49 protein-coding genes and 1 pseudogene (1 of these 50 cut by a window edge) are annotated in these 48,945 nt (G+C 30.8%); 17 read left to right on the top strand and 33 right to left on the bottom strand.

Annotation, left to right across the window (positions count from 1 at the left end; translation table 11 throughout):
* Position 1: 1 nt before the first annotated feature.
* On the bottom strand, positions 2 to 1,999 hold the full coding sequence (locus AJN56_RS03560) for a methyl-accepting chemotaxis protein (RefSeq protein ID WP_009881974.1): 1,998 nt from the start codon (positions 1,997 to 1,999) through the stop codon (positions 2 to 4).
* A 192-nt stretch (positions 2,000 to 2,191) separates the two neighbouring features.
* Here AJN56_RS03560 and zupT point away from each other — a divergent pair, with 192 nt between their 5' ends.
* Entirely contained in the window at positions 2,192 to 3,067 is an 876-nt protein-coding gene (zupT, locus tag AJN56_RS03555; protein WP_002851840.1) for a zinc transporter ZupT, read from the top strand.
* A gap of 23 nt (positions 3,068 to 3,090) precedes the next feature.
* Here zupT and AJN56_RS03550 read toward each other — a convergent pair whose 3' ends face one another.
* From AJN56_RS03550 to ilvE, 6 genes are all read right to left on the bottom strand, one after another.
* Positions 3,091 to 5,607 carry a molybdopterin guanine dinucleotide-containing S/N-oxide reductase gene (locus tag AJN56_RS03550; RefSeq protein ID WP_002871921.1) on the bottom strand — a complete coding sequence of 839 codons (2,517 nt, stop codon included), beginning with the start codon at positions 5,605 to 5,607 and terminating at the stop codon, positions 3,091 to 3,093.
* Between the two features lie 10 nt (positions 5,608 to 5,617).
* A complete protein-coding gene (locus tag AJN56_RS03545; protein WP_009881977.1) occupies positions 5,618 to 6,193 on the bottom strand; it encodes a cytochrome c3 family protein in 576 nt (191 codons plus the stop codon).
* A 480-nt stretch (positions 6,194 to 6,673) separates the two neighbouring features.
* Complete coding sequence (locus AJN56_RS03540) at positions 6,674 to 7,183, bottom strand: DUF2393 family protein (protein ID WP_002854624.1); 510 nt, start codon at positions 7,181 to 7,183, stop codon at positions 6,674 to 6,676.
* Positions 7,183 to 7,713: a DUF2393 domain-containing protein gene (locus AJN56_RS03535; RefSeq protein WP_002851753.1), complete on the bottom strand. Its 531-nt coding sequence runs from the start codon at positions 7,711 to 7,713 to the stop codon at positions 7,183 to 7,185. Before AJN56_RS03535 ends, AJN56_RS03540 begins: the two co-directional genes overlap by 1 nt.
* A gap of 12 nt (positions 7,714 to 7,725) precedes the next feature.
* Positions 7,726 to 8,814, bottom strand: a complete 1,089-nt coding sequence (locus AJN56_RS03530; RefSeq protein WP_002854522.1) for a prohibitin family protein — start codon at positions 8,812 to 8,814, stop codon at positions 7,726 to 7,728.
* A gap of 12 nt (positions 8,815 to 8,826) precedes the next feature.
* Complete coding sequence (gene ilvE, locus AJN56_RS03525) at positions 8,827 to 9,741, bottom strand: branched-chain-amino-acid transaminase (RefSeq protein ID WP_002857493.1); 915 nt, start codon at positions 9,739 to 9,741, stop codon at positions 8,827 to 8,829.
* A gap of 175 nt (positions 9,742 to 9,916) precedes the next feature.
* Here ilvE and AJN56_RS03520 point away from each other — a divergent pair, with 175 nt between their 5' ends.
* The 10 genes from AJN56_RS03520 (at position 9,917) to AJN56_RS03475 (ending at position 19,947) form a co-directional block, all read left to right on the top strand.
* Positions 9,917 to 10,123, top strand: coding sequence for a 4-oxalocrotonate tautomerase family protein (locus AJN56_RS03520; protein ID WP_002857551.1), 207 nt, complete (start codon positions 9,917 to 9,919; stop codon positions 10,121 to 10,123).
* Positions 10,120 to 10,575: a thioredoxin-dependent thiol peroxidase gene (gene bcp / locus AJN56_RS03515; protein ID WP_002857542.1), complete on the top strand. Its 456-nt coding sequence runs from the start codon at positions 10,120 to 10,122 to the stop codon at positions 10,573 to 10,575. Before AJN56_RS03520 ends, bcp begins: the two co-directional genes overlap by 4 nt.
* Positions 10,575 to 11,666: an epoxyqueuosine reductase QueH gene (locus AJN56_RS03510; protein WP_002868731.1), complete on the top strand. Its 1,092-nt coding sequence runs from the start codon at positions 10,575 to 10,577 to the stop codon at positions 11,664 to 11,666. The genes bcp and AJN56_RS03510 overlap by 1 nt, the downstream gene beginning before the upstream one ends.
* Before the next feature lie 94 nt (positions 11,667 to 11,760).
* Positions 11,761 to 12,201 (top strand): 3-hydroxyacyl-ACP dehydratase FabZ, encoded by a 441-nt coding sequence (fabZ, locus tag AJN56_RS03505; RefSeq protein ID WP_002857452.1) that lies wholly within the window; start codon positions 11,761 to 11,763, stop codon positions 12,199 to 12,201.
* The gene (gene lpxA / locus AJN56_RS03500; RefSeq protein ID WP_002857291.1) at positions 12,201 to 12,992 is read left to right on the top strand and encodes an acyl-ACP--UDP-N-acetylglucosamine O-acyltransferase; all 792 of its coding nucleotides are present in this window, start codon (positions 12,201 to 12,203) and stop codon (positions 12,990 to 12,992) included. The genes fabZ and lpxA overlap by 1 nt, the downstream gene beginning before the upstream one ends.
* Positions 12,985 to 14,208, top strand: a complete 1,224-nt coding sequence (clpX, locus tag AJN56_RS03495) for an ATP-dependent Clp protease ATP-binding subunit ClpX (RefSeq protein WP_002860329.1) — start codon at positions 12,985 to 12,987, stop codon at positions 14,206 to 14,208. Before lpxA ends, clpX begins: the two co-directional genes overlap by 8 nt.
* A gap of 10 nt (positions 14,209 to 14,218) precedes the next feature.
* Complete coding sequence (locus AJN56_RS03490) at positions 14,219 to 15,259, top strand: rod shape-determining protein (protein WP_002857495.1); 1,041 nt, start codon at positions 14,219 to 14,221, stop codon at positions 15,257 to 15,259.
* A complete protein-coding gene (mreC, locus tag AJN56_RS03485; RefSeq protein ID WP_002868732.1) occupies positions 15,249 to 15,998 on the top strand; it encodes a rod shape-determining protein MreC in 750 nt (249 codons plus the stop codon). Before AJN56_RS03490 ends, mreC begins: the two co-directional genes overlap by 11 nt.
* Positions 15,999 to 16,258: 260 nt before the next feature.
* Positions 16,259 to 19,528 (top strand): carbamoyl-phosphate synthase large subunit, encoded by a 3,270-nt coding sequence (gene carB, locus AJN56_RS03480; RefSeq protein ID WP_002857581.1) that lies wholly within the window; start codon positions 16,259 to 16,261, stop codon positions 19,526 to 19,528.
* Positions 19,525 to 19,947, top strand: coding sequence for a hypothetical protein (locus AJN56_RS03475; RefSeq protein ID WP_002851686.1), 423 nt, complete (start codon positions 19,525 to 19,527; stop codon positions 19,945 to 19,947). Before carB ends, AJN56_RS03475 begins: the two co-directional genes overlap by 4 nt.
* Here the strand turns inward: AJN56_RS03475 and AJN56_RS03470 are convergent, their stop codons facing one another.
* The 13 genes from AJN56_RS03470 to AJN56_RS03410 form a co-directional block, all read right to left on the bottom strand.
* The gene (locus AJN56_RS03470) at positions 19,948 to 20,925 is read right to left on the bottom strand and encodes a transaldolase (RefSeq protein ID WP_002857444.1); all 978 of its coding nucleotides are present in this window, start codon (positions 20,923 to 20,925) and stop codon (positions 19,948 to 19,950) included.
* A complete protein-coding gene (serB, locus tag AJN56_RS03465) occupies positions 20,925 to 21,548 on the bottom strand; it encodes a phosphoserine phosphatase SerB (protein WP_009881982.1) in 624 nt (207 codons plus the stop codon). The genes AJN56_RS03470 and serB overlap by 1 nt, the downstream gene beginning before the upstream one ends.
* A complete protein-coding gene (locus AJN56_RS03460; RefSeq protein ID WP_002826355.1) occupies positions 21,548 to 22,069 on the bottom strand; it encodes a chemotaxis protein CheW in 522 nt (173 codons plus the stop codon). Before AJN56_RS03460 ends, serB begins: the two co-directional genes overlap by 1 nt.
* A gap of 4 nt (positions 22,070 to 22,073) precedes the next feature.
* Positions 22,074 to 24,383: a chemotaxis protein CheW gene (locus AJN56_RS03455; RefSeq protein ID WP_009881984.1), complete on the bottom strand. Its 2,310-nt coding sequence runs from the start codon at positions 24,381 to 24,383 to the stop codon at positions 22,074 to 22,076.
* Between the two features lie 3 nt (positions 24,384 to 24,386).
* Positions 24,387 to 25,343 carry a chemotaxis protein gene (locus AJN56_RS03450; RefSeq protein ID WP_002857365.1) on the bottom strand — a complete coding sequence of 319 codons (957 nt, stop codon included), beginning with the start codon at positions 25,341 to 25,343 and terminating at the stop codon, positions 24,387 to 24,389.
* Positions 25,336 to 26,094, bottom strand: a complete 759-nt coding sequence (locus AJN56_RS03445) for a UDP-2,3-diacylglucosamine diphosphatase (protein WP_323469217.1) — start codon at positions 26,092 to 26,094, stop codon at positions 25,336 to 25,338. The genes AJN56_RS03450 and AJN56_RS03445 overlap by 8 nt, the downstream gene beginning before the upstream one ends.
* Positions 26,095 to 26,103: 9 nt before the next feature.
* The gene (gene greA / locus AJN56_RS03440) at positions 26,104 to 26,589 is read right to left on the bottom strand and encodes a transcription elongation factor GreA (protein ID WP_070246206.1); all 486 of its coding nucleotides are present in this window, start codon (positions 26,587 to 26,589) and stop codon (positions 26,104 to 26,106) included.
* An 11-nt stretch (positions 26,590 to 26,600) separates the two neighbouring features.
* Entirely contained in the window at positions 26,601 to 27,695 is a 1,095-nt protein-coding gene (lpxB, locus tag AJN56_RS03435; RefSeq protein ID WP_070246208.1) for a lipid-A-disaccharide synthase, read from the bottom strand.
* Positions 27,696 to 27,817: 122 nt separating this feature from the next.
* Complete coding sequence (locus tag AJN56_RS03430) at positions 27,818 to 28,972, bottom strand: serine/threonine-protein kinase (protein WP_002859843.1); 1,155 nt, start codon at positions 28,970 to 28,972, stop codon at positions 27,818 to 27,820.
* Position 28,973: 1 nt separating this feature from the next.
* Positions 28,974 to 30,815 (bottom strand): site-specific DNA-methyltransferase, encoded by a 1,842-nt coding sequence (locus tag AJN56_RS03425; protein WP_070246210.1) that lies wholly within the window; start codon positions 30,813 to 30,815, stop codon positions 28,974 to 28,976.
* On the bottom strand, positions 30,808 to 33,672 hold the full coding sequence (locus AJN56_RS03420) for a DEAD/DEAH box helicase family protein (RefSeq protein WP_002879714.1): 2,865 nt from the start codon (positions 33,670 to 33,672) through the stop codon (positions 30,808 to 30,810). The genes AJN56_RS03425 and AJN56_RS03420 overlap by 8 nt, the downstream gene beginning before the upstream one ends.
* A gap of 98 nt (positions 33,673 to 33,770) precedes the next feature.
* Complete coding sequence (gene peb3, locus AJN56_RS03415; RefSeq protein ID WP_002859846.1) at positions 33,771 to 34,523, bottom strand: AcfC family glycoprotein adhesin PEB3; 753 nt, start codon at positions 34,521 to 34,523, stop codon at positions 33,771 to 33,773.
* A 263-nt stretch (positions 34,524 to 34,786) separates the two neighbouring features.
* Positions 34,787 to 35,683, bottom strand: coding sequence for an MFS transporter (locus AJN56_RS03410; protein WP_250539082.1), 897 nt, complete (start codon positions 35,681 to 35,683; stop codon positions 34,787 to 34,789).
* A 254-nt stretch (positions 35,684 to 35,937) separates the two neighbouring features.
* On the opposite strand from AJN56_RS03410, the gene surE reads away from it, so the two are divergent.
* The 3 genes and pseudogenes from surE (at position 35,938) to AJN56_RS03395 (ending at position 37,806) form a co-directional block, all read left to right on the top strand.
* Positions 35,938 to 36,714 carry a 5'/3'-nucleotidase SurE gene (gene surE / locus AJN56_RS03405; protein ID WP_002884598.1) on the top strand — a complete coding sequence of 259 codons (777 nt, stop codon included), beginning with the start codon at positions 35,938 to 35,940 and terminating at the stop codon, positions 36,712 to 36,714.
* Positions 36,704 to 37,363, top strand: a complete 660-nt coding sequence (locus tag AJN56_RS03400; RefSeq protein WP_002860322.1) for a tRNA cyclic N6-threonylcarbamoyladenosine(37) synthase TcdA — start codon at positions 36,704 to 36,706, stop codon at positions 37,361 to 37,363. Before surE ends, AJN56_RS03400 begins: the two co-directional genes overlap by 11 nt.
* Positions 37,347 to 37,806 (top strand): annotated as a pseudogene (locus AJN56_RS03395) (GNAT family N-acetyltransferase). Before AJN56_RS03400 ends, AJN56_RS03395 begins: the two are co-directional and overlap by 17 nt.
* Before the next feature lie 109 nt (positions 37,807 to 37,915).
* Here AJN56_RS03395 and panD read toward each other — a convergent pair.
* The 10 genes from panD to AJN56_RS03345 all read right to left on the bottom strand — a co-directional run bounded on the left by panD (position 37,916) and on the right by AJN56_RS03345 (position 45,328).
* On the bottom strand, positions 37,916 to 38,296 hold the full coding sequence (gene panD, locus AJN56_RS03390) for an aspartate 1-decarboxylase (protein WP_070246212.1): 381 nt from the start codon (positions 38,294 to 38,296) through the stop codon (positions 37,916 to 37,918).
* Entirely contained in the window at positions 38,293 to 39,141 is an 849-nt protein-coding gene (gene panC, locus AJN56_RS03385; protein ID WP_009882000.1) for a pantoate--beta-alanine ligase, read from the bottom strand. The genes panD and panC overlap by 4 nt, the downstream gene beginning before the upstream one ends.
* A gap of 10 nt (positions 39,142 to 39,151) precedes the next feature.
* Positions 39,152 to 39,976, bottom strand: coding sequence for a 3-methyl-2-oxobutanoate hydroxymethyltransferase (panB, locus tag AJN56_RS03380; RefSeq protein ID WP_009882002.1), 825 nt, complete (start codon positions 39,974 to 39,976; stop codon positions 39,152 to 39,154).
* Between the two features lie 156 nt (positions 39,977 to 40,132).
* Entirely contained in the window at positions 40,133 to 41,023 is an 891-nt protein-coding gene (locus AJN56_RS03375) for a sulfate/molybdate ABC transporter ATP-binding protein (RefSeq protein ID WP_070246214.1), read from the bottom strand.
* 9 nt (positions 41,024 to 41,032) lie between these two features.
* Positions 41,033 to 41,701 carry a molybdate ABC transporter permease subunit gene (gene modB, locus AJN56_RS03370; protein WP_002854336.1) on the bottom strand — a complete coding sequence of 223 codons (669 nt, stop codon included), beginning with the start codon at positions 41,699 to 41,701 and terminating at the stop codon, positions 41,033 to 41,035.
* Positions 41,694 to 42,095 carry a molybdopterin-binding protein gene (locus tag AJN56_RS03365; protein ID WP_002787993.1) on the bottom strand — a complete coding sequence of 134 codons (402 nt, stop codon included), beginning with the start codon at positions 42,093 to 42,095 and terminating at the stop codon, positions 41,694 to 41,696. The genes modB and AJN56_RS03365 overlap by 8 nt, the downstream gene beginning before the upstream one ends.
* Positions 42,092 to 42,841 (bottom strand): molybdate ABC transporter substrate-binding protein, encoded by a 750-nt coding sequence (gene modA / locus AJN56_RS03360; protein WP_002854529.1) that lies wholly within the window; start codon positions 42,839 to 42,841, stop codon positions 42,092 to 42,094. The genes AJN56_RS03365 and modA overlap by 4 nt, the downstream gene beginning before the upstream one ends.
* Positions 42,842 to 42,894: 53 nt before the next feature.
* On the bottom strand, positions 42,895 to 43,581 hold the full coding sequence (bioC, locus tag AJN56_RS03355) for a malonyl-ACP O-methyltransferase BioC (protein ID WP_002854349.1): 687 nt from the start codon (positions 43,579 to 43,581) through the stop codon (positions 42,895 to 42,897).
* Positions 43,578 to 44,189, bottom strand: a complete 612-nt coding sequence (locus tag AJN56_RS03350) for a pimeloyl-ACP methyl esterase BioG family protein (protein WP_002854367.1) — start codon at positions 44,187 to 44,189, stop codon at positions 43,578 to 43,580. The genes bioC and AJN56_RS03350 overlap by 4 nt, the downstream gene beginning before the upstream one ends.
* On the bottom strand, positions 44,186 to 45,328 hold the full coding sequence (locus AJN56_RS03345) for an aminotransferase class I/II-fold pyridoxal phosphate-dependent enzyme (protein WP_002859850.1): 1,143 nt from the start codon (positions 45,326 to 45,328) through the stop codon (positions 44,186 to 44,188). Before AJN56_RS03345 ends, AJN56_RS03350 begins: the two co-directional genes overlap by 4 nt.
* 66 nt (positions 45,329 to 45,394) lie before the next feature.
* Here AJN56_RS03345 and AJN56_RS03340 point away from each other — a divergent pair, with 66 nt between their 5' ends.
* On the top strand, positions 45,395 to 46,678 hold the full coding sequence (locus AJN56_RS03340; RefSeq protein WP_002859851.1) for an adenosylmethionine--8-amino-7-oxononanoate transaminase: 1,284 nt from the start codon (positions 45,395 to 45,397) through the stop codon (positions 46,676 to 46,678).
* On the opposite strand, the gene AJN56_RS03335 is transcribed toward AJN56_RS03340, so the two are convergent.
* Genes AJN56_RS03335 through AJN56_RS03325 form a run of 3 tightly spaced genes read right to left on the bottom strand, consistent with a single transcriptional unit; the run spans position 46,665 to position 47,936 of the window.
* Positions 46,665 to 47,270 (bottom strand): dethiobiotin synthase, encoded by a 606-nt coding sequence (locus AJN56_RS03335; protein ID WP_002816248.1) that lies wholly within the window; start codon positions 47,268 to 47,270, stop codon positions 46,665 to 46,667. The genes AJN56_RS03340 and AJN56_RS03335 overlap by 14 nt on opposite strands.
* A 9-nt stretch (positions 47,271 to 47,279) precedes the next feature.
* Positions 47,280 to 47,594 (bottom strand): DMT family transporter, encoded by a 315-nt coding sequence (locus AJN56_RS03330; RefSeq protein WP_002859852.1) that lies wholly within the window; start codon positions 47,592 to 47,594, stop codon positions 47,280 to 47,282.
* Positions 47,595 to 47,597: 3 nt separating this feature from the next.
* The gene (locus tag AJN56_RS03325) at positions 47,598 to 47,936 is read right to left on the bottom strand and encodes a DMT family transporter (RefSeq protein ID WP_002783219.1); all 339 of its coding nucleotides are present in this window, start codon (positions 47,934 to 47,936) and stop codon (positions 47,598 to 47,600) included.
* Positions 47,937 to 48,069: 133 nt separating this feature from the next.
* On the opposite strand from AJN56_RS03325, the gene AJN56_RS03320 reads away from it, so the two are divergent.
* Together AJN56_RS03320 and pth are read left to right on the top strand one after the other, a co-directional pair.
* Positions 48,070 to 48,606, top strand: a complete 537-nt coding sequence (locus AJN56_RS03320) for a 50S ribosomal protein L25/general stress protein Ctc (protein WP_002859854.1) — start codon at positions 48,070 to 48,072, stop codon at positions 48,604 to 48,606.
* Positions 48,603 to 48,945, top strand: partial view of an aminoacyl-tRNA hydrolase gene (gene pth, locus AJN56_RS03315; RefSeq protein WP_002857525.1) — the 5' portion only. 203 nt of this gene lie beyond the right edge of the window; 343 of the gene's 546 nt are visible here — the first part of the coding sequence; it begins with the start codon at positions 48,603 to 48,605; its stop codon lies beyond the right edge, outside the window. The genes AJN56_RS03320 and pth overlap by 4 nt, the downstream gene beginning before the upstream one ends.

Below are 48,945 nucleotides of genomic sequence, written 5' to 3'. Positions count from 1 at the left end.
ATTAAAACCTTTTCTTCTTAACATCTTCTAAGATATTATTAGCTATATCACTTACTGTACTAGAAATAATAGCTGATTCATTAGCAATTTCAACATTATCTTTAGTAGTTTGATCAATTTGAGCTACGCTATCATTGATTTGAGTGATACCTGCAGTTTGTTCTTTAATACTTTCTGCCATATCATTGATAGATTGAACAAGTAAATTAGTATTAGCTTCAATTTCTGATAAAGACTTTTGAGTTCTTTCAGCTAACTTTCTAACTTCATCAGCTACCACTGCAAAGCCTCTACCATGTTCTCCAGCACGAGCTGCTTCAATAGCTGCATTTAAAGCTAAAAGATTGATTTGATCTGCAATATCACCTATAATACCTGTAACATTTTTAATCTCTTCAGATTGAGTGATAACATCACTAGTTTTAACTGAAACATTTTGCATAGAAGAAGTGATCTCTTCTAAAGCTGCTGCAGTTTCTTCTAAAGATTGAGCTTGAGAATTTGAAGAAGTGGTTAAGCTTTGAACAGCAGTTTGTAATTTTCCACTTTCATTAGCTAAAGCATTAGCAAAGTCTGAACTTTGTTTTAGCATTTTAACTATTTCATCACCTAAAGCATTAGTAGTTAATTCTACACTACCGCTAGCATTTTCTAATTTATTTCTAAAGTCTAAGCTTTTGTATTCTTCAAAAATTTTATGAATAGCATTCATATCAGAACCTACTCTAGCTTGTAAAACATCAAGAAGTTTATTTAGAACATTTTTAAGTTCAATCAGTTGTGGGTTTCTTGGATTAGCAGTAATTCTTGCTGTTAAATTACCACCTTCTACAACTGATACGGTTTGAACTGATTCTTTAACGGCTTGATTGTCTTGTTCTAAGCCTCTTTTAGTAGCAAGAATGTTTTCATTGATAGCATTTGAGATTTGTCCAAATTCATCATTGCTTTTTACTTCTATAGTGGAAACATTTTTTGTTTTATAGTTGATAAAATCAAAGAATGAAGTTAAACCTGTTTGGATAGCTGCAAGTGGGGAGAGACTTCTGCTGATTAAAAATCTAATCAAGATTAAAGCTATGATTATAGCTATAATACCAACTATAACTTGTTTCATTAAAATAGAATTAACAGCTTCGGTATAAACTTTGTTTTCTGTTATTGTACAAATTCTAAATAAAGGATTAAAAGCAGAATTACACATAATCGCATAATCTACGCCTTGGTGATCTTTAGCGGTAAATAAAGTATCTTGGTTTCTTGGATCAATAAGAGCAGGATTTGCTTTGATTGCATTGGCGATATTGATACTTAATTCTGTTTTTGTTAGTATTTTAGCAACTTCATCATTAAAAAGTATTGTTCCTTCTGAATCAAGTACTTCAGTAAAGGTATTGTCTGATTTTCCTACAGTTAAAACATTGGTTGAAAAATTTGCTAGATCATAATCTCCACCTACAACACCTCTAAAATTTCCATTTCTATCATAAAATGGAGCAGCGTAAGTTAAACCAACCTCTCCGCTAGCGGCGGATTTATAAGGTTCTGTTACTATAAGCTTTTTTGCTTCTTTGGCAGCTTTATACCAAGGACGATTTTTAGTATCATAACCTTTTGATAGATCTAAAATTTGATCATCAGATTGATAATTTTTTCCTGTATTATCAAATCCTACATAAACTAGATCGTAGTCATTAACTTTTTTAATTACTTTGATAAGATTGATTAGCTCTTCATCGCTCATATCAGGACGATTTGTTAGCTCATTGGCTAGTATTTGAATACCATTTCTTTTTGACATAGCATAGCTTTTAAAGAAAGCATCCACATCTTGCATAGTTTTTAACTGAGTGTCTTTTAGCAATTCATATGTATTGTTTCTCGAATCAAAGTAACTAATAGCACTTGTGATTGCTAAAATTAATACAACTAAAATTCCAACCCATAGCGTAAGCTTAGCTGAAATTCCAACGGATTTGCCTGAATTTATTGATTGCATTATAACTCCTATATTTATATTGAAAATGAAATAAAAATATTATTCTAGCAAAAAATAAGAGAAAAAGTGTATAAAAAATGAACTTTTTTACATAAAAAATCAAAAATTTTTAATTATTTTGTATATTTTTATCAAGTATTAACTTTTTATAAATATAAAGAGTTTTAAAATATTATTTATTTAAGAATATTAATGCAATTTACATTTGAACAAATTTTTATCGCAATGCTATTGACTCTTTTTGCAGGTTTTTCTACGGCTATAGGTTCTATAATAGCCTTTTTTTCCAGAAAAGATGATTTAAGAGTGCTTTCTTTGGGGCTTGGTTTTTCAGCTGGAGTAATGATATACATTTCTTTCATGGAAATTTTACCTACTGCACTTAAAGATTTTAAAAATCACTATGATTCGCATTGGGCTGAGCTTTTGGGATTAGCTTGTTTTTTTGGTGGAATTTTAATATCTTTATTGATTGATAAATTAATCCCCGAAGATGTCAATCCTCACGAGCCTAAAGAGGATTTAAGCGAGTTAAAAATTTGTCCCTTGCCCCAAAAAGGACAAAATCCTCCGAAATTTCATCCTGGAGAAAAGTTGCATCAGATCAATACTAAAGCTTTAAAACGTACAGGGATTTTTACAGCTTTGGCTATTGCTATACATAATTTCCCAGAAGGTTTTGCTACTTTTATTTCAAGTCTTGATAATCTTACTTTAGGAATTGCTATAGCTATAGCTGTGGCTATACACAATATCCCAGAAGGTTTGGCTGTGAGTTTGCCGATTTATCATGCTACAGGAGATAAGAAAAAAGCTTTTATTTATTCAGCTCTTTCGGGTTTTGCAGAGCCTTTGGGTGCTTTTGTTGGAGCTTTGATTTTATTGCCTTTTATAGGCGATCTTACTTTAGCTATAAGTTTTGCTGTGATTGCAGGAATTATGGTTTTTATATCTCTTGATGAGCTTTTACCCGCTGCAAAAACTTATGATAAGGCTCATGATAGTTTATATGGACTTATCGCAGGAATGGCAATAATGGCTTTAAGTTTAAATTTGCTTGGACAATAGAAAGCCTTGCGGCTTTCTTAAATTTAGTTCGCACCTTTTGGGGCGCTAAAGGCAGTAAGTTTTGGTAATTCACCTTTAAATTTTTCTATGTTTACGAGCCCTGTGTGAGAGATATTGCCATTGGCAAGTTTTGAAGTTGGTATATCCATGGTTAAAACATTTGCATTTCCACATTTGCAAAGTCCGTTTTCATTAGGATCGTACCAAGCACCTTCGCAAAGTCTTACAACCCCTTGCATGATTTCATCACTTACAACTGCCCCTGCTAAAACTTCACCGCGTTTATTAAACACACGCACTACATCGCCATTTTTTATACCAAGTTTTTTTGCATCTTTGGAATTGATTAAAATTGGCTCTCTATCTTTTATTGCATAAGTATCTCTTAAGCTTGTGTGGCAAAGTTGAGAGTGCAAGCGATCTCTTGGGTGATTTGTAAGTAAGTGGAAAGGTGCTTCTTTGCTTGCATTTCCAAGCCATTCAATAGGCTCAAACCAAGTAGGGTGGGCTTTGCAATCATCATAATTATAATTTTTAATCGTTTCTGAGTAAATTTCAATGAGTCCTGAATCTGTACCCAGGGCATTTAAGATAGGATCTTCTATAAATTCTGAAAAACGAGTCCATTCTAAACTTTCAGCTGTTGGTTCAAAAGTGATTGGTTCATTTTTAGCCCAAAATTCTTCAAAACTTGGCATAGGAGTAGCAAAAGCTTCACCAAAACTTTGAGTTTGTTTTAGGGCGCTGTTGTAGTATTCTTTGATGAAATCTTTAGCTTTTTTGCCATTTTCTGTGTAGGCATTAAAGACATCTTTTCCATAAATTTTGCAAATATCAGAGAAAATTACATAATCATCTTTGCTCTCACCCACAGGCTCAACGGCTTGTTTCATAGGAGCTATATGCATATTTGAATAATCTCCTGTCATGGTAATATCATCTCTTTCGTAAGATGAAGTTACAGGCATGATAATATCTGCCATTTTAGCTGTTGGAGTCCAGTAAATTTCATTTACCACAACGGTGCGTGGTTTTCTCCATGCTTTTACATTAGTGTTGGTATCTTGATGATGCACTAAAGGATTTCCACCTACCCAGTAGATAAAATCAATATCAGGATAAGTGATTTTAGCACCATTATGATCTATGGTTTTTCCAGGATGAAGTAAAGCATCAGCGATTCTTGCTACAGGGAAAGAATAACTCGCTGCATTTTGAAGCCATTCTGCACCTTCGCTTGAAGCTTCTGCTTTGCTTAAGCCTTTAAATTTACCATTTTTCCAAATTCCTAAGCTACCTGCTGTCATACCACCGATCACTCCGCCTTTGCAAGTTGGAACACCGCCATTGCTATAATGGTAGCTTAGTCCAAAACCACCTCCTTTTGTGCCGATTTGTCCTAACATCGCACAAAGAGTAACTAGCATCCAGTGAGGCTGTTCTCCATGATGTGCTCTTTGCATACCCCAACCACTCATAATCATAGTAGGATTATCATAAAAAGTTTCAGCTAAATTTTTGATAGTTTTTTCATCGATACCACAAATTTTACTTGCCCATTTGGTATCTTTTTTAACTCCATCTTCTTTGCCTTCTAAATAGTCTTTAAATTTATCAAAGCCAGTGGTGTAAGTGTCTAAAAACTCGTAATTGACTTTTTTCTTAGCGATTAAATGGCTTGCCATACCCATCATTAAAGCCACATCGGTATTTGGGCGTGGAGCTATCCATTTGGCATTTAAAAATTTCGCTGTAGTGGTTTTTACAGGATCTATACAAATCACTTTGATTTTACTGTTTTTAAGTTTTTCAAAATACGCCAACCCTCTTTGTTCGTTTGAAGTCCAAGCTATGCGTAAAGTAGAAAGCGGATCAGCACCCCAAATCACAACATATTTAGAATCGCTTAAGATATTTTCCCATGAGGTTTGTTGCTCATAAACTTCAATCGATCCTACAACATAAGGCATAATCACTTGAGAAGCTCCTGTAGAATAGTCCCCTGTAGCTCCTACAAATCCACCTGTTACATTTAAAAATCTATGAAGCAAGATGCGTGAGTTTTGCATATTTCCACTTGATTTCCAGCCATAACTTCCACCAAAAATTGCACTTGCACCTTTGCTATCTCTTGTTTTTTTAAGTTCTTTGGCGATAAGTTTGATCGCTTCATCATAACTTACGCGAACAAACTCATCTTTACCACGAAGTTCAGGTTTAGGATTGTCAGGATTTTCAAGGTAGGATTTACGCACATAAGGGTATTTCACACGAGATTTATAAACCATATCAGCAGTGTAGTGCTGTAAAGGATTATCCATTTTTGTAACTTTTTCCCAAGGTTCGCTTTTTACTATTTTGCCATCTTTTATAGTGAGTTTTAAAATCCCCCAGTGTGCTGCGGTGATCACTTCTCCATTTTTTACAAGTCCGAGGCTAACTTTTGAAGCTTCTACGGTTTTTCCTGCACTTAAGCTTGGAATGAGAGGTAAAGCACTTAAGCTTGCTCCAATTTTTAAAAATTTTCTTCTATCTAGCATGCTTTTCTCCTTATTTTGTTTTAAAATCTTTTGCGTTTTTTTGTAAGTATTCTATAACTAGCCATCTGTCTTTTTTATCAATACCTGTTCTATCAGCCATAGAACGGAAAATTGCAGGCCAAGCGTTAGCTGTAAATTCTTTTTCTTTGTGGATAGCGTGGCAAATTCCGCAGTTATTTACAAAAAGCTCTTTGGCACGATTTAGCATTTCTTTATTGTCTTTAGCAAATTCTTTTTTATCTGCCCAAATTTCAAGGCTTACTTTATCCCATTTTCCATCTTTTCCAGCTACTCTTTGAGAGAAATTTAATTTTGTGTTTTTGGAAAAAGCTGCAACAATAATTCTTTGAGAGTCATTGAAATAAATCACAGAAAGTGCTTTAGGATTTACATAACCATCGATTTTTAGTAAAACCTTATTGTTCTCAGACTTTAAGACTTCAAAAGGATTTGTAGGTAAAAGTCTTCCTATAACTTTAGTATCATCTTTGTTAAGATAAAGCGATACAACTTCATCAGTATAGGCAATATTTTTTGCCCATAAACATGTCGCTAGGACAACAAAAGAAATGAAAATCTTTTTCATTACTATTCCTTAATATAAATTTGATGTAAATGTATTTTAATACTATGCAATTTAATTATTACTTAATTGTATAATTTTTACTAAGATTACTTATTTTTAGTGCTTTAATATTATTCTTTATTGATATAATAAATTTGAGTTAATTATATTTTACTTATTGTTTTTTAGAAAAGATAAAACTTCAATTATAAAAAAAAGTTTGTTTTGAGCTCAGATTAATACTTCTGAGCCCATTTCGATCTCGTTGAGTTTTAAGGTATAAGCTTTTTATAGCTTTATTTTCCCTCCCATTTTTAACTCTCATTTAGCAAAGTGCTTTTAGATTTAAAGGTTGATTGACTCCTTATCTTGCATATTAATAAATATTATATTAATAAAACTTAAATTATTATTAATATTTATATAATTTATAGCGGAATTATTGTTTTGTTGTGTGAATAATTAATGTATTTTAGAATTTTTACTAGTTGATTTCTTGAATCAAATACATTTTAAGGTGTGATAAAATTCAGGATTATTAAAACTTGGAGGAAAAGGAACACTGGCTCTAAATTCTTTATAGGTATTACCTGGGAGTGTGTCTATGATTTCTATAGTATAAGAAACACTTGTATTTTGCATTTTAGCGTTACGGACATTTTTATCATTGAAAATTTCTCCTCCTACTTGTTTTTGGTTTAATATACTAAGCATTAAATAACATTTTCTGATTTCAAATTTAGTAAGATTTTGAACTTTTCCACTTACTATAACGCTTTCATGTCTTAGATCTCTTGTGTAGGTTAGTTTGCTAAGATCGGCTTGAGTGGTGAATTGATTGATTGTCAGAAAAATAGAATATATCAAAAGTGCGGTAAAAATAGTAGCTATGGTATAAGAAATCAAAGCCATTTCTTTCTGTTTGACTTTTAGAAAGATTAAAATACAAATCAAGGCAAAGCAAATAAGTAAAATGATAAAAGCTATAATATGAAAAATCGTAAAATGCATTAAAAACACTCCGAAACTAAGCGTATGGTATAGTTATTTTCATAGTTAAAATTTTCAAAAGCAATTCTTTGAACTTGGGTTGCGTTTTTCTTTAGATCTTTAATTTCTCTACTTTTTTGTCTAAAAGGGATAAATTTCTTTTTATATTCTTCTATGATATTATCATTAGGTATTTTATCTGCAAAAATTTTAGCTGTAATTTTACATTCTTTAAAATTATTTTTTGAATTATTTGTAATGTTAAAATCAACAATTAAATCATTTGAGCTTTGTATCATTTTTTGATCTGTAATAGCGGTTTTTCGAGTTCTTACTTCATTGTCTATTAGTTTATACCCATAGATATAAACTAAAAAACAAATAATAATGTCAAATGCGATAATAAAAAGTGCCGCTATAGGCCTATGGCGTAAAAATACACAAAGAAGTAAAACACAAGTGAAGAGAAAAAAAACTAATAAAATCAGCATATAATCTACTAAATATAAATGAGTAGTGTAAAAAAGCACGATTTCTCTTAGTTTCTCCACTTGCGTATCCTTTTAGTTCATGTTGGCAGCACTTTGCTTTTTAGCATCTTTGGTATCAACCCAAATGTTTGGCACTGCTCCACCTGGAGTTAAGAAAATTTTAGCATCTTGATTAACTTTTAAGGCTTCATTAAATTCTTTTTGAGTTTCAATTTGTTTTAAATTTAGCAAAGGGGTGTTTAGGCTGTTTGCGATTTCTTTGTTAGAATAAGCTTGTGCATCTGCTTCTATTTTAACAGCCATAGCTTTACCTTTGGCGCTGATTATGGTTGCATTTGCTTCCCCTTCAGCTAAAGCAGCTTTTTTTAAGGCTTCTTGATTAGCTCTTTCTACTTCATATTTAGTTCTTTCAGCCTCTTGTTTTGCAATTTGTACGCGTTCGATTTGTTCTTTTACTTTTGAAGGTAAAATAATTTCTCTAAGTTGTACAGCGCGAAGTTCTACAGGTTCGTTTGGTTGGGCTTCTATGGTTTTTCTTATACCTTCTTCTATTTGAGCGGCTATTGTGTTACGATTAGTAGGAAGTTCTTCGGCTGTATATTTTCCTACAACACTTCGCACTACATCACGAACAACTGGATCGATAATTTTATTTTCCCAATTTAAGCTCCAAGTAGCTATGGTTTGAGGAACTTGCAAAGGATTTAAACGGTATTGCACTGTAACATCAATAGATACAGGCAATCCACGAGAATCAAGTACAGAAATACTATTTTTATTAATAACACCTGAACCTGAAGATAAATTTTCATTACTTCCCTCTATAGAAGCATAGTTGATTTGTCTTACTCTAGTATCGATTATGGTTATTTTTTGTACAAAAGGTAAGAAAAAGTGAAGTCCTGGTTCTAATGGATTTGGGTCATATTTACCTGTTGTTGATTTAATCCCCATTTCCCCAGAATTTATCACCATAAAAGGTTTTGCAACGATTAAAAATAAGATAATAATAATCACCCCATAAACAAATGGAGAGAATTTCCCAAAACCTTTAAAATTAAATTCTGGTGCTTTGAAATTGAAATTTTGACGGTTGTTGTTTCCGTTATTGTTAGAATTTCCATTTTTTTTATTGAAATAATCATTCAAATCAGCTGGCATTTATTTCCTTTTTTAAATATAAGTTAGCATAGATGCGTATTTTTCATTGCGTCCATAAACTACATCAAAATAAGCATCTTGAAGTTTTTTAGTTACAGATCCTCTTAAACCATTTCCTATTATTCTTGCATCGATATTGTTAATAGGTGTGATTTCAGCGGCTGTTCCGGTAAAAAATGCTTCATCAGCAGTATAAACTTCATCTCTTGAAATTCTTTGGCGAAGCACGGTGATACCAAGATCATGAGCGATTTTAAGCACTGTATCTTGAGTAATGCTTTTTAAAGAAAAATCATTTGGAGGTGTGATTAAAACCCCATCTTTTACAATAAAGAAACATTCTCCTGTTCCTTCTGCGATAAAACCTTCTTCATCAAGCATTAAAGCTTCTTCATATCCTGCTTCAATAGCTTCAAATTTTGCAATTTGAGAGTTAAGATAATTTGCACTTGCTTTAGCTTTTCCCATGCATGATTTAACACTATTTCTTGCAAAAGACGAAATTTTTACTTTTATGCCTTTTTCTAAACCTTCTTCTCCAAGGTAAGCACCCCATTCCCAAGCTGCAATTCCAACTCTTACAGGAGCTTTTATATGATAAAGTCCCATAACTCCATCGCCTAAGAAAATCAGAGGGCGGATATAGACATTGCTTTGAAAATTGTTTGCTTTTAAGAGTTCAATTTGTGCATTTTCAAGATCTTTTTGAGAAAAAGGACAATTTAAAAGAGTAATTTTTGCAGACTCTAAAAGTCTTTTGGTGTGATCTTCAAGTCTGAAAATTGCTAAGCCTTTATCTGTTTTATAGGCTCTAGTTCCTTCAAAAACAGCATTGCCATAATGCAAAGAATGGGTTAAAAAGTGCAAAGTTGCATCTTTAAAATCAACTAATTTTCCATCCATCCAAATTTTATCTGCTGAGATCATTTTTTTACCTTTTATAGTTGTTTATTTCTTAAAAAATATTATTTTAAGAATAAATCGGGATTTTATCAAAAATATACTAACAATAAGCTTTTATTAAATTAAGGTTTTTTGTTAAAAAAAATATTAGGTATTTTTTGAAATAATTATGAAAAATTATCGTTAAAAAGGAGAAATTATGCCATTAGTAAATATCAAATTAGCAAAGCCGTCTTTAAGCAAGGAACAAAAAGCGGAACTTATAGCTGATATTACCGAACTTTTAAGCACGAAATATAATAAAAGTAAAGAAAGAGTTGTTGTGGTTTTAGAAGATGTGGAAAATTATGACATAGGCTTTGGCGGAGAAAGTGTAGAAGCTATCAAAGCAAAGGCAAATAAATGAGTTTAAATATAGGAGATAAGGCACCTCAATTTGAGCTTTTAAATCAAGATGGGGTAAAAATAGCATTAAAAGATTTTATTGGCAAAAAGGTGATTTTGTATTTTTATCCAAAAGATAATACCCCAGGTTGTACTACAGAAGCTTGTGATTTTAGTGCAAATTATGATAAATTTGGTGGTAAAAATGCAGTGATTATTGGTATTAGTCCTGATAGTGTGACAAGTCATGAAAAATTTATTTCTAAATTTAATTTAAAGCATATTTTACTTAGTGATAGCGAAAAAGAAGTTGCTAAAGCTTATAGAGCTTGGGGGCTTAAGAAAAATTACGGAAAAGAATATGAAGGCATCATTCGTTCTACTTTTGTTATCGATGAAACAGGTAAGATTGCTCAAATTTATAGTAATGTTCGTGTAAAAGATCATGCTTTAAAAGTGCTTGAAAGTCTTTAATGCTGGTGCATATTTGTTGTAGTGTAGATAGTCATTATTTTATTGAAGAACTTAGAAAGACTTATCCTGATGAAAAAATCATAGGATATTTTTATGATCCAAATATCCATCCTTTAAGCGAATACGAACTAAGATTTTTAGATGTAAAAAGATCTTGTGATAAACTTGGCATTAAGTTATATAAGGGCGAGTATGAGTATGAAAAATGGCTTAATGCTGTGCGTGGTTATGAAGATGAGCCTGAAAAAGGTGCAAGGTGTGAAATTTGCTTTGATGTAAGAATGGGATCTAGTGTTAAATTTGCTGCTAAAATAGGAGAAAAAAAGCTTACTACTACGCTTTTAACTAGCCCTAAAAAAGATTTAGAACAGTTAAAAAATGCTTTACAAAAAGAATGTGAGCCTTATGGGGTAGAGTTTTTAGCTCCTGATTTTCGTAAAAATGGCGGCACTCAAAGGCAGTTTGCTTTAGCAAAAAAAGAAATGCTCTATCATCAAAATTATTGTGGTTGTATTTATGGACTTAAAAAACAAAAACAAGATAAGAATTTCATTGATGAATTAATGTCTTCTGTAAATAAGCAAATTTTACCTGCAAGTATAGAAGCAAGAATAGCTCTTTATAAAAAAGTAGTTTTATGGGAAAAAAAGGGTATAAAATTTGAAATTTTAAGAGAGAAATTTTTAAATTATCGTCTTTTAAGCGCTTTGATAAAATTAGATAAAAAGCCCGTTAAATCTCATATTTTATTTTATTCGCATTTTAAAAACGCTTATACAAGATTTTCTTTAGATGAGGAAAGTTTAAAACAAAATTTAAAAGAAGGCTTTTATAGAAGTACCAAAGATGAAATGGTTTTTGTGGAATTTTGGCGTTTTAATGCGTTTTTTAAAAACAAATGGAAAAATTTTGAAGATTTTTTAAAAAAACCTTTAAGTATTCAAGCAGAAGTTAGATGGCGTAATCAAGTTTTTGGAGCTTATAATCTTAGCCCTGTGATTATACTTGAAGAAATTTTTCCTTCAAGATATGAAGTGATAGCAAAAAGTGAAATTTATCATGATAATCAAGAGGTGCTTGCAAAAATTTAAGAAATTTATTAAGAAAAACTTTTTTTGTTAATGTAATTTTTAATGATTTTTTTATATAATAAAATTTTTAATTGTTTTCAAGGTTAATTTAATAATGATAGATGTAATGCAAATTCAAGAAATCTTACCACACCGTTATCCTTTTTTACTGGTAGATAAAATTACAGAATTAAAAGTTAAAGAAGTGGTGCTAGGATATAAAAACATCAGTATAAGTGATCATGTTTTTATGGGACATTTTCCAGGGCATCCTATTTATCCTGGAGTTTTGATTTTAGAAGGTATGGCTCAAACAGGTGGAGTTTTAGCTTTTGAAAGTATGGAAGATAAAGTGGATCCAAAAAGTAAAGTAGTTTATTTCACAGGCATAGATGGAGCAAAATTTAGAAATCCTGTGCGTCCTGGAGATAGGCTTGATTATGAAATGAGCGTGGTTAAAAATCGTGGTAATATGTGGATTTTTAAAGGGCAAGCTTTTGTAGATGGAAATTTAGTTGCAGAGGCCGAGCTTAAAGCTATGATAGTGGATAAATAATGAAAAAAATTCATCCAAGTGCGGTGATTGAAGAGGGTGCACAACTTGGTGACGATGTTGTAATAGAAGCTTATGCTTATGTAGGTAAAGATACTAAAATAGGTAATGATGTTGTCATCAAACAAGGTGCTCGAATTCTTTCAGATACAACTATAGGTGATCATTCTCGTGTATTTTCTTATGCAATAGTAGGCGATATTCCTCAGGACATATCTTATAAAGAAGAGCAAAAAAGCGGTGTTGTTATAGGGAAAAATGCAACTATTAGAGAATTTGCAACGATAAATTCAGGTACAGCTAAAGGAGATGGTTTTACTCGTATAGGCGATAATGCTTTTATTATGGCTTATTGTCATATTGCTCATGATTGTCTTTTAGGTAATAATATTATTTTAGCTAATAATGCAACTTTGGCAGGACATGTAGAGCTTGGAGATTTTACGGTTGTAGGCGGGCTTACACCTATTCATCAATTTGTCAAAGTAGGTGAGGGTTGTATGATAGCAGGAGCAAGTGCACTTTCTCAGGATATAGTACCGTTTTGTTTAGCAGAAGGAAATCGTGCAAGTATTAGAAGTTTAAATTTAGTAGGCACTCGTCGTCGTTTTGATAAAGATGAAGTAGATAGACTTAGTAGAGCTTTTAAAACTTTATTTAGACAAGGAGATTTAAAAGAAAATGCTAAAAATTTGCTTGAAAATCAAGAAAGTGAAAATGTTAAAAAAATGTGCCATTTTATATTAGAAACAAAGCGTGGAATTCCTGTCTATAGGGGTAAAAATAATGCCTAGAAAATGTAGTTTTTGCAATGAAGTGGAGAATCCACAAAGAAGAATTTTAGCAAATGAAAATGATGATGCTTTTATTTGTGAATATTGCGTTGAAGGTGCTTATAGTATTATTTATGGAGAAGAAAAAGAATTTAAAGAACCTAAACAAAGTCATAATACAGAATTTAAAGATATCACTCCAAAAGAATTAAAAGCTTATTTAGATCGTTATGTCATAGGACAAGATAGAGCTAAAAAAGTTTTTAGTGTTGGAGTATACAATCATTATAAAAGACTTTTTAAAGCTGAACTTCAAGATGATGATACAGAGCTTTTTAAGTCAAATATTTTACTTGTTGGGCCAACAGGAAGTGGAAAAACTTTATTGGCGCAAACTTTAGCTAAATTTTTAGATGTACCTATAGCAATTTGTGATGCAACTTCTTTAACTGAAGCAGGATATGTAGGTGAGGATGTGGAAAATATTTTAACACGTCTTTTACAAGCTGCAGATGGAGATGTGCAAAGAGCTCAAAAAGGTATAGTTTTTATTGATGAGATTGATAAAATTGCTAGAATGAGTGAAAATCGTTCTATTACTCGTGATGTAAGTGGAGAGGGTGTGCAACAAGCTTTACTTAAGATTATCGAAGGAAGTTTGGTAAATATTCCACCAAAAGGGGGAAGAAAACATCCAAATCAAGAGTTTATACAAATTGACACTTCAAATATTTTATTTGTTTGTGGTGGAGCTTTTGATGGTTTGGAAACTATCTTAAAAAGAAAACTTGGCGATAAAGTTGTGGGCTTTTTTGATGATGCAAAAGAAGAAAATAAAGCTTTACTTGAGAAAATTGAACCTGATGATTTGGTGCATTTTGGTTTGATTCCTGAGCTTATAGGTCGTTTGCATGTGATTGCATCTTTAAATGAGCTTAATGAAGAAGATATGGTAAGAATTTTAACTGAGCCTAAAAATGCCATTATTAAGCAATATCAAAAGCTTTTTGCTATTGATGGGGTAAATTTAAAATTTGAAGAAGATGCTCTAAGAGCTATCGCACAGCTTGCATTGGAGAGAAAAACAGGGGCTAGGGGGCTTAGAAGTATTATAGAAGAAATGATGGTAGATTTAATGTTTGAGTTACCAGAGTATAAAAACTATGATATTGTAATAACCAAAGAAGTTGTTAAAGACAATGCAAAGGCATTATTAATAAAAAGAAAAATAAGTTAAAAGGATAGAAATGATATTAGATCAACTTATAGGATTTTTTTCTAGTGATATGGGGATTGATTTAGGAACAGCTAATACGCTAGTTTTGGTAAAAGATAAGGGTATAGTGATAAACGAGCCTTCTGTTGTGGCAGTTGAAAGAGAAAGGTATGGTTCCAAAGCAAAAATTTTAGCCGTAGGTAAAGAAGCTAAAGATATGGTGGGAAAAACTCCAGGCAATATCGAAGCTATTCGTCCTATGAAAGATGGCGTGATTGCAGATTTTGATATGACTGAAAAAATGATCCGCTATTTTATAGAAAAAACACATCGTAGAAAAAGTTTTTTACGCCCTAGAATTATTATTTCTGTTCCTTATGGTTTAACTCAAGTAGAAAGAAAAGCGGTAAGAGAAAGTGCTTTAAGTGCAGGTGCAAGAGAGGTATTTTTGATCGAAGAGCCTATGGCAGCAGCTATTGGTGCAAGTTTACCTATACAAGAACCTAAAGGAAATTTGGTAGTAGATATAGGGGGTGGAACTACTGAGATCGGAGTGATTTCTTTGGGTGGACTTGTGATTTCAAAGTCTATTCGTACGGCTGGAGATAAGCTTGATATGAGTATAGTTAATTATGTAAAAGAAAAATACAATCTTATCATAGGTGAAAGAACAGGCGAAGAGATCAAAATCACCATAGGTTCAGCAATACAACTTCCAAAAGAACTTTCTATGGTGGTAAAAGGACGCGATCAAGTAAGTGGACTTTTAAGTCGTATTGAACTTACAAGTGAAGATGTAAGAGAAGCAATGCGTGAGTATTTAAAAGAAATTGCTGATGCTTTAAAAATGGTTCTTGAAATGATGCCGCCTGATTTAGCAAGTGATATAGTAGAAAATGGTGTAGTTTTAACAGGTGGTGGAGCATTGATTCGTGGTTTTGATAAATACTTAAGTGAAATTGTACGTTTGCCAGTTTATATCGCAGATGAACCGCTTTTAGCTGTAGCAAAAGGAACGGGTAAAGCTTTAGAGGAAATTTCATTATTGCAACAATTAACCAATGAAGAATAAGATTTTTTATGTTCTTGTCTTAGCCTTTTTGGTTTTTATATCTTTTTATTATGGAGGACTTATCAAGCAAAATGTTCTCCGTGTTAATGATTTTGTTATAGGTAATTTTTATAATATTAAAGATTATTTGGGAAAAAAAATTTCAGAACACTTTAATCAAGCAAATCAAATTCAGCAATTAAAAGCTAGAAATAAAGAATTAGAAGATATTGCTGTAAAGGTAACTAGTTTTGCAAATCAATTAAATCGTATTTTAGAGGATCAAAATTCTACAAAATATTTACCTCAAGTTTCTTTAACTAGAGTTATTTCTTACGTTCAATTGAATGATTATAAAAAATTATGGTTAGATTGGAGCAAAATTCCAGTTGGTAAAAATCGTGGTTTAATATATCAAGGATATGCTGCAGGTATAGCTATTAATAAAAATGGTAGAGCAATGGCTCTCTTACAAGGTGATGATCAGTGTGTTTTTTCTGTTTATATAGGAAAATCCAAAGCTCCAGGTTTAATCCAGGGTGAAGATGGCAGGATTGTGGTTAAATTTATTCCAAAATGGGCAAAAATTAATACCGGAGATGAAATTTTAACAAGTGGACTTGATAATATTTTCTTTTCAGATATACCTGTTGGTATTGTGAATAGAGTTAATGATGAAGATATGTATCAAAGTGTAGAAGTAAAGCCTTATGTTAAGATTAGTATTCCTGCTTATTTATATGTAGTAGATAATTTATAAGTCAAGGATTAGACTTTTTAAAAATTTTCTATATTTTTGCTAATTATTATCACTTTGTTTAATGCTAAAAATTTTATTAAATTATCAAATAAATGTTTATAATTGAATGAGAATTTTATAAAAAATCTTAAATTTCTTTATGTATTATTTCCTAGATTAAAAGCAGAGTGTTTATTTTTTAAAATTATATCGATAATTTCAAAGTTTATAAAACTAATTTTTGTTATAATCAGCCCAAATTTATGCTCTTAGGAAAATTTATGCCAAAACGAACAGATATTAAAAGCATTTTACTTATAGGAAGTGGTCCTATTGTGATAGGACAAGCTTGTGAATTTGATTATTCTGGAACTCAAGCCGCAAAGACTTTAAAAGAATTAGGATATCGTGTAGTATTAATCAACTCAAATCCTGCAACCATCATGACAGATCCCGAATTTGCAGATGCGACTTATATAGAACCCATAACAAAAGAAAGTATTTTAAGTATTATTAAAAAAGAAAAAATTGATGCAATTTTGCCAACTATGGGTGGACAAGTAGCGTTAAATGTTGCTATGGAAGTTTATGAAAGCGGACTTTTAGGAGATGTGAAATTTTTAGGCGCAAATCCTGAGGCGATTAAAAAAGGCGAAGATCGTCAGGTTTTTAAAGAATGTATGAAAAAAATTGGCATGGATTTGCCAAAATCGATGTATGCGTATAATTATGACGAAGCTTTAAAAGCCGCAGATGAAATCGGCTTTCCTTTGATGATCCGTGCTTCTTATACTTTAGGGGGTGCTGGAAGTGGCGTGGTTTACAATATGGACGAATTTAAAGAACTTGCCAATACTGCTTTAGCTTTATCACCTATCCATGAAATTTTGATTGAAGAAAGTTTGTTAGGTTGGAAAGAATATGAAATGGAAGTTATACGCGATAGAGCGGATAATTGTATCATAGTTTGTAGCATAGAAAATATCGATCCTATGGGAGTTCATACAGGAGATAGTATTACAATAGCTCCAGCATTAACTTTGACGGATAAAGAATATCAAGTTATGCGTAATGCTTCTTTTGCTATTTTGCGTGAAATTGGTGTAGATACAGGCGGAAGTAATGTGCAATTTGCTATCAACTCAAAAAATGGAAGAATGATAGTTATAGAAATGAATCCAAGAGTTTCAAGATCAAGTGCTTTAGCTTCTAAGGCAACGGGTTATCCTATAGCAAAGGTTGCGACACTTTTGGCAGTAGGTTTTAGCTTAGATGAGATTAAAAATGATATTACAGGAACTCCTGCATCTTTCGAGCCTGTGATTGATTATATTGTAACAAAAATTCCTCGCTTTACCTTTGAAAAATTTCCAGGAGCAAATACAACTTTAGGTACAGCTATGAAAAGTGTGGGTGAGGTAATGGCTATAGGACGCACTTTTAAAGAAAGTATACAAAAAGCACTTTGTTCGCTTGAGCGTTCTTTAAGTGGTTTTGATAGGGTAAAATTTGAAGATAGAAATGATCTTGTTTTTAAAATTCGTAATGCCAATGAAAAGCGTTTACTTTATGTTGCTCAAGCTTTTAGGGAAGGTTTTAGCGTAGAAGAACTTTATGAGCTTTGTAAAATAGATCCTTGGTTTTTAACACAGATTAAAGAAATTGTAGATTTTGAAGAACAAATTGATATGGATATTTTAAACAATAAGGCTCTTTTGAGAAAAGCAAAAACTATGGGCTTTTCAGATAAAATGATAGCCTTGCTTGTAAATTTGAAAGATAATTTAGAATTAAGCCAAAATGATATTTATTATGCAAGAATGAAGCAAAAAATCATCGCAGAATTTAGTGAAGTGGATACTTGTGCGGGTGAATTTGAAGCCTTAACTCCTTATCTTTATTCAAGTATCAATGTAAGCGAACTCACTCAAAGTAAAAACGATGCTAAGGATAAAAAAGAAAAAAAAGTGATGATTATAGGTGGGGGGCCAAACCGTATAGGACAAGGTATAGAATTTGACTATGCTTGCGTACATGCTTCTTTTGCGCTTAAAGATATGGGTATTAAAACTATTATGTATAATTGTAATCCTGAAACCGTTTCGACTGACTATGATACAAGTGATATTTTGTATTTCGAGCCTATTGATTTCGAACATTTAAGAGCGGTGATTGAGCGTGAAAAACCTGATGGAGTGATTGTGCATTTTGGTGGACAAACTCCTTTGAAATTTGCTAAGCGTTTAAGTGCTTTTGGAGCTAAGATTATAGGTACTAGCGCAAGAGTAATTGATGTGGCAGAAGATAGAAAGAAATTTGCCGAATTTATTACAAAGCTAGGTATCAATCAGCCAAAAAATTCTACTGCAACAAGCGTAGAAGAAGCGGTTCTTAAGGCTAGTGATATAGGGTATCCTGTGCTTGTAAGACCAAGTTATGTTTTAGGTGGGCGTGCGATGCGCGTGGTAAATGATGAGGCTGAACTTAGACTCTATATGCAAGAAGCTGTGGATGTAAGCGATAAAAGCCCTGTTTTGATCGATCAGTTTTTAGACAATGCTACAGAAATTGATGTTGATGCGATTTGTGATGGTAAAGATGTTTATGTTGCAGGAATTATGGAGCACATAGAAGAAGCAGGAATTCATTCAGGTGACAGTGCTTGTTCTTTGCCGCCTTGCAATATCGATGAAAAAATGCAAGAATTTATTGCACAAAAAACCGCAGATATTGCTTTAAATTTGGGAGTTGTAGGACTTTTAAATATACAATTTGCTTTACATAATAATGAGCTTTATATGATAGAGGTAAATCCTAGAGCTAGTCGTACCGTACCTTTTGTTAGTAAAGCTACGGGTATTCCTTTAGCAAAAGTGGCAACGCGTGTGATGTGGCAAGGAAATTTAAAAGAAGCTTTAAAATTTTATGATACTTTTAAAGTGGTTAATTTTGATACTAAAATTTTACGCCCTAAAACTCCAAAATATATGAGCGTGAAAGAAGCAGTATTTCCATTTGCAAAACTTAGTGGAAGTGATTTAGAATTAGGTCCTGAAATGCGTTCAACGGGTGAAGTTATGGGTATAAGCAAGGATTTTGCAAATTCTTATGCGAAAAGTCAAATTGCATCGTTTAATCATCTTCCAGAGCAAGGCGTGGTATTTATCTCCTTAAAAGATAAGGATAAAAAATATACCAAAAAAATCGCTGCAGAATATGTAAAGCTTGGCTTTAAGCTTATGGCAACAGGGGGAACTTGCAAGGAAATTTTAGAAAGTGGTTTTGAGTGCGAACTTGTACATAAAATTTCAGAAGGACGCCCCAATGTTGAAGATAAATTGAAAAATGGGGAAATTCACTTAGTTATCAATACAAGCGATAGTCACAGTTTTAAAGGCGATACGAAAAAAATTCGTGAAAATATTATTCGTTTTAAAATACCTTATTTTACAAATTTACGATCAGCTTTAGCAGGTGCAAAATCGATTAAAGCTATACAGAGTAAATCTTGCCTAGATGTAAAGAGTTTACAAGAGTGGCTTAAATCTTGATTTATTTAGCTCAAACAGATACTACGGTAGGATTTTTAAGTAAAAATTTAGAAGAGATTAATGCTTTAAAAGGTAGAGATAAAAATCAGCCTTGCTTAATCACTTCTGCGAAATTTTGCGAGTTAAAAAGTTTAGCAAGAATTCCAAAATCTTTTAAAAATTTAGTACGTCGTTCTAAAAAAACAACTTTTATTTATCCCAATAATCAGGCCATTCGTATTGTGAAAGAGTGTAAACATGCGAATTTTTTAAGTAAAAATGGCTATTTTTATTCATCTTCGGCAAACAAGCATGGAAAAGAATTTGATGAAGAATGGGCTAGAAGTGTTGCTGATATAATACTTGATGAGAAATTTTTCGAAAATATCCCATCAAAAATATTAAAACTTTCAAAGAATAAAATGATAAAAATACGTTAATTAAAGAGCTTTTAAAATATCTTCAAAAGCAATACAAAATTGCTCTAGGCCATCACTTAATAAATCATTGCAAGCTTTTTCTCGTTCGCTTTGAGAAATGATTTGATTAAGTTCTGTATAAATTTCAAAATTCATTAAAGGTTTTTTAAAATGCATTTTTCCTTTAAATGCCTCTATTGCATCAAGAGGAGCAGTATTAACAGAATTCTCAAAAAGAAGTTCTTTGATATAATAGTCTTTTGGCAGATCATCTCCTTTAACTCCGGTGCTTGCAAACAAGGCGCGAATATTAGGTTCATTTTTTGAGTAGATATTATTATAAGCTAAATTTGCATTTAAAATTCCAATACGATTTTGCTCTTTGGCTTTAGGATTTAAAAGTCTATCAAAACGACTTACAAAAATACTTATAACAGCTTGTGGTGTTCTAGTATTTTGTTCTTTTAAGGCTATATTGTTTTTTCTAAATTCGACTAAACCTGCATTTAAAGCTTCAAAACATTTTTGACTTTGTTCAAGAGAAAAAATTAAGGTAGCATTGACGCTAATACCATTTTTCATAAGTTCATACATTACTTCATAAGAAGCTTTTGTAGCTGGAATTTTAATCATTACATTTTCTTTGCTAATAGCACTATAAAGTCTTTTAGCTTCGCCTAAACTAAGAGTCGTGTTATCATGAAGTCTTGGATCTATTTCAATACTTATAAATCCATCGTTTTTTTGATAAAAAAGAGGAGCTAATTTATCAGCTGCTTTTTGAATATCAGAAATTGCTAATTCTTCATAAATATCTTTTGTTTTTTTTCCTTTTAATTTAAGAATTTTATCTTTATAAATTGGAGAATTTAAAATAGCATTTTTAAAAATAGCAGGATTTGAAGTAGCACCATTAATTCCATGTGATAATAAATTTAAAAATTCATTATCTAAAAAACTATTTTCTATAAAATCACACCAAAGAGAAAAATTTTTCATTATATTACCTTTATTATTTCTTTTAAGTCTTTTATATCTATGCAAATATCAGCTTTGGAACGTAAAATTTCTTTAGCACAAAATGCAATCTTTAATCCACTTTCGTTAAACATTGTCAAATCATTTGCCCCATCGCCAACACACATCACTTCATCTGTTTTCAAATTTAAAAAGCTTTTTAATCGTTGTAGCATTAAGCCTTTTGAATTTGAAAACATCATTTCCCCACCAACTAGCCCTGTTAAAATGTCATTTTTATGATGCAGATAATTTGCAAAACCAAGGCTAATTCCAAGTTTTTGCATAGCGGGATCTATGCCTTCATGAAAACCACCGCTAAAAATAACAATTTGTATATTTTTAGATTTTAAATATTGGATAAGTTCATGTGCTCCATGCATTAGTGGAAGTGTACTACCTAATTCTAAAACTTTTTTATAAGACATACCTTTTAAAAGGCTTACTCGTTTTTGAAGACTTTCGAAAAAATCAAGCTCTCCAGCCATGGCATGGCGGGTAATTTCGCTTGTTTGATTACCCTTGCCATGCGCTGTAGCTAAAATATCGATGGTTTCACCATCCATTAAAGTAGCGTCAAAGTCAAAAACACAAAGTTTAATCATTAAAATTCGCGCTTAAGTAAAGCTTCTACTTTGAGTATAGTTAAGATATTTTCATCTCTTTTTCCTATACCATAAATCATACCTTTGTCTTTAACTAAAGTTTCAGGTGGTGGATCGATTCTGTTTCTGTGAATTTTAATTGCTTCAGTTAATCTATCTATAACAAAACCAGCATTTCCTCCAACTCCAGTTCCATTTGTCTCACCTCTTAAAACAATATATCTTGTTTGAGGTGTCATTTTAGAACTTCCTAAATGAAAGCGTTGAGCTAGATCAATGAGTGGCATAACATTACCACGCATATTAAAAACCCCTAGAACATAATCAGGTACACTAGGAACTCTAGTATATTCTATAGGTTTGATGATTTCTTGTATATTAAGAATTGGAATCGCATATTCCTCATCTCCAACTACAAAGCCGACAAGTTGGATGATATCATCTTCTCTTTGATCGACATCAGGACCAGCCATCTGAGTTTGCTGTTTTTGCAAAATTTGCTCTAATTTTTCATTACTCATATTCTTATCCTAGTTTCAAATTTTTTCTAACTACATTTTCCAAGTATTCTGGAGAATAAGGTTTAGTGATATATTCAGTCATACCCACTTCAACACCTCTTAAGCGGTCAGTTTTACTTGTTCTTGAAGTAACTGCAATGAGTGGTAAGTTACGATATTTAGAATACTTTCTAATTTCACCAGCTAAGGTGTATCCATCCATTCTTGGCATTTCGATATCTATAAGCATTGCATCAATATCATGTTCGCCAGATTTTATAATATTCAATGCTTCAACACCATTTGTTGCTTCAACTAAACTAACTCCTAGCGGTTCTAAAGCTTTTTGCATTAAGGTTCTATCCATTTTAGAATCATCTACAATTAAGACTTTATAATCACTTGGTTGTTCTTTAGGTTTTTTCGCGCTTGATTCTAATTGCGCTTTAATATCAACTTTAATTTCTTTGGCCATATCCATCATAGCACCTACATCAATGATTAATGTCACTCTACCATCACCACGGATTGTAGCTCCTGCTATGCCTTGGATATTTTGTAAATAATCACCCATGGATTTAATAACTATTTCTTCTTGTCCTACAAGAGTATCTACTATAATACCAAGCTTGCTTTCTGCTACCCCTATAACAACGACATAAGTTTGATCACCGCTTTCAAGGACTTGTTTAACTCCAAATACATCTGAAAGTCTCACAAGAGAAAGCACTTCATCTCTTAAGCGTAATACATTTTTACCTTCGATAGTATAGATATCATCAATTGGTACTCTAACTGTTTCAAGAACGCTTGCAAGTGGAATTGCATAAAATTCTTCTTGAGTTCCTACAAGTAAAGATTGAATGATTGCCAAGGTAAGAGGAATTTTAAGTTTAAACGAACTTCCTTTACCTAACTCACTATCAATTTCAATTACCCCATTTAGTTTTTCGATGTTGGTTTTAACAACATCCATTCCTACGCCACGACCTGAAACATTTGTTACTTTAGCCGCAGTTGAAAAACCAGGTTTGAAAATCAAAGCAAAAGCTTCTTTGTCTGTCATTTGATCTGCTTCTCTTTCGGTAATCAAATTTTTCTCTATAGCTTTTGCTTTTAAGCCATTTGGATCAAGTCCTTTACCGTCGTCTGTAATTTCTACAACGATGTGATTGCCTTCATTATAAGCTTTAAGTTGAACTATACCTTTTTCAGGTTTTCCATTAGCTGCACGAGTTGCTGGATCCTCAACACCATGGTCACATGAATTTCTAATCATATGCATGATAGGATCGCCAATTTCCTCTACGATAGATTTATCAAGTTCAGTTTCTTCACCTGTAATTTCAAGTTCTATTTGCTTTCCTAATTCACGACTCAAATCACGAACAACTCTTGGGAATTTATTGAAAACTTTTGCTATAGGTTGCATTCTTGTTTTCATTACAGCAAGCTGAACATCAGTTGTAATAATACTTAATTGACTTACAACCTGATTAAGTTCTTCAAGGAATTTTTCTCCTTCATAACGCTCTTCAACATCATCGTAAATTTTAAGCAAACGGTTTTTACCTAAAACAAGCTCCCCAATTAGATTCATTAAGTGATCTAATCTTTTTACCTCCACGCGTATGGTTTGATCCATACTGCTAGTATTGCTACCTGAAGCAGGAACTTTTTTCTCTCCACTTTCCGCAGGTTTATTTGCTGTATTGTTAGTCGGTTTAGGTGCCGCATTTGTTGTTTGTTTCTTTTGTGCGCGACGAGCTTGATCTTCAGCTTTTCTAACTTTTAAAAGTCTTTCTATTTCAGCTTCAACTTCAGAATCACTTAATTGATTAACATCTACTTCAGGTTCAGGAGTAGTTGTTTCTTGTTTTGGTGCTTCTGGTTCTGCTTGTGGAGTAGATTTTTCATTTGAATCTGTTGCCGCAACAGGAGACTCTCCTTCTGAAATAGCTGTTAATCTTGCGCAAATTGGTTCTATATCCATACCAATAGCAGTATCGTTGCCATTATCACGAATGGAATTAAGCAAAGTTTTCATTCTATCAATAGACTCTAAAACCACATCCATGATATCTGGAGTTATTTTTAACTCGCCATGTCTTGCTTTGTTTAAAACATCTTCCATGTGGTGAGTTAACTTCGTTAAAACATCAAAATTTAAGAAACTTGATGATCCTTTAACCGTATGTGCAACACGGAAAATTCTATTTAATAAATCTAAATCTTCTGGATTTGATTCAAGCTCTACTAAATCATGGTCGATTTGCTCAACAAGCTCAAAAGCTTCAACCAAAAAGTCTTCAAGTATTTCTTGCATATCTTCCATATTTTACCCCTGTTCTTGAGATTGATGTTTTTTGATAACCTTTGCAATTTCATTGAAGAAATCGCTAGCGTTAAATTTGACAAGATAGCCTTCTCCACCAGCTTCTTGAACACCTTTCTCATTCATAAATTCATTTGATAAAGACGAGTTAAAGACTATAGGAATATCTTTAAATCTTGGATCTTCTTTAATGCGTGCAGCAAAGTGGAAACCATCCATTTGTGGCATTTCGACATCGCTTACTATAATTTTTAAAGTATCATTTAAACTTTCACCATAAACTTGGCTTAATTCTTCTAATTTGTTTATGCCCTCTACGCCGTCCTTAGCTTCAACAACTTGAAAGCCCATCTGTTGCATCATTTCTTTGACGCGTTTTCTAGCAGTCATGCTGTCATCAAGTATAAGTGCTGTTCCAGTAAATTTTTCTATTTTTCCAAAATCTATATCTGTTTTTGGAGCGTAAATTCCTAAATCTTCAACAACACTTTCAAGATCTAAAATTAGCAACACTTCATCATTTTCAATGCGTGTTACACCTGTGATTTTACCTTTATCTAAAGCACCTGATCCTGTAGAAAAAGTTGCTGGTTCTATATCTTTCCAGTTTATTCTACGAATTCTTTTTGCTTCGTGAACTATAAAACCAATAAGAATATTGCTAAATTCAGTAATAATAACCCTAGGTTTTAACATAGTGCTTTCTGGCTCAGTGATTTGCATCCATTTGGCAAGATTGACTACAGGTATAACCACTCCACGAAGATCAAAGATACCTTCGATGTAATCAGGTACACCTGGAAGTTCTGTAAGGCTTGGGATTTTTATAATCTCCCTTACCTTAGAAACATTTACACCATAAATTCCTTCATAGACTTTATCGTGTCCTTGCTTAAAGATACGGAAATCGACAAGCTCCATTTCATTTGAACCCGTTTTCACGATATTTTCATCAAACATTTTGACCCCTCAATTTCTGTTCTCGAAATTTGATTTCTTGCTGATATTCTACTACAAAAAAACTTCTCTCATATGCAAAACTAGCTAAGTTAAGATATTTAATGTTTTCTTTGTTGATTTGATGATTTTGATGATAGTGTCCTTCACATACCCAAAATCCTAAATTTTCATATCTTTCATATCTTTTTTTCGCTAAATTTTCAAAATCTTTTATTTGATAAAAAAGGTTTTTTTTGTTTTGATTTTGAAGAATTTTATTTGAAATAAAATTACAAGTAATAATATTTAAAAAATTCAAAAATATAAGCAAATAATGATTTCTTAATGTTTTAAGAGTAAATTGTAAAAGAGGTGGTAAAAAAATATCTCCGTGAGCTAATTTTATAAAAGCATTATTTAAAACAAGATTATTACCTTTACTTGTATGCAAATTAAGCTTTATGGGCTGCTCTTGTAAGTTAAAAATTTTTACCCTTTTAAAAAAACAAGAAAGATTAAAATCATGATTGCCTTCTAAGTAGATAATTTCAATTTTTAAGGCCAATTCTTCTAAAAGTTCTATGTAAGGTTTAGCAAATTCATGTGTAGCAGAGATTTCGCCTATAAGCAAATCGAAAATATCACCCATAAGTATGAGTTGAGGGGTGGAAATTTTACCTTTTTTTAAGGCTTGTAAAAATTCCCAAAATCCCTTTCTTTGTTCATTTTCATGAGCATCCGCGATTAAAATCGCCCCATTTTGTAGTAAAATTTTTTATCCTTAAAATTTCAAAGGCTCATAATTTATAGAAAGGATTTCAAATTCACTCTCACCTTTTGGCAAACGCACTTTAAAATCATCTCCTTCTTTTTTCCCAAGCATAGCTTTTGCTATTGGAGATGCGATGGAAATATAACCCTTATCTAAATCTCCTTCGCAAATTCCTACTAAAGTATATTTACTTTCTTTTTCTGTATCCAAATCTATGATCACAACACTTGAACCAAATTTCACACTATCATGTTTATAGCTTGAAGGATCGATCACTTGAGCTCTTGCTAGCAAGTCACTAAGCTCCGCAATACGACTTTCTATCAAAGCTTGTTTTTCTCTTGCAGCATGGTATTCCGCATTTTCTTTCAAATCCCCATGACTCCTTGCTGTATCGATTTCTATTACAACGGCAGGGCGTTGATTGTCTTTTAAATCTTTTAATTCTGCGGCTAATTTATCATAGCCAAATTGACTCATTGGTTCTTTTTGCATGATTTATCCTTTTATATTTCGCTTAGGATTTTTGCTAAATTTTTAGCACTTCCAAATTGTAAATATTCTTTTAAAAAATCAACTTTAGCAAAAAATGCCTTATAATCATATTTATTGTAAGCTTCATATAAATTTAAAACATTGACTTTATCTTGTAAAAATTCAGGATTTAAAGCTTCTTTTCCAGCGAAATCACAAAAAATATTTGCAAGTCCTATGTGTTTTAATTTTACAAAAAGTTTTGCGATAAAAATATCGATAGCCTTTGCCTTATAAGCAAGAACAAAAGGAGTTCCCACTAAAGCTGCTTCTAAAGTAGCTGTTCCACTACAAATAAAGGCAAAATCAGCTTTTTTAAGCACTTTTGGAGTGTTACTTTCTATCTTAAATTCGCTAATATCACCATAAATTTCTAATTTTTCAAGATTAAACGAGGGAACGCAAAGAATTTTTTCACCCTTAAATTTTTGAGAAAGTTCTTTAAAAATAGGCATTAAACGCTTAATTTCACTACGCCTTGAACCTGGTAAAAAGGCTATAGTTTTTTCATCATCTTTTTTTGAAAATGTATGATTAATATCTTCTTGATTTTTAAATTCTTTTATTTCATCTAAAAGCGGATGGCCTATATAGGTGCTTTTGTTAAAAAACTGATTATCAAAGGGCAAAATAGAAGCTAAAATATCAAAATGACTTTCTATGATAGGTATGCGACCTTTTTTCCACGCCCAAACTTGAGGCAAGATATAATAAATGCGTGGAATTTTACTGCCTGCTTTTTTTAAAGCCTTAGCAAAAGGTATGTTAAAAGCGGGCGAATCTATACATAAAATCCCATTTATTTTTTGAGTAAAACTTAAATTTACAAGTTTTTTTATAGCTTCTTTTGCTTTAAAAATCAAAGGTAAAACTTCTATAAAACCCATAGCACTAAACTCATGTGAGCTATAAAGTGGTTTAGAATTTAAATCAAATTCTTTACATAAACTCTCATCATAAATTCCTACTAAATCAAATTCTTTATATTCATTTTTATAAGCTTTTAAAATTTCTTTTAAATGCAAATTTGCTGAAGGCTCTAAAGCACAAACTAAAAAGGTTTTCATTTTTACTCTTTCTTATTTCTTAAGGAAATATCACAACCGATTTTTTAATATTTTAATAGTTTTAATTTCATATTATCTTAACTTCATTATTTGATAAATTTATACTTGCTTAGTTTATATAATTAAAAAGGCAAGGCAAAATCATCGTTTTTTGATATAAAAGGAATTTGAGATATTTTTTCTTCAAGATTATCTAAAACAAGTTTTTGCATTTTGCCATTTAACGCTTTAAACCACTTATAAAATTTATCCAACTCTTCACATTTGATAGAACTAGGATATTGCTGTGTATGAAAATTATTTTTAATGATTATGTTTATAAGTTTAGAATTGTTTTCAATATACTCATTAAAAGAATTTCTTTGAATAACCTTATCAATTTCTCCTAGAATTTCATTTATATTAGCATTTAATACAGGCTCTCCTATAAAACAATCAATATAACCAATAATATAATTTGAAAAAATATTATAAATCGCTTTATCTTCTTGGCTAATTTTTAAATTAACAAAATTTTCTTTGTTTAACTCTCTCTTTATATCTGCAAAACTTTGGTAACGAAATTTTTTTTCTTTTTTAATCATTTTATTTAAAATATTAAAATATTCAAAATTATGTTTATTTTCTGCTAAGTTATTAATAAGTCTATAAACCAAATCACCTAAATAATAAATATCAGTTTGAATTGTATATTCCTTTTGAAAATACTCTTCTGGTAAAGTATCAACATCATTTCTATTTATAATTGAATTTAGGGTATCTTCGTTTTTACTTATATCAAAAACCTTTCCCAAACCAAAATCAATAACTTTAACTACCCCGTCAGCATCTATAAGAATATTCTTTTCTCTTATATCCCTATGTATAATGCCTTTTTCTTCTATATAGGCAAAGACCTCAATTAGTTGTATAAAAATAGAATTTAAATTCTCCAAGTTATTTTCATCATCAAAATACTCTTTAATATTTTTCCCTTGTATATACTCCATTATAATATAAGCTGTATAAATATTTTCATAAGGATAATAATTAAAAATTCTAACAATATTTTTATGATTTAACTTGTATAAAATTTTTATCTCATCTAAAAAATTTTTATAAAATCTTTTCTTATTATTTTCATCTAGTATATCATCTGGATCATATTTTTTTACAACAAAAAGCTCATCAATAAAAACATCTCTAATCAATAAAACCTTACCAAATGATCCTTCATCTAAGAAAGTAATTTTTTCATAATCTTTTTGCTTAATAAATTTAATAATTTCTTGGCCCATCTTAATACACCATTTTCAAGCGTTCTTTTAAAAAGCTTTCAAGATTTAAATAATCTTCTAAATTTATATCATCATATCCATTAATATACACATTTTCATTTTGTGTTTTTCTTAAAAAATCTAAAACTTCATCATCGCAATTTACTATATAAAAACAATCTTCGCACTCATAAAGTTTATCTTTTAAAATCATTTTTAAGTCTTTGTCTAAAGTCTTACCATTTAGCAAGGCTAAATTTAAAGCTTTCTCATAAGGGCTTAAATTTTCATGATATTTTAAATTTAAAGTGTTTAATTCATCTTTTGTTAGTTCTGGTTTTTCTACAAGAGAAAATACTTTAAAGCCTAAATCTAAATTTTTATCCCTATTTTCTTTTAAAATTTTCTCACCCGCTCTTTTAACTCTTTCAATGGTTATATCGCTAATAACTGGGTTTTCGCTTCCTAGTTCATTTTTACAAAAATCATAAGCCACTTTGCTTTTATTCTCATCGATTTTTTCATCAAGTTGCACTAGAATAAATTTACGATTTCCATTATCTTTTGCGTTGAGTTCCATTACCGCTTGTGCTGTCGTGCCACTACCTGCAAAGAAGTCTAGGATAATATCATTTTGATTTGTATTTGCAAAAAATATTTCCTTTATTAATGTGGTTGGTTTTGGATTTTCAAAAACCAATTTGCCATTAAATATGCTTTCTATTTCTTCATTTCCATCTGAAGTCCAATGCCCACTAAATATGGAATACATTTTTGATAAATTATCATCTTGATAAGAGCAAATGAGATGAAATTTTGTATCTTTATATTGTTGTAAAAAATACTCGCCGCTGTCAATTTTTGATTTTATATCATTATATTTTTTCTCACTAATCATATTTTCTTTTAAAAAAATATCTAATTCTTCAAACATTAAATTTCTGTGATCGATAGTGTCTTTTGGATATAAATTTAAAATTTTTTTAATGGATTCATTATTGGTATATTTACCGTGGACTTTTCTTATCAAATCATTGTTAATTTCTGGTTTTTCTTTAAATTTAAAAAGTCCATTTAAATTTGTTTTATCTTTTGTATATATAAGCATATACTCATGTCCTTCGTAAAAATATTTTGCCTGTCCTCCACCTGATTTTTTTTGCCAAATAAAACATGAAATAAAATTCTCTTCCCCAAAAATCTCATCACAAAGAATCTTTAAATTTGCTTGTTCATTATCATCAATGCTTATAAATATCACTCCATCTTCTCTTAGTAAATCTCTAGCAAGTTTAAGGCGTGGTAGCATAAAGCCAAGCCATGTACTATGACTTCTGTCGCCTTTAGCATTGATAAAGAAATTTAAAATTTCACTTCCGATTTCTTCACCTTCTTCTGTGATTTCTAAAAGTCCAACTTCTATTAAAAGTTTTTTATGCTCTTTTACAAAATCATCATTATAAATAAATTTATCATTTTTAGTATTGTAAGGCGGATCGATATAAATCATTTTTATTTTTTCATAGTAAGCGGATTTTAAAAGTTTTAAGGCATGAAGATTATCCCCTTTTATGATAGCATTTTTAGTAGTTTCAAAGTTTTTGCTTAAACTCTTATGAAATTTTAATTCTTTAGTATTTGGAGTATCGTAAAGAGCATTTGCTAAAGCTTTGCCTGTGAAACTTAACTCATAACCTCTAATTTCTTTATTATTTAAGCCTAAAAGCATAGCAATAGCCTTTAAATCGACTTGTCCATCTTTTATGGTTTGTGGGAAATTTAGCTTTAAATACTCTAAAAGTTCATTTTTATTTTCTTTTGTATTGATTAAATTTTCTTTTTTGATTTTATTTATATCAAGCATTATTTTCCTTTAAAACTTCATTGATACAATGAATTAATTTTTGTTTATTTATCCTTGTGTTAAAAATAATTTTTATATTTTCATTTTTTAAATTCTCATCTAATTTTTGAAAAAACACTCTAGCATAATCTATCTTTTTTCTTTCATTTAATGCGATATCACTTTCTTTATCATAGCCTTTACTTTCGCATACAAAAAAGATTTTTTTACCCTTTTGATCTTCTAAAAAATAAGCAAAATCAGGTTCATAGTTTTTATAAGGTGTAGGGATGCTAAGTTTTGGTAATTTGGCAAAAACTTTTATCGTTTTAGTTTCGATAATTTCATGATTTTCTTTGATGATTTCTTTTTCTATATTTGAATCATAAATCACACTTTCATAAAGATAATTTTTAGCCGGTTCTTCATCATCTTTGTAACGCCCTAATTTTTGCATAGCGATACTTTCTTTAAATTCACCATTTTCTATCAAATTTTCATAAGAATTTGAAAAAGTATGAAGAGAAAATTTATAATTTATAGAGTGTAATAAACTATGATGAATTTTATCTTTGATGATGTTTTTTAGGCTATTAAAAGCTTTTTTTGGAGAGTTTTCAAATTTAGTTTTATCAAGTTTTTCATAAATTTTTAGCAAAAATACTAAAGGAAATTTTTCATCTTTACTGAAATTTAAAAGCAAATTTTGTATTTCTTGGTAAAGGCTTTTTTTATAATCAATTTCTTCCAAGGTTTTAATTTCTTCAGTGATGATAGAATTTTGCTTAGCGTCAAAAAGTTTTCTTTCATAATACACGCGTTCTTTTTCTATATTTAAAGCATTAAAAGCTAGTATAACTTCATCTATAATATTTTGTTCGTTTATGTTTTGATAAATTATTTGTGCTTTTTTATTAATTTTTTCCCAAAGCTCTTTAAAATCTTTGGCTAAATGCGTTCTTATTTTGACCTTATTATCTTGATTTTTAGCATTGATGATTTGCTCATGAGTGTTGTTTGAATTTTCTTTAAATATATTTAAGAATTTATCAAATTTATCGCCTAAAAGTTCTTTAAACTCTTCATTATCCTTTATACTTTCATATATAGGAGATAAGATTTTATAATTACTTTGTTCTTTATTGTAAGAAATTAATTTTGATTTTTTTAAAAGATAAATTAAATCATTAGCTAAATCTACATTTAATAAATTCTCAAGAAAGTTTTTTTCTAGTGTTTGGCTATCAAATCTAAAGCTAGAATCTAAAACTTCTTTTTGTAAATTTTCTATATAATGAACTTCTCTTGCACTCACTAAAATATCAAGATAATTAATATCATAAAATTGATTGTCATCAAAATCTAAATAATTATGCGTAATTCTCTTGCCTTTATTATTAACACAAAGTCTTAAACCACGCCCCACTTGTTGATGAATGCTAATTTGAGAAGAAGAATTTGAAAGTTTGGTTAAAGTAAAAATATTTGGATTATCCCAGCCTTCTTGCAAAGCCCAAACGCTGAAAATAAAACGCAAAGAAGTATCAAAAGAAAGTAATTTTTCTTTTTCTTCTAAAATAAGCTTTACTCCATTAGCTTCTTTTTCATCAGGACTTCCTTTATCACCACTAAAATAGCCTTGATGAACTCTTAAATTTCCCGCTTCATCAAAGTCTTTTTCTAAATATTCTTTGTATCGAACATCTAAATTTAGCTTTAAAATTTCCTTGCGTTTTTCTTTGTAAAGTTCTTCAAAAGTATTTTTAATAAAAGGACTTTCGCCCCTAAAATCTGTGATGTTCGGGATAAAAAACAAACTTAAAGCTTTGATACCTTTTTTAAAAAGTTTTTCTTCCTTTTCAAAATGCAAGTCAATCGCTTTTTTTAAAAGTTCTTTAATTTCATCATTGTTTAAAACATAACTTTCTTTTTTCTCGATAATAGTTTCATCATTAAAATAAGCTTTATTATCCTTTACTTGCGTTAAAATGGCATTATTTAAAAGAGAAAAACTATCTTGTAACTTTATTGTTTCTTCTCTTTCTATGCCATTTAAAGTATAGGTAAAAATTGCTTTTTTATTTTTATACTCTTTAAGAAAAATATTGTTTGTATTTACTCCTAAAGTATGTACTTTGACTTGTTTTACAAGATATTCTTTAAAAGCAGATATGGAGTCAAGACAATAAATCATATTACTAAGCTCATAATCTTTTTCTTTTGGAAAAGTTGCTCCAAAGCGAAAATAAAGTGAATTTATTTTTGAAAAATATTCATTAAAAGCCTTTCCTTTAAGCAAATGGGGCTCATCAATAATACTAATAGGTTTTAAATCTATGATATTTTCAAAAACGCTTTTGAATTCAGATAAACTTTTAAATAAACTTTCATTTTGTTGATTAAGCAAATTGGTTTTTTTATCAATAGCACTATTGGTTAAAACCAATACCGAAAGCTCATCTTTATTGTTAATGTAGTGATTAATAATAGCACTCTGACTCTTACCATCTGAGTAGTAATAGACTTTTAAATATTTTTGATATTCTGAATAAAAATAAATTTTTGTGAGTTCTATATTTTGTTTTACGCTTTCTAAAATTGCTTTTCTTGGAACAAAAATAATGAATTTATTTTGCTTAAATTGCCTATGAAGTTCAAATATCAAATTTAAATAAGTAAAAGTCTTACCTGTGCCCGTTTCCATTAAAATATCTAAATTTAATTTATCACTTATATTTTGCACTGGTAAAAAGGTGTTGTTATAAAATTCTTTCAAACATTCTTTTAAATTATCCTGTCTTTTAAAATCAAAATCTTTTAAAAGCGTGATAATATTATCTATGCACTTAACTTGATACTCTTGTTTTTCAAAAATCATTCACATTTTCCGATAAAATATTTTAAATATTTTATCTTATTTTGGCTTAATTAAAAGAAGTTATGCAAGAATACACGCTAAAAAGCGTGTATGAAGGTTTATTCTCTCCAGCCGTATTTTTTAAAAATTTCTTTAGCTTCCTTAGAACTTAAATAAGCAATAAAATCTTGTGTTTCTTTGCTCGCACCTTCTTTAGCTACCACATTAAAAGTTCTATAAACAACCAAATCTTTTTCTATAGCTACGGCAGTTCCTATGTCAGGATTGCTTTTTGACCAGTCAATCCAAGTGATCCAAGCATCGGCTTGATCTTGTGCGAAAAGCTTTCTTGCACTTCCACTATTTGGAACAAAGGCCACGATATTGTTTCTAAAATTTTGTATGGTTTTTATATCTTGAGTTCTACCTATCATATCTTCCCAAACTCCAGTTCCAGAAGTATTGCTCTTTCCAGCACCTTCAGGCACAACGATTCTTACTTTTTTATTAGCCAAATCTTTTAAACCTTTGATTTTTAAAGGATTATCTTTTTGAGTAAGTATGATGGCTTCTCTAAAATATAAAGGCTTGATTTTACTCACATTAAAATCTTTTCCAAAATCACTCGCTATAGCTAAAGCCGATTGATCTGAAGCGCCAAATAAAATATCTGCATCTTTTTTAGCCTTTTCAAACCAAGTCGCTTGAGGGCCAAAATTTACATTTACTTTAACGCCTGTTTTTTCGCTATATTTGTTTGCTATATCTTTTAAGGCCGTGTGTGGGCCACCTGGTCCGTAAAGGTTTACATCTGCATTTGCCATACTAAAAGCTAAGGCACATGCACCAAATAAAGTAATAATTTTTTTCATAGTATTTCCTTTTATGATAAATTTTTATTGATTGAAGGTAAGATTTTAGAAATTATATGTTAATAAATAGTTATAATGTAACAAAAATATTATTAAAATCTAACTTTTGCTTGGTATTTTTGCAAGCAAAAGTTAAAATTGTTATTGATGCTTCTTTTTAGTGCTAAAATGACATAAAGTAGAACAAAGTATACAAAGAATACAAGCACTAAGGAGCATGATAAGACCAGCATTCCAACTACCATAGCAATCCACAGCCCAACCTATGCTTTTGTTCCAAGTGAAGCGCCGACTACATAACTCATAAAGCCATGAAGTCCTACACAAGATCCTACTGCAAAAGCAGGAACGACTTCCATAGTTTGCATACTTGCTAAAAATTGTGGTATATAGACTAAACACCCCGCCATAGCTGCAAAGAAAATAACCATATAAAGATTATTTGAAGTAAAATATCCAATAATCATAAAGAAAATAATCACCATGGCGCCTATAGCAGGAGGCATTCTATAGCCTTTAAAAATTTTATCTGAAATATATCCTGCAAGTAAAGTAGAAGGTATAGCAGCCCATTCAAAAAGCCAAAAGGCAATACCTATTTGTTCTTTATTAAAGCCTTTTGTTTCTAGCAAGTAAATAGGAAGCCAAGAAATAAGCCCAAAACGCACCATATAAACAAAAGTATCCATCCAAGCCACATACCAAGCATTTTTGTTTTTAAGTACATAATGATAGAAAATTTCAAAACTGCTTAAATTTGGAGTTTCTATAGCTTTGATTTCTTCTGTTTTAATCCCTCGCATTTCATTGATTTCAGTAATATCAACCAAACCTTCATTTTTAGGACTTCCTTTAACTGCATAAAGCACATAAAGACTAATGATAACTGCACAAGCAGCAGGAACATAAACATGATTCATGTGCCAATATGTTTCATTAAAATCCGCCATACTCACACCCAATAATGCTGCCAAAGCAAAACCTGAAAGCGAAACTATAGGAGCAACTATCCCGCCTCCTATATTATGTGAGATATTCCAAACGGCCGTGTAAATTCCCCGCTCTTTTTTAGGATACCAGTTTGCAAGAGTGATATTATTTCGCACAAGATAATATCCCATATATCCTATAAAAACCCCACTTAAACTCCAAGTTCTCATTTTGTAATATCTAGGTAAAATTTCCTAAAGAGGAAATTTAATAGCTTTTGCCTTAGGTTTGAAAAAATCAAACATATTTAAACCATCCTTACTAACTTTATATTTTTATAGTTTAAATAATGTTAATCGATATAAAATAAAAAAATAATTAAAAATAATACGAAATTTATATAATTTAAAAATTAAAATTTTATACTATGAAGCTTTAAAAAAATATGTTAAAATCCAGATTTTTATCTTTTGCAAGGAAGACAATGAAAGAAATTCTTATCACTAATGACGATGGTTATGAAAGCGAAGGACTTAAAAAACTCATTAAGATGTTAACAAAAGAATTTAAAGCCAAGATCACCATAGTAGCTCCTGCTAGTGAAAAATCAGCTTGTTCGCACTCTATAACCCTAACCAAACCTTTGCGTTTTGTTAAAGTGGGAAAAAGATTTTACAAACTTGATGATGGTACTCCAGCAGATTGTGTTTATCTTGCTTTGCATGCTTTATACAAAAAGCGTTTGCCTGATCTTGTAATAAGTGGGATTAATAAAGGTGCTAATGTAGGCGAGGATATTACCTACTCAGGAACTTGCGCAGGAGCTATGGAGGCGGTTTTACAAGGAATTCCTGCTATCGCTCTTTCTCAATTTTATAAGAAAAGTGAAAAAGAGCTTGATTTTAAAAATGCTTTAAAAGTTACTAAAAAAATCGTTCAAAATATCTTTGATAAAGGCTTTCCTTTAGGAAAAAAAGAATTTTTAAATATCAATTTTCCTGCAAAATCAAAAATCAAAGGCATTAAAATTTGTAAAGCAGGCAAAAGGGTTTATAATTTTGAAGCCCATTCAAATGTCAATCCGAGAGGAGTAGAGTACTATTGGCTTGCAGCGGCGAATTTAGACTTTGAAGATGAGAAAAATAGCGATATTGCCTTACTTAAAAAAGGCTACGCTACAATAACACCTATAATGCTTGATTTAAGTGCTTATGACAAAATGAAAAAAGTTAAAAAATGGTTAAAGGCAAATGATGAATGATAGATTTACACGTATAAAATGGCTAGTTGGAGAAGAAAAATTTCAAAAAATTTCACAAACAAAAGTTTTGGTTTGTGGACTTGGTGGAGTGGGTGGAATTTGCGTTGATGCGCTTTATCGTAGTGGTTTTAAAAACCTTACTTTAATCGATGCGGACAAATTTGAAATCACCAATCAAAATCGCCAAATTCATAGCGAAAATATAGGCGAAGAAAAGGCTAAAGTATTTGAAAGAATTTATAAGGTTAAAGGTATAGTCAGTAAAATCGATGAAAATTTTTTAAAAAATTTTGATTTAAGCGAGTTTGATCTTATCATAGATGCCATTGATGATATTCCTGCAAAAGTAGCTTTGGCTCATCTTATAGATTTTAAAAAACAAATTTTTATCTCCTCAACAGGTGGAGCTAGAAAGCTTGATCCAACACGCATTAAAACTACAAGTATTTTTAAAACTCACGGCGATGCTTTAGCGAAAAAATTTCGTTATGAGCTTAGAAAATCAGGCTTTAAGGGAAATTTTGATGTGGTATTTTCAGATGAGGAAGCGCATTGTAAAGATCTTGGATCTTTTATGGGTGTGACTGCATCTTTTGGTTTAGCCTTAGCCAGCTTGGCATTAAGAAAAGTTCTTGCTAAGAAAAGCTGATATTAAAGATTTAAATGCTTGTTTGTCGCTTTTTGAGCAAAGCGTAAAAACACTTTGTGCTAAGGATTATACAAAAGATCAAATTTGTGCTTGGATTAAAATTGATAGACAACAATGGGAAGAAAAATTTAAATATGATGAGATCTTTGTCTATGAAAAAAGAGGAAAAATCGCAAGTTTTATAAGTGTTAAACAAGAGCAGAAATTGCTTGATTTGCTTTTTACTCATCCTGATTTTGTTAGACAAGGTTTAGCACAAAATTTACTTGATTTTATTTTAAAAACTTATTTGCATAATGAAATTTACACTTTCGCATCCTTAAGTGCTAAAGATTTTTTCTTAAAAAATGGTTTTGAACTTATAAGGGAAAACAAGGTTATCAAAGAGGGACAAAATTTAAAAAAAATTTTTAATGAAAAAAGATGTGGTTTATAAAAACTAGAAGTTAAGATAAGCAAAAATAATGGATTAAAAGATATAAAAATCATTTTTTTCTATCTTAGATAAATGAATTTATCTAAGATAGAAAAAATTACAAAAATAGCTAGATGTTAGAAAATAGCTCCGTGTTTTTCATAATTTGTTATTTTTGTAGCAGTGTTATTTTCATCCACAAAAACAACTTTTGGTTTAAATGTTTTTGCTTCTTCTTCATTAAAATCAGCATAAGACATGATGATCACCTTATCTCCCACTTCTGCAAGACGAGCCGCAGCACCATTTAAGCATACAACTCCTTCTTCTTGCGTGGCTATGGTATAGGTTTCAAATCTAGCGCCATTATTGACATTGACTACTTGGACTTTTTCGTATTCTAAAATTCCACTCGCTTGCAATAATTTTTCATCTATACTTATACTTCCTATATAATCAAGCCTAGCTTCTGTTACGTTTGCACGGTGTATTTTTGATTTGAGTAAAGTAATGTTCATTTTAATCCTTGTACTAAAAAATTATCAATGAGTCTTGTTTTTCCAACAAAAGCAGCCACTGCTCCTAAAACATTATCGGCGATATTTTTAATATTTTCCATAGTGTTAAAATCAACTAATTCTATATAATCGATTTTGATTAATTTTTCTTTTTCTAAAATATCTTTCATAGCTTGGATAATTTTGGAAGTATCTTTTTCTCCTTCTTGGACTAATTTTTCAGCTAAAAAAATGCTTTGAGATATAGCTAGTGACGCTTTTCTTTCTTCTTCGCTAAGATATACATTTCTAGAGCTTTTAGCTAAGCCATCTTCTTCTCTAATGATAGGACAAATTTGAATTTTTAAATCAAAATTTAAATCATCAACCATATGTCTAACGACTACGCATTGCTGCGCGTCTTTTTGCCCCATATAGACTATATCAGGGTTTAGGATATTAAAAAATTTAGCCAAAACTGTGCAAACGCCTCTAAAATGCCCCAGTCTTTTAGCTCCACAAAGCTTATCCGTGATCGTGTTCATATCCACATAGGTGCTAAAATTCTTAAGATACATTTGAGCTGCATCGGGGATAAAAACCATATCAACGCCATTATCTTGACACATTTTAATGTCGCGTTCTAAATCTCTTGGATAACTAGAAAAATCTTCATTAGGGCCAAATTGCATAGGATTTACAAAGATACTTACTATGACTTTATCTTGTGTTTTGGCATTTTTGACTAAACTTAAATGCCCATCGTGTAAAAAACCCATGGTTGGAACATAGCCTATACTAAGTTGATGTGATTTCCAATCTTTTACAATTTGTTTTGCTTCTTTGACAGAAGTAATGACTTGCATATTTGTATCCTTAGTATAATTTATCTAATAATTCATCATCTAAATAATCAAAGCTGTGCTCTTGGGAAGGAAAAATACCGCTTTTAACTTCATCTCTATATTTTTCAACTCCTACTTGAGGATCAATTTTATCAAAATGCTTTACAAATTTTGCTTTAAAATCTTTATTTAAACCCAAAAGATCGTGATAAACTAAAACTTGTCCATCGCAGTATTTGCCTGAACCTATGCCGATTGTTGGAATTTCTAAAATAGAGCTTATTTTTTGTGCTAGTTTTACAGGCACACATTCTACAACCAACATACAAGCACCCGCATCTTGCACAGCTTTTGCATCATCTATGATTTTTTGGGCTGATTGTAAATCTTTACCTTGAACCCTATAGCCACCTAGCATATTTACAGCTTGTGGGGTTAGTCCTAGGTGAGCAACGACGGGTATTCCTGATTGGGAAATCAATTTAATCTTACTTGCGATTTCTATACCCCCTTCCACTTTTACCCCATTTGCGTGGCTTTCTTTGATAAATCTTGAGGCATTTAAGATAGCGTCACGATCTGAACTTTGATAAGACATAAAAGGCATATCAGCAAGTACGAAAGACTTTTTAGCTCCGCGAGAAACAGCTTTGGTAAAAATCAACATTTCATCCATAGTAACACTTAAAGTATCTTGCATGCCAAGCACTGTCATAGCTAATGAATCTCCAACCAATATGATATCTATATCGCAATTATCTAGAATTTTTGCACTATGATAATCATACGCACTTACCATGGTTATTTTTTCATTTTTGGCCTTTTTTTCCAAAAAACTAATCATACTTTTTCTCATTTTGCATACCTCAATTTTTAGCTATAAAATAATAAGCAAAAAACTAGCATATAAATTTTCATAAATAGTAAATAAACGATAAAACAAAATATATTTAATTAATGGATTGTTTTAATGGTTACAATTTTGGAAAATTTCTATAGAAAAATTAAATTTTTACTTTTGTTTATCAAGTTTTCCTACGATGATAGGGTTAAAGGCTTTTATGGATAGTAAAAGCGTATCGCCGATTTTTACATTTTTATAAGTTCTTAAAAATTCTTCTTCGCTAAGTGTGATTTTAACGATATCTTGATTTAAAAGTAGGGTAAAAATCATCAAAATATCACTTTTTTTAATCTCAAGCAAAGTTGCACTTAAACGCAGTTTCGCACTTAAATTTGATGAGGTAAAAAATTCATTTGTTCTTGCATCTTTGATGATTTTTCCATCACTAAGCTCTAAAATTCTATGACTTAATTTGTAAATTTCAGCCAAATCGTGACTTACCAATAAAGTAGTGATTTTAAAATGTTGTAAAATTTTCACAAGCTCATCTTGCAAAAAAGATCGCATTTTAAAGTCTAATGCACTCAAAGGCTCATCTAAAAGTAAAATTTGCGGTTCTCTCGCTAAAGCCCTTGCTAAAGCCACTCTTTGTGCTTGTCCACCGCTTAAATTTTTGGGATAAATTTTGGCTAAATTTTCTAAATTCATTAAGCTTAAAAGCTCTTCTACTTTTTGTTTTGAAGTCGCAGCGTAAGAAATGTTTTCTTTTACGCTCATATTTGGAAAAAGAGCATAATCTTGAAAAACAAAGCCGATTTTTCTTTTTTGTATGGCTAAATTGATATTTTTTTGGGTATCAAGCCAAAGCCCATCTCCTACTTCTATGCGCCCAAATTCAGGTTTTATAAGTCCTGCAATGATTTTAAGTAGAGTCGTTTTTCCCGCACCGCTTTCTCCAAAAATAGCAGTGATTTCATTTGCTTTTAGGCAAGTGTTTAATTCTAGTTGCTTCTTGCCTTTTGCTGTGTTAATGGGAAGTTTTATATCGATTTTTATCATAAAATTGGCCTATAGAGCGATTTTTTTGTTCACAAAATAAAGACTTAAGAGTATGGCAAAAGAAATCGCAAATAAAGTAAAAGCGTATTGATGTGCTAAGGTATAGTTTAAAACTTCAAGCTCATCATAAATAGCAATACTTGCGACCAAAGTTTCACCTTTTTTGTGTCCACCTATCATCATCACCACTCCAAATTCACCAATGGTGTGTGCAAAACTCATCGCGCAAGCACTAAAAATCCCTACTTTAGAATTGGGTAAAATCACTCTAAAAAGTGTATAAATTTTACCCTTTCCTAGAGCATAAGAAGCATCAAGTAGGTTTTGATTGATTGATGAAAAAGCACTTTGTAAAGGATTTACCATAAAGGGCAGAGAAAAAATCAAAGAAGCAAATACTAAACCTTCAAAGCTAAAAACCAAAGAAAGGTTAAAATATTCTTTTAAAAATTGTCCTAAAAAGCTGTTTTGTGAAAAGCTTATGAGTAAATAAAATCCCAAAACACTTGGAGGCAAAACCAAGGGCAAAGCTACAAAGGTTTGCACCAAGCTTTTAAAAGGAAATTTCACAAAGCTTAAAAGATAGGCTAAAAATACTCCGATGAAAAAGAGTATAAAGGTAGTGATAAATGCAAGTTTAAAGGTAAGATAAAGGGTTTGTAAAAAATCATTATCCATAAATAGCCTTTAAAATGATATCGTTTTCCTTGACAAAGCAAAGCCATTCTTGTCCTTCTTCGAGCTTAAGCTCTAAGGCTTTTTCTTTAGCGATAATGCTAGAAATTTCATCACCCTCAAAATCAAAAAAGATATGATATAGAATTTTGCCCTTTTTAATACTTTTAATCCTTGCTAGAAATGAATTTTCCACACTTAAAATAGAATGAGGCAAGGCAAAGCCAAGTTCGTGTTCTTTAAAAAGCACTTGAATTTTTGTACCTATTTTAAGATCTTGCAAAGAATGAAGATCAAGCATTAAAACTTTAAAAATATGCTCTTTAATACTGATCTTAACGATGACAATCTCACCCTCATTTAAAAGCTCTATAATCTTGCCATTTAAGATATTCAAGGTGTGTCAAATCCGTATTTTTTAAAGATTTCTTTTGCTTTTTGTGAGCTGATAAAATCGCTAAATTCAAAGGCTAATTTTTTATCTTTAGCGTATCTTGTGATGACATAGCTTTGTTTTAAAGGGGTGAAGTATTTTTGATCGATTAAAATAGCTTTGCCCTTAGGATGATTGATAGAAGATACTAAAGAATAAGCCACAATACCCAAATCCGCATTATTGCTATCGACATGTAAAACGGGCACGGAGATATTTTCACCTAAAACAATTTTATCTTCAAAGAGTTTGTCTAATTTTAAATTTTCAAGTACTTCTTTAGCAGCTACTCCATAAGGAGCAACTTTTGGATTTGCAAGGCTTAGGTGATGAATTTTATTTGCTTTATCTTTTAGCTTTTCTATCCCACCTTCAAGTAAGCTTTCATCTAAGCTATATAAGGCTAAGATACCTAAAACATAAACTTTTGGTTTATCTAAAGCGTTTTGATCCTCATAAATTGCTTGCGCGTATTTTGTATCGGCTGAAAAAAATAGATCAAATTCTCTCCCTTGTTTCAAAAGTTGATAATACTTTCCCGAAGCACCAAAAACAAGATCTATATTGTCATTAGGGTGTGATTTTAAAAATTCATTTTTGACTTCTTCCATAGCTTTTGAAGCTGAAGAAGCTACGAAAACACTTAAATTTTGTGCATTTAAATTTAAAGATAAAAACAACACTATAAAAATTAACACAAGCTTTTTCACTGCACTTTCCTTTGTAGATAATCTTGATTTTTTGTATTATAACATAAGAAATTTTATTTTGTATCTTTTTTGCATAAAATAAAAATAGGATGATAAGTGAGTTTATTTTGGAATTTTTCTTCAAATTCTTTTAAGAATTGCTTGTTTAAGCGATAAAATCCCAAAGAATTTACCCCGCTTAATTTCAAATGCTTAAAAACCTCTAAAGCGTTTTGAAATTCCAAATTTACAATTTCTTCAGTGATTTTAATATCAGAAAAATAGGGTTTAAAAATTTGTTCAAGTTCTTTTGTGCTAAAATATTTTAAACCCAAGCCTGTGCTTTGTTTGATCTCTTTTAAATTCATTTTTCCAAAAGTAGAAAGAAGTAAAATTCCTTTTTCATTTAACATATTTGCTAGTGTGGGCAAAACCTGCTTTAAATCAAGCCATTGCAAACTCGCATTAGAAGTGATAAGATCAAATTTTTGCTTGCTTAAAATCTGTGTAGCTAGGGTATTCATATCAAAAATTTCTACATTAAGATTGTCAGGATAATCCAAAATATCATTTTTTAGATATTCATCAAAAGTGATAATTTTTGAAAGTTTGTCGCTAAATTCGCCCCTACCACAACCAAATTCAAACACTTTTTTAAAATGCGAAATTTCTAAATTTTTTAAAATTTCACAAAGTTTTAAACCCATTAAATCTTGCACTTTTGCGTGTTTTTGATAATCTTTTGCTTTTAAAAAATTCAAATTTCATCCCAAGTTTTAAAATGAAAAAAAGCAAAATGTGGCTCATTTAGGAAAATAAGCTTTGAAAAAGTGTTTTTTAAAGCATTTTGAGGAAAAATTTCATCATTATTGCTTGAGTAAATTTTGTCCCAAATAAAGTTTTCATTACACTCTTTTGAGGCAAATTCGAAAAGTTTTTCAAGCTCGGTTTTTAAATCTTTTTCATCTTTAAAAATAAAGTTTTTTGCTTCATTTTTGCGCTCTTTAAATAAAGATTTTTTAAAAGCCGTGAGATCAAATTTTTTAATTTGCTTAGCAAAAATTGCAGGATGAATTCCTTTTAATTTATCTATGCCAAAAGGAGTGCCATTGATAGCTATTTTTTGCGAAAACTCTATATCTTTTAAAACTCTACTTGCTACGCAAACTCCCATAGAAAAAGCTATGAGAGTGATTTTAGAAAAAGACTTTAAATCAAATTTAAAGTCTAAATTTTCATAATCATAAACCAAAACTACATTTTTATCGCTTTTTAAATGTGCAAAATGGCTAGGATGTGAAGCAAAACCGCCAAATACTAAGATAAGTTCTTGTGAGTTTTCATTTTGAATTAAATTGCTTATTTTCATAAAAGTTCTATCACTTTCTTTAAATCTTCTTTACTAAGTCCTGCATGCAAAGAAAAACGAATTCTAGCTGTATTTTTAGGCACCGTAGGTTCTTTTATAGCGGGTGCAAAAATGCCATTTGTTTCAAGTTTTTTTGCTAATTCTATAGTCTTTTGATTTTCTCCCAAAACCAAGGAGATGATGTAAGCATCGCCTAAAATTTGATGATTTTTTTCTATGAGTTGATTTTTAAAAAAGTTGCCTATGATTTGTAATTTTTCTCTTTTTTCTTTTAGCTCGCTCATTTTTTCAAAAATAAATTTTGTCCAAGCTATATTGATAGGAGGCAGCGCTGTAGAATAAATAAAAGCTCTAGCTTTGTTGATAAAAAAGCTTTTATAAAGATTATTACAAATCATGCAAGCACCCATAGAAGCAAGAGCCTTGCCAAAGGTAAAAACTATAAAATCAACCTTTTCTTCCAAATTTAAAGCTTTAACAAGTCCCAAGCCCTCCTCATCAAAGCAACCCACGCTGTGCGCTTCATCGATATAAAGTTTGATTTTAGGGTATTTTTCTTTAAAGGCGATGAGTGTATTAAAATCAGAAAAATCACCATCCATGCTAAATAATGCTTCGCTTAAAATGATGATATTTTCATAATGATCATAATGTTTTTGAATTAAATTTTCTAAATGATTCATATCGTTATGATGAAAGCGAAAAAATTTTGCTCCGCCAAGTTTTAGTCCATCAATCATACTTGCATGGATGAATTTATCTGCTAAAAAAAGTGTATTTGGAATGCTCACAAGTGCAGCTATACAAGAGATATTAAGATGATAACCGCTGTTAAAATGTAAGATTTCTTTTTCTTTAAATTTGGATTTTAAAAAGCTTTCTAATTCCTCATAAATTGTAAAATTTCCACTCAAGCTCCTTGAACTTGAGCTTGAAAAAAATAAGTCTTGTTCTTTGACATTATCTAAAAATTCATCTTTTAAAGATTTGCAAGAGCTTAAATTTAAATAATCATTCCCCGCTAAATTTAAAAGCTTTTTACCCTCTTTAAAAACAAAATTTCCTTCATGTTTGAGGCTTGTAAGTTTTCTAAGATTGTGATTTTTTTCAAGGGCTTCTAAGATATTTTCAAGGCTCATTTTTTTCCTAAAATTCAGAAATTTAAAGTATTATTTTGCCAAAATATATTTAAAAAAGAAGTTATAATGCAAAATGAAATTTTAAAAAAACTCGATTTAGAGCATATTTGGCACCCTTGTACGCAAATGAAAGATCATGAAAATTTGCCACTCATTCCTATAAAAAGAGCTAAAGGAGTGTGGCTTTATGATTTTGATGATAAGGCTTATATGGACTGTGTGAGCTCGTGGTGGGTAAATCTTTTTGGGCATTGTAATGAAAAAATCGCAAATGCCATTAAAAAACAAGTTGATGAGCTAGAGCATGTGATTTTAGCAGGTTTTACACATGAGCCCATCATCAAGCTTTCTGCAAGACTTTGCGAAAAAGTAGGCAGGAATTTTAACAAATGTTTTTACGCAGATAATGGTTCAAGCGCTATTGAAGTCGCACTTAAGATGAGCTTTCATTATCATTTAAATAAGGGAGTGAAAAAAAGTAAATTTTTATCTTTAAGTAATTCTTATCATGGTGAAACCTTAGGAGCCTTAAGTGTAGGAGATGTAGCACTTTATAAAGATACTTATAAGCCTTTACTTTTAGAGTGTTTAAGCACGCCTGTGCCACAAAGTAAAGATTACACTCAAGAGCTTGAAATTTTAAAAGATATTTTAGAAAAAAATGCAAGTGAAATTTGTGCTTTTATACTTGAACCCTTGGTGCAATGTGCAGGAAATATGCATATGTATGAAGCAGGGTTTATTGATGAGGCCATAAAGCTTTGCCATAAATTTGGAGTGCAAGTGATTTTTGATGAAATTGCAGTGGGCTTTGGACGCACAGGAACTTTGTTTGCCTTACATCAATGCAAACAAAGCCCCGATTTTATCTGCCTTTCAAAAGGGATAACGGGTGGATTTATGCCACTTTCTGTAGTGCTTACAAGAGATGAAATTTATAATGCTTTTTATGATACTTATGAAAGCCAAAAGGCTTTTTTACATTCTCATAGCTATACGGGAAATACCTTAGCTTGCGCGGCAGCAAATGCGGTTTTAGATATCTTTGAGGATGAAAATATTTTAGTAAAAAATCAAATTTTAAGCGAGTTTATCAAAAAAGAATTTTCAAGACTTGAAAAATTTGACTTTTTGGGTAATTTTAGAACTTGCGGGATGATCAGTGCTTTTGATATTTTAAGCACCAAGTATAAACGCGTAGGACTTTTTGTATTTCAAAAAGCCTTAGAAAAAGGTTTGCTTTTAAGACCTTTAGCAAATACGATTTATTTTATGCCTCCTTACATCATCACAAAAGAACAAATCGTTTATGTACTAGAGAGTTTAGAGCAGATTTTTAAGGAATTTTAAGTTGTAAAATTTCTTGCATTTGCTCTTTAAAATCTTTATTTAAAATGCTATTTTCATCAAAAAAATCAAGATTGATTATAGGAATTTTTGCATAATTTTTTATAAAATCATCTTGTAAGATATCTTTTTTACCCATCATTACAAGGGCCAAAAGATTGATATTTCTTTGCTTTAAAGCTTCAATGCTAAGCAAGATATGATTAATGCTTCCAAGATAGTATTTTGCTACCAAAATCGTAGGGTGTTTGAAAATATTCACAAAATCAATCATAGTGTAATTTTCATCCATAGGAGAAAAAAGCCCACCCGCAAGCTCAATAAGTAGGTTTTTGCTTTTTGGTAAAATGATATCTAAGGCTTTATAATCAAGCTTTTCTTTGATTTTTCCAAGATGAGGAGAAGCTGGAGTTTGCAAAAAAATACCTTCTTTAAAAATCTTTGTTTTTGGGCTAAATTTTGCAATAAACTCGCTATCTGTTGGAGTTCCTGCTTGAATGAGTTTAAAATAATCATAGTTAAAATTCGCACAAAAAGCTGCGCTAAAATGTGTTTTTCCTACATCAGTATGTATTCCACTTACATAAATTTGCACAAAAAATCCTCAAGAAAGAAATTTTAAACCCGCTGTACAAGTAATAATCACAGCGATTAAAAAAAGTTTCAAAAAACTTTTACTTTCTTTATAAAAAAGCACTCCTATCATTACCCCACCAGCGGTTCCAGCTCCTGTCCATATAGCATAAGCAACGCTCATAGCGATATTTTGCATACTTAAGCTTAAAAAAGTAAAAGAAAATCCAAAACACACTATCAAAGCTAAAAGGTAAAGCTTGTTTTTAGTACTTATAAGTTCTTTCATGATCACCACGCCAAAAATTTCACAGGCAGTAGCTAAAAACAAATAAAACCATTCCATAGTTTAAGCTTCCTTGCTTACCCATTTAAGGGCTATAATACTTAAAAGTAAAATTGCTATAAGCACAAGTTTAATTATAGAAACAGCTTCGTTAAAAATAAACATTTCATTTAAAACCACCCCAATAGTGCCAATGCCTACAAAAACACTATAAGTAATACTTACTTCAAGTCTTTCACAAGCTTTTAAAAAGCAAGTAAAAGAAATACAAACCCCAATGGCTGTTAAAATATACTGCCAAATTTCTGTAGAATATTTAAGTCCACTTACCCAAAAGCATTCTATAATTCCACCTAAGATTATTAAAAACCAAGCTATATTAATATTGAATTTTTCATTCACATGAAGCCTTAAATTAACATAATATTTGTAAAACAAATTATATCTTAAAGAAATTAAAAGAAGCTATAAATTTACTTTTCCATAAGCCAAAATTAGATATAATCAAAGCTCATTTTTTAAGAAAGGACAAAAGATGTTAGAAGGCATCGTTAGAGAGAGTATCGGTAGAAAAGCTGCTAAAGCTTTAAAAAGAGATGGTTATCTAATCGCAAACATCTATGGAAAAGGATTAGAAAACATCAATGCCGCTTTTAAAGTAAATGAGTTTATTAAGGAAGTTCGTAAAAAAACTACTTTAATTTTTGATGTAAAAGTAGGTTCTCAAACTTTAAGCGTTGTAGTTGTAGATTATCAAAAAGATTCTGTAACTGCAGAACTTAAACATGTGGATTTAAAAGTTGCGCAAAAAGGTGTGATTTCTAAATACATGGTTCCAGTTAAAATCACAGGAACAGCTATAGGTCTTAAAAATAAAGGTGTTTTAATCCAATCAAAAAGAAGATTAAAAGTAAAATGTGCAGCTGAAAATTTACCAAATTTCTTCGAACTTGATGTAAGTAAACTTGATGTGGGTGATGCTTTACTTGTTCGTGATATTGTAGTTCCTGCGGGAGTAACTATGATTGATGCTGATAGAGTAGCGGTTGTAGGTGTAGAAAAAGCTAGATGATTTTAGTCGTAGGGCTTGGCAATATAGGCGTAGAGTATGAAAATACCCGTCATAATGTCGGTTTTATGCTAATTGACTTACTTTTAAAAGAAAGCAATTTTACAAATCTTACAAACTCTAAATTTAAAGGAGAGCTTTTTAAAATAGGTTCTTCTTTGCTTCTTCTTAAACCTAGTACTTATATGAATAATTCAGGACTTAGCGTAAAAGCAGTGAATGATTTTTATAAATGCGAAAGAATGATAGTTATCCATGATGATATAGATATAAATTTAGGAGCCTTGCGCTTTAAAAAAGGCGGTTCAAGTGGTGGACATAATGGGCTTAAAAGCATAGATA

Origin of the sequence: Campylobacter sp. BCW_4319 (assembly GCF_001764435.1) — a bacterium.
GTDB lineage: Bacteria > Campylobacterota > Campylobacteria > Campylobacterales > Campylobacteraceae > Campylobacter_D > Campylobacter_D jejuni.
This window is presented reverse-complemented; position numbering and strand designations above follow the sequence as displayed.

Coding starts and splice junctions, on each gene's coding strand:
- AJN56_RS03470 (WP_002857444.1), bottom strand. CDS start 20,925: ATGAAAAATTTTTCTCTTTGGTGTGATTTTATAGAAAATAGTTTTTTA.
- AJN56_RS03550 (WP_002871921.1), bottom strand. CDS start 5,607: ATGCTAGATAGAAGAAAATTTTTAAAAATTGGAGCAAGCTTAAGTGCT.
- AJN56_RS03560 (WP_009881974.1), bottom strand. CDS start 1,999: ATGCAATCAATAAATTCAGGCAAATCCGTTGGAATTTCAGCTAAGCTT.
- peb3 (WP_002859846.1), bottom strand. CDS start 34,523: ATGAAAAAAATTATTACTTTATTTGGTGCATGTGCCTTAGCTTTTAGT.
- bcp (WP_002857542.1), top strand. CDS start 10,120: ATGAGTTTAAATATAGGAGATAAGGCACCTCAATTTGAGCTTTTAAAT.
- AJN56_RS03345 (WP_002859850.1), bottom strand. CDS start 45,328: ATGAGCCTTGAAAATATCTTAGAAGCCCTTGAAAAAAATCACAATCTT.
- AJN56_RS03410 (WP_250539082.1), bottom strand. CDS start 35,683: ATGAGAACTTGGAGTTTAAGTGGGGTTTTTATAGGATATATGGGATAT.
- AJN56_RS03460 (WP_002826355.1), bottom strand. CDS start 22,069: ATGAGTAATGAAAAATTAGAGCAAATTTTGCAAAAACAGCAAACTCAG.
- AJN56_RS03455 (WP_009881984.1), bottom strand. CDS start 24,383: ATGGAAGATATGCAAGAAATACTTGAAGACTTTTTGGTTGAAGCTTTT.
- surE (WP_002884598.1), top strand. CDS start 35,938: ATGAAAGAAATTCTTATCACTAATGACGATGGTTATGAAAGCGAAGGA.
- carB (WP_002857581.1), top strand. CDS start 16,259: ATGCCAAAACGAACAGATATTAAAAGCATTTTACTTATAGGAAGTGGT.
- mreC (WP_002868732.1), top strand. CDS start 15,249: ATGAAGAATAAGATTTTTTATGTTCTTGTCTTAGCCTTTTTGGTTTTT.
- greA (WP_070246206.1), bottom strand. CDS start 26,589: ATGCAAAAAGAACCAATGAGTCAATTTGGCTATGATAAATTAGCCGCA.
- AJN56_RS03400 (WP_002860322.1), top strand. CDS start 36,704: ATGATGAATGATAGATTTACACGTATAAAATGGCTAGTTGGAGAAGAA.
- panD (WP_070246212.1), bottom strand. CDS start 38,296: ATGAACATTACTTTACTCAAATCAAAAATACACCGTGCAAACGTAACA.
- panC (WP_009882000.1), bottom strand. CDS start 39,141: ATGCAAGTCATTACTTCTGTCAAAGAAGCAAAACAAATTGTAAAAGAT.
- ilvE (WP_002857493.1), bottom strand. CDS start 9,741: ATGATCTCAGCAGATAAAATTTGGATGGATGGAAAATTAGTTGATTTT.
- clpX (WP_002860329.1), top strand. CDS start 12,985: ATGCCTAGAAAATGTAGTTTTTGCAATGAAGTGGAGAATCCACAAAGA.
- AJN56_RS03530 (WP_002854522.1), bottom strand. CDS start 8,814: ATGCCAGCTGATTTGAATGATTATTTCAATAAAAAAAATGGAAATTCT.
- AJN56_RS03540 (WP_002854624.1), bottom strand. CDS start 7,183: ATGCATTTTACGATTTTTCATATTATAGCTTTTATCATTTTACTTATT.
- AJN56_RS03545 (WP_009881977.1), bottom strand. CDS start 6,193: ATGAAAAAGATTTTCATTTCTTTTGTTGTCCTAGCGACATGTTTATGG.
- lpxB (WP_070246208.1), bottom strand. CDS start 27,695: ATGAAAACCTTTTTAGTTTGTGCTTTAGAGCCTTCAGCAAATTTGCAT.
- AJN56_RS03430 (WP_002859843.1), bottom strand. CDS start 28,972: ATGGGCCAAGAAATTATTAAATTTATTAAGCAAAAAGATTATGAAAAA.
- AJN56_RS03520 (WP_002857551.1), top strand. CDS start 9,917: ATGCCATTAGTAAATATCAAATTAGCAAAGCCGTCTTTAAGCAAGGAA.
- modB (WP_002854336.1), bottom strand. CDS start 41,701: ATGGATAATGATTTTTTACAAACCCTTTATCTTACCTTTAAACTTGCA.
- AJN56_RS03375 (WP_070246214.1), bottom strand. CDS start 41,023: ATGATAAAAATCGATATAAAACTTCCCATTAACACAGCAAAAGGCAAG.
- AJN56_RS03320 (WP_002859854.1), top strand. CDS start 48,070: ATGTTAGAAGGCATCGTTAGAGAGAGTATCGGTAGAAAAGCTGCTAAA.
- lpxA (WP_002857291.1), top strand. CDS start 12,201: ATGAAAAAAATTCATCCAAGTGCGGTGATTGAAGAGGGTGCACAACTT.
- panB (WP_009882002.1), bottom strand. CDS start 39,976: ATGAGAAAAAGTATGATTAGTTTTTTGGAAAAAAAGGCCAAAAATGAA.
- AJN56_RS03490 (WP_002857495.1), top strand. CDS start 14,219: ATGATATTAGATCAACTTATAGGATTTTTTTCTAGTGATATGGGGATT.
- AJN56_RS03340 (WP_002859851.1), top strand. CDS start 45,395: ATGCAAAATGAAATTTTAAAAAAACTCGATTTAGAGCATATTTGGCAC.
- AJN56_RS03425 (WP_070246210.1), bottom strand. CDS start 30,815: ATGCTTGATATAAATAAAATCAAAAAAGAAAATTTAATCAATACAAAA.
- zupT (WP_002851840.1), top strand. CDS start 2,192: ATGCAATTTACATTTGAACAAATTTTTATCGCAATGCTATTGACTCTT.
- serB (WP_009881982.1), bottom strand. CDS start 21,548: ATGATTAAACTTTGTGTTTTTGACTTTGACGCTACTTTAATGGATGGT.
- AJN56_RS03350 (WP_002854367.1), bottom strand. CDS start 44,189: ATGAAAATAAGCAATTTAATTCAAAATGAAAACTCACAAGAACTTATC.
- fabZ (WP_002857452.1), top strand. CDS start 11,761: ATGATAGATGTAATGCAAATTCAAGAAATCTTACCACACCGTTATCCT.
- AJN56_RS03330 (WP_002859852.1), bottom strand. CDS start 47,594: ATGGAATGGTTTTATTTGTTTTTAGCTACTGCCTGTGAAATTTTTGGC.
- AJN56_RS03450 (WP_002857365.1), bottom strand. CDS start 25,343: ATGTTTGATGAAAATATCGTGAAAACGGGTTCAAATGAAATGGAGCTT.
- AJN56_RS03510 (WP_002868731.1), top strand. CDS start 10,575: ATGCTGGTGCATATTTGTTGTAGTGTAGATAGTCATTATTTTATTGAA.
- AJN56_RS03420 (WP_002879714.1), bottom strand. CDS start 33,672: ATGATTTTTGAAAAACAAGAGTATCAAGTTAAGTGCATAGATAATATT.